33 protein-coding genes, 1 tRNA gene and 1 pseudogene are annotated in these 41200 nt (G+C 70.1%); 26 read left to right on the top strand and 9 right to left on the bottom strand.

The window, feature by feature from the left end; genetic code table 11:
• The 9 genes from GYH36_RS12690 to GYH36_RS12650 form a co-directional block, all read left to right on the top strand.
• On the top strand, nt 1-822 hold an 822-nt coding region (locus tag GYH36_RS12690), incomplete at its 5' end, for a pseudouridine synthase (RefSeq protein ID WP_312028627.1).
• Between the two features lie 69 nt (nt 823-891).
• Nucleotides 892-1254: a chorismate mutase gene (gene aroH / locus GYH36_RS12685; RefSeq protein ID WP_115942606.1), complete on the top strand. Its 363-nt coding sequence runs from the start codon at nt 892-894 to the stop codon at nt 1252-1254.
• Nucleotides 1251-2003, top strand: coding sequence for a (d)CMP kinase (cmk, locus tag GYH36_RS12680; protein WP_162290019.1), 753 nt, complete (start codon nt 1251-1253; stop codon nt 2001-2003). Before aroH ends, cmk begins: the two co-directional genes overlap by 4 nt.
• Nucleotides 2000-2704 (top strand): lysophospholipid acyltransferase family protein, encoded by a 705-nt coding sequence (locus GYH36_RS12675; RefSeq protein ID WP_024840249.1) that lies wholly within the window; start codon nt 2000-2002, stop codon nt 2702-2704. The genes cmk and GYH36_RS12675 overlap by 4 nt, the downstream gene beginning before the upstream one ends.
• A complete protein-coding gene (locus GYH36_RS20350) occupies nt 2701-3639 on the top strand; it encodes an EamA family transporter (protein WP_162290018.1) in 939 nt (312 codons plus the stop codon). The genes GYH36_RS12675 and GYH36_RS20350 overlap by 4 nt, the downstream gene beginning before the upstream one ends.
• Before the next feature lie 63 nt (nt 3640-3702).
• A complete protein-coding gene (locus GYH36_RS12665; RefSeq protein ID WP_024840251.1) occupies nt 3703-4074 on the top strand; it encodes an iron chaperone in 372 nt (123 codons plus the stop codon).
• A 77-nt stretch (nt 4075-4151) separates the two neighbouring features.
• Complete coding sequence (gene der, locus GYH36_RS12660) at nt 4152-5687, top strand: ribosome biogenesis GTPase Der (RefSeq protein WP_115942604.1); 1536 nt, start codon at nt 4152-4154, stop codon at nt 5685-5687.
• On the top strand, nt 5684-6763 hold the full coding sequence (locus tag GYH36_RS12655; RefSeq protein ID WP_203231821.1) for a hypothetical protein: 1080 nt from the start codon (nt 5684-5686) through the stop codon (nt 6761-6763). The genes der and GYH36_RS12655 overlap by 4 nt, the downstream gene beginning before the upstream one ends.
• 220 nt (nt 6764-6983) lie before the next feature.
• On the top strand, nt 6984-8402 hold the full coding sequence (locus tag GYH36_RS12650) for an FAD-dependent oxidoreductase (RefSeq protein WP_162290017.1): 1419 nt from the start codon (nt 6984-6986) through the stop codon (nt 8400-8402).
• A gap of 82 nt (nt 8403-8484) precedes the next feature.
• Here the strand turns inward: GYH36_RS12650 and GYH36_RS12645 are convergent, their stop codons facing one another.
• On the bottom strand, nt 8485-9051 hold the full coding sequence (locus GYH36_RS12645) for an NADPH-dependent FMN reductase (RefSeq protein ID WP_162290016.1): 567 nt from the start codon (nt 9049-9051) through the stop codon (nt 8485-8487).
• Nucleotides 9048-9680, bottom strand: a complete 633-nt coding sequence (yczE, locus tag GYH36_RS12640; RefSeq protein WP_162290015.1) for a membrane protein YczE — start codon at nt 9678-9680, stop codon at nt 9048-9050. The genes GYH36_RS12645 and yczE overlap by 4 nt, the downstream gene beginning before the upstream one ends.
• Nucleotides 9681-9738: 58 nt before the next feature.
• Here yczE and GYH36_RS12635 point away from each other — a divergent pair, with 58 nt between their 5' ends.
• Together GYH36_RS12635 and GYH36_RS12630 are read left to right on the top strand one after the other, a co-directional pair.
• Nucleotides 9739-10209 (top strand): MarR family winged helix-turn-helix transcriptional regulator, encoded by a 471-nt coding sequence (locus GYH36_RS12635; protein WP_162290014.1) that lies wholly within the window; start codon nt 9739-9741, stop codon nt 10207-10209.
• A gap of 47 nt (nt 10210-10256) precedes the next feature.
• On the top strand, nt 10257-10805 hold the full coding sequence (locus GYH36_RS12630) for a suppressor of fused domain protein (protein WP_115942601.1): 549 nt from the start codon (nt 10257-10259) through the stop codon (nt 10803-10805).
• Between the two features lie 61 nt (nt 10806-10866).
• Here the strand turns inward: GYH36_RS12630 and GYH36_RS12625 are convergent, their stop codons facing one another.
• From GYH36_RS12625 to GYH36_RS12610, 4 genes are all read right to left on the bottom strand, one after another.
• Nucleotides 10867-12513 carry a GDSL-type esterase/lipase family protein gene (locus GYH36_RS12625; protein WP_246209379.1) on the bottom strand — a complete coding sequence of 549 codons (1647 nt, stop codon included), beginning with the start codon at nt 12511-12513 and terminating at the stop codon, nt 10867-10869.
• Between the two features lie 157 nt (nt 12514-12670).
• The gene (locus GYH36_RS12620; protein WP_312028626.1) at nt 12671-14527 is read right to left on the bottom strand and encodes an amidase family protein; all 1857 of its coding nucleotides are present in this window, start codon (nt 14525-14527) and stop codon (nt 12671-12673) included.
• A 62-nt stretch (nt 14528-14589) separates the two neighbouring features.
• Nucleotides 14590-15336 carry a cohesin domain-containing protein gene (locus GYH36_RS12615; protein WP_162290012.1) on the bottom strand — a complete coding sequence of 249 codons (747 nt, stop codon included), beginning with the start codon at nt 15334-15336 and terminating at the stop codon, nt 14590-14592.
• Between the two features lie 189 nt (nt 15337-15525).
• On the bottom strand, nt 15526-17118 hold the full coding sequence (locus GYH36_RS12610; protein ID WP_376739826.1) for an MFS transporter: 1593 nt from the start codon (nt 17116-17118) through the stop codon (nt 15526-15528).
• A gap of 118 nt (nt 17119-17236) precedes the next feature.
• On the opposite strand from GYH36_RS12610, the gene GYH36_RS12605 reads away from it, so the two are divergent.
• Nucleotides 17237-18073, top strand: coding sequence for an alpha/beta fold hydrolase (locus GYH36_RS12605; RefSeq protein ID WP_024840261.1), 837 nt, complete (start codon nt 17237-17239; stop codon nt 18071-18073).
• A gap of 7 nt (nt 18074-18080) precedes the next feature.
• Nucleotides 18081-19208, top strand: coding sequence for a DNA glycosylase AlkZ-like family protein (locus GYH36_RS12600; RefSeq protein WP_203231820.1), 1128 nt, complete (start codon nt 18081-18083; stop codon nt 19206-19208).
• Nucleotides 19209-19234: 26 nt separating this feature from the next.
• Here GYH36_RS12600 and GYH36_RS12595 read toward each other — a convergent pair whose 3' ends face one another.
• The gene (locus GYH36_RS12595) at nt 19235-20011 is read right to left on the bottom strand and encodes a helix-turn-helix transcriptional regulator (RefSeq protein WP_162290011.1); all 777 of its coding nucleotides are present in this window, start codon (nt 20009-20011) and stop codon (nt 19235-19237) included.
• A 113-nt stretch (nt 20012-20124) separates the two neighbouring features.
• On the opposite strand from GYH36_RS12595, the gene GYH36_RS12590 reads away from it, so the two are divergent.
• The 13 genes from GYH36_RS12590 (at nt 20125) to GYH36_RS12530 (ending at nt 40001) form a co-directional block, all read left to right on the top strand.
• Complete coding sequence (locus GYH36_RS12590; RefSeq protein ID WP_034604073.1) at nt 20125-20535, top strand: DUF2000 domain-containing protein; 411 nt, start codon at nt 20125-20127, stop codon at nt 20533-20535.
• Between the two features lie 230 nt (nt 20536-20765).
• A complete protein-coding gene (locus tag GYH36_RS12585; RefSeq protein WP_155100062.1) occupies nt 20766-21410 on the top strand; it encodes a GntR family transcriptional regulator in 645 nt (214 codons plus the stop codon).
• The gene (locus tag GYH36_RS12580; RefSeq protein WP_312028625.1) at nt 21407-22765 is read left to right on the top strand and encodes an MFS transporter; all 1359 of its coding nucleotides are present in this window, start codon (nt 21407-21409) and stop codon (nt 22763-22765) included. The genes GYH36_RS12585 and GYH36_RS12580 overlap by 4 nt, the downstream gene beginning before the upstream one ends.
• Before the next feature lie 69 nt (nt 22766-22834).
• Nucleotides 22835-22908: transfer RNA gene (locus GYH36_RS12575), tRNA-Pro, on the top strand.
• A 648-nt stretch (nt 22909-23556) separates the two neighbouring features.
• Nucleotides 23557-23757, top strand: coding sequence for a helix-turn-helix domain-containing protein (locus GYH36_RS12570; RefSeq protein WP_162290009.1), 201 nt, complete (start codon nt 23557-23559; stop codon nt 23755-23757).
• A 64-nt stretch (nt 23758-23821) separates the two neighbouring features.
• Complete coding sequence (locus tag GYH36_RS12565) at nt 23822-24421, top strand: DUF1819 family protein (protein WP_162290008.1); 600 nt, start codon at nt 23822-23824, stop codon at nt 24419-24421.
• Nucleotides 24421-25032, top strand: a complete 612-nt coding sequence (locus tag GYH36_RS12560; protein WP_162290007.1) for a DUF1788 domain-containing protein — start codon at nt 24421-24423, stop codon at nt 25030-25032. The genes GYH36_RS12565 and GYH36_RS12560 overlap by 1 nt, the downstream gene beginning before the upstream one ends.
• Before the next feature lie 4 nt (nt 25033-25036).
• Nucleotides 25037-28540 (top strand): BREX system P-loop protein BrxC, encoded by a 3504-nt coding sequence (gene brxC / locus GYH36_RS12555; protein ID WP_162290006.1) that lies wholly within the window; start codon nt 25037-25039, stop codon nt 28538-28540.
• Complete coding sequence (gene pglX / locus GYH36_RS12550) at nt 28540-32022, top strand: BREX-1 system adenine-specific DNA-methyltransferase PglX (RefSeq protein ID WP_162290005.1); 3483 nt, start codon at nt 28540-28542, stop codon at nt 32020-32022. Before brxC ends, pglX begins: the two co-directional genes overlap by 1 nt.
• On the top strand, nt 32015-34507 hold the full coding sequence (gene pglZ / locus GYH36_RS12545) for a BREX-1 system phosphatase PglZ type A (protein WP_162290004.1): 2493 nt from the start codon (nt 32015-32017) through the stop codon (nt 34505-34507). The genes pglX and pglZ overlap by 8 nt, the downstream gene beginning before the upstream one ends.
• 7 nt (nt 34508-34514) lie before the next feature.
• Nucleotides 34515-36698, top strand: coding sequence for a BREX system Lon protease-like protein BrxL (gene brxL / locus GYH36_RS12540; RefSeq protein WP_162290003.1), 2184 nt, complete (start codon nt 34515-34517; stop codon nt 36696-36698).
• The gene (locus GYH36_RS12535; protein WP_162290002.1) at nt 36695-38026 is read left to right on the top strand and encodes an SIR2 family protein; all 1332 of its coding nucleotides are present in this window, start codon (nt 36695-36697) and stop codon (nt 38024-38026) included. The genes brxL and GYH36_RS12535 overlap by 4 nt, the downstream gene beginning before the upstream one ends.
• Nucleotides 38019-40001, top strand: coding sequence for an ATP-binding protein (locus GYH36_RS12530; RefSeq protein ID WP_162290001.1), 1983 nt, complete (start codon nt 38019-38021; stop codon nt 39999-40001). The genes GYH36_RS12535 and GYH36_RS12530 overlap by 8 nt, the downstream gene beginning before the upstream one ends.
• Here GYH36_RS12530 and GYH36_RS12525 read toward each other — a convergent pair whose 3' ends face one another.
• On the bottom strand, nt 40002-40727 hold the full coding sequence (locus GYH36_RS12525; protein WP_203231819.1) for an argonaute/piwi family protein: 726 nt from the start codon (nt 40725-40727) through the stop codon (nt 40002-40004).
• Nucleotides 40728-40793: 66 nt separating this feature from the next.
• Nucleotides 40794-41105: pseudogene (locus GYH36_RS12520) on the bottom strand (integrase core domain-containing protein); the annotation flags it as partial.
• Nucleotides 41106-41200: the final 95 nt, after the last annotated feature.

The raw sequence follows: 41200 nt of genomic DNA, 5'->3' as shown, positions 1-41200 counted from the left end.
GGCGGCGGTCGTGGTCCGGGCGCGGGCCGCGCCGGCGGCGCGCCGCGCCGTGCGGGGCGCGGGAAGCCGGCCGAGCCGCAGCGCGACGTGCACGTCGAGGACGGCGTGCGCCTGCAGAAGGTGCTCGCGTCCGCGGGCCTCGGCTCGCGCCGCGCGTGCGAGGAGCTCATCACCCAGGGCCGGGTCGAGGTCGACGGCGTGCGCGTCAGCGAGCTCGGGGTGCGGATCGACCCGGCGAGCGCCGTCGTGCACGTGGACGGCATGCGCCTGCAGCTCGACTCGTCGCGCGTGACGCTCGCGCTCAACAAGCCGCGTGGCGTGGTGTCGACGATGCACGACCCGGACGGCCGCCCGTCGATCGCCGAGCTCGTGGCCGACCGGACAGAGCGGCTGTTCCACGTGGGCCGCCTCGACGCGGACAGCGAGGGCCTGCTGCTGCTCACGAACGACGGCGAGCTCGCCAACCACCTCGCCCACCCGTCGCACGAGGTCGCCAAGACGTACCTCGTCACGGTGCGCGGCAAGGTGCCCGGCAACGTCGCCAACCGGTTCCTGCACGGCATCGAGCTCGAGGACGGCGTCGTGCGCGCGGACGCGTACAAGGTCGTGGACCAGGTGGCCGACCAGACGATGATCGAGGTCGTGCTGCACTCGGGCCGCAACCGGGTCGTGCGCCGCATGTTCGACGAGGTCGGGCACCCCGTGACGCGCCTCGTGCGCACGCGCATCGGCCCGATCGCGCTCGGCAACCTCCGCCCGGGCACGACGCGCGTCCTCGGCCGCACGGAGCTCGGCACCCTCATGGCGAGCGTCGGGCTCTAGCCCGCCGCCGCACCACCACCCCGACGGACCGCCGCGAGGCGGGCCGTCCCGCACGAAGGAGCACCATCCATGCCGGTCCGGGCGATCCGGGGCGCGACCCAGCTCGACGCCGACGAGCGCGAGCACCTCTTCGAGCGCACGCGAGAGCTCGTGCGGGCGGTCCTCGACGCGAACGCCGTCGACACCGACGCGCTCATCTCGATCCTCTTCACGTGCACGCCCGACCTCGTCGCCGACTTCCCGGCGGCGGCGGCGCGCGAGATGGGCCTCGGCGACGTGCCGCTCATGTGCGCGACGGAGATCGCGGTGCCGGGCGCGCTCCCGCGCGTCGTGCGCCTCATGGCGCACGCGGAGCTCGACGTCGAGCGCTCCGCCGTCCAGCACGTGTACCTCCACGGGGCGACGACGCTGCGCAAGGACCTGGCCCAGTGAGCGCGCAGGGCGCGGCGGCGCACGAGGGCCCGCTGACGGTCGCCGTCGACGGCCCGTCCGGGTCGGGCAAGTCGAGCGTCTCGAAGGGGGTCGCGCGCCGGCTCGGGCTCGCGTACCTCGACACGGGCGCGATGTACCGCGCGGCGACGTGGTGGTGCCTGCGCCGTGGCGAGGACCTCACGGACCAGGTCGCGGTCGCGCGCGCGGTGCGCGTCATGCCGCTCGTCATGGGTCTCGACCCGTCGGCCCCGACCGTCCACGTGGACGGCACCGACGTGGGCGAGGCGATCCGCTCGACCGAGATCTCGACGGCCGTGAGCGCGGTCGCGACGAACCTCGACGTGCGGGCCGAGCTGCGGCGCCTGCAGCGCGCGGTGATCGACGCCGAGCGCACGCCCGAGGGGTACGCGGGCGGGCGCGGCGTCGTGGCCGAGGGCCGCGACATCACGACCGTCGTCGCGCCCGACGCCGACGTGCGCGTGCTGCTCACGGCGAGCGAGGAGGCGCGCCTGGCACGGCGCTCCCTCGACGTGCACGGCACGGCCGACGCCGCCGCGGTCGAGGCGACGAAGGACCAGGTGCTGCGCCGCGACCGCGACGACGCGACGGTCTCTCAGTTCCACGTCGCGGCCGACGGCGTCGTGACCGTCGACTCGTCCGACCTCGACCTCGAGCAGACGGTCGACGCCGTGCTCGCCGTCGTCACGCAGGTCACCGGGCGGGTGGTCGGCCCGCGCCAGGGCTCGTGAGCCCCGCGGCGTCCGCGGACCGCGTGCCGTCGCCGGCGGGGCCGGCGTGGTCGCGCTGGGTCGGGCGCTTCCTCGCGCGCGTCGTGTGGGCGACGCAGGTGATCGGCGCGGAGAACGTCCCGGCGGACGGACCCGTCGTGCTCGCCGCCAACCACACGGGTTTCGTCGACGGACCCGTCGTGCTCGGCGTCGCGCCGCGCCCGCTGCACGTGCTCGTCAAGGAGGAGATGTTCGTCGGGCCCGTGGGCTGGGTGCTGCGCGCGGCGGGCCAGATACCCGTCGACCGTGCCGGCGGGCGCCGGGCGCTCGCTACCGGGCTCGCGGTGCTGCGCCGCGGCGGGGCCGTCGGCGTCTTCCCCGAGGGCAACCGCGGCCGCGGCGACGCGACGTCGGCCCGCGCGGGCGTCGCGTGGCTCGCGCTCAACGGGCACGCGCGCGTCGTCCCCGTCGCGGTGCTCGGCACGCGCCGCACGGGCGAGGGCGTCAACCGGCTCCCGGGCCTGCGGCGCCGGCTCGTCGTCCGGTTCGGCGAGCCGTTCGAGGTGGAGCGCGCCCCGGGCACGAGCGGCAAGCAGGCGCTCGAGGACGCGAACGAGCGGATCCGCACCGCGCTCGCCGCGCTCGTCGCGGACACCGTGGCGCGCACGGGCGTCGCGCTGCCGCTGGACGACCCGAACCGGGAGCGGCGGGCGGCGGCGTGAGCGCGGACGGGGCGGTCGCGCACGTCGTCGGCGACCGACCCGGCACCGGCATCCTCGTCGGTCTCGCGTCCGCGCTCGCGTTCGGCGCGAGCGGCCCGTTCGTCAAGCCGCTGCTCGAGGCCGGCTGGTCACCGGGCGCCGCCGTGCTCGCCCGCGCGCTGTGCTCCGCGCTCGTCCTCGCGCCGCTCGCCGCCGTCGCGCTGCGCGGCAGCCACGGCCTGCTGCGCGCCGAGTGGCGCCTCGTCCTCGGCTTCGGCCTCGTGGCGGTCGCCGGGACGCAGCTGTGCTACTTCGCGGCCGTCGCGCGCATGCCCGTCGGGGTCGCGCTGCTCGTGGAGTACCTCGCCCCGGTCCTGCTCGTGGGCCTGGCGTGGGTGCGCACGCGCCGCGTCCCGCCCCGGCTCACGCTCGCGGGCTGCGTCGTGGCGGTCGCCGGGCTCGTGCTCGTCGTCGACCCGGGCGGCGCCCGCCCGGACCTCGTCGGCGTCCTGCTCGCCCTCGGCGCGGCCGTGGGCGTGGGCACCTACTTCGTGCTCTCGGCCCGCCCGACGCGCCTGCCGCCCGTCGCGCTCGCCGCCGCCGGGCTGGGCGTGGGCGCCGCGGGGCTCGGCGCCGCGGGACTCGTGGGCCTGCTGCCCCTCGCCGCACGGTTCGAGGACGTGGCCCTCCTCGGCTCGTCCGTCCCGTGGTTCGTCCCCCTCGCCGTGGTCGTGCTCGTCGCGACGGCGTTCGCGTACGTGTCCGGCGTCGCCGCGACGGTGCGCATGGGGGAGCGCCTCGCGTCGTTCGTGGGGCTCTCCGAGGTGCTGTTCGCCGTCGTCATCGCGTGGCTCCTGCTCGGCGAGGTGCCGACGCTCGTGCAGGCCGCGGGCGGTGTCCTCGTCGTGGCGGGCGTCGTCCTCGTGCGCCTCGCGGGCACGCCCGCCGCGCGGTAGGTTCACGCTCAGGCGCCCGGTCCGGTCGTGGAGCGCGCGCACCGCAGCGCACGGGGAGGACCGATGGCCGACGCACCGGGCAAGCCCACGACCGTGGACGAGTACCTGGCGACCCTCGCCCCGGACGCGCGCGACGTCGTCGCGCACCTGCGGGCCGTCGTCCACGACACGGTGCCCGGGCTGGAGGAGCGGATCAGCTACGGCATCCCGACGTTCACGCGCGACGGGCGGTACGTCGTCTACCTCGCCGGCTGGGCGCACCACGTGTCGCTGTACCCCGTGCCGGAGGTCGACGACGCGCTCGCGCGCCGCGTCGCGCGCTACCAGGACGGCAAGGGGACGCTGCGGTTCCCGCTCGCCGAGCCCGTGCCGGACGACGTCGTGCGGGCCGTCGTCGAGCGTCTCGCCGCCCTCCGGGACGGCGCGGCCGGCTGACGGATCGCGGGCCCGGCGGCGTGCCGCACGCCACACCGGCCGGGCTTCGTTCGGAGCCCGGCGCGCGGCCTGGGAGAATGGACCCCATGACCACACCCGACCCCGCCCAGACCGGCACGCCCGGACAGACCGACGCCGTCGGGCAGGCCGAGGAGCCCCTGGCGCTCGCGGACTCCGCGGACGACGAGGCTCGCGAGCGCGCGCTGCGCGCCGGCCTCGAGGACTACGAGCTCGAGGAGACCGACCTCGTCCTCCTCGACGCCGACGGCGAGCCCGTCGAGGGCTACGAGCCCGAGGCCCCGCTGCCCGTACTGGCCGTCGTCGGGCGGCCCAACGTCGGCAAGTCGACGCTCGTCAACCGCATCCTCGGCCGTCGCGAGGCCGTCGTCGAGGACAAGCCCGGCGTCACGCGCGACCGCGTGAGCTACCCCGCCGAGTGGGCCGGCCGCCGGTTCACGCTCGTCGACACCGGCGGCTGGGAGGTCGACGTCGCCGGGATCGAGTCGAAGGTCGCCGACCAGGCGGAGGTCGCGATCTCGCTCGCCGACGCGGTCCTCTTCGTCGTGGACGCGACCGTCGGCGCGACGGCCACGGACGAGCGCGTCGTGCGCCTCCTGCGCGAGTCCGGCAAGCCCGTCGTGCTGTGCGCCAACAAGGTCGACGGTCAGTCGGGCGAGGCGGACGCCGCCTACCTCTGGAGCCTCGGCCTCGGCGAGCCCCACCCCGTCTCGGCCCTGCACGGCCGCGGCACGGGCGACCTGCTCGACGCCGCGATGGCGGCCCTGCCCACCGAGTCCGCGCACGGCGAGGTGCGGCCCACCGGCCCGCGCCGCGTCGCGCTCGTCGGGCGCCCCAACGTCGGCAAGTCGTCGCTGCTCAACAAGATCGCCGGCTCCGACCGCGTCGTCGTGGACGAGACGGCGGGCACCACGCGCGACCCGGTCGACGAGCTCGTGACGATCAAGGACGTCCCGTACGTGCTCGTGGACACCGCGGGCATCCGCCGCCGCGTGCACCAGACGAAGGGCGCCGACTTCTACGCGTCGCTGCGCACGCAGGCCGCGATCGAGAAGGCCGAGCTCGCGGTCGTCCTCGTCGACGCGTCCGTGCCGCTCACCGAGCAGGACACGCGCGTCATCTCCCAGGTCGTGGACGCGGGGCGCGCGCTCGTCATCGCGTACAACAAGTGGGACCTCATGGACGACGACCGTCGCCCGTACCTCGAGCGCGAGATCGAGAAGGACCTCGTGCAGGTGCAGTGGGCGCCGCGCGTCAACGTCTCCGCGCGCACCGGCTGGCACACCGACCGGCTCGTGCCCGCGATCCAGCGCTCGCTCGAGTCGTGGGACATGCGCATCCCCACGGGTCGCCTCAACGCCTTCCTCGGCGAGCTCGTCGCGGCGCACCCGCACCCGCTGCGCGGCGGCAAGCAGCCCCGCATCCTCTTCGCGACGCAGGCGTCCACGCGCCCGCCGCGCTTCGTCGTCTTCGCCACGGGCTTCCTCGAGGCGGGCTACCGCCGGTTCATCGAGCGTCGCCTGCGCGAGACGTTCGGCTTCGAGGGCACCCCCATCGAGATCAGCGTGCGCGTGCGGGAGAAGCGCAAGCGGTGAGCGAGAGCGCGCGCACCGCTCCCGCCGGGCTGACCCGGCGGGGCGGCGCGCTGCGCCTCGGCGTCGCCCGGGACACCGCCGCGGTGCGGCACCTGGTGACGTTCCTCGTCGTCACGGTCGCGACCGTGCTCGTCACGCGCTTCCTCCTCGCCGCGTCGGGGTACCCGCAGGTCGGCGGGGGAGACCTGCACGTCGCCCACGTGCTGTGGGGCGGGCTCGGGATGGCGCTCGCCGTGGTCGTGCTGCTGTCGTTCGTCGGCCCGGCGCTGCGCTCGCTCGGGGCCGTGCTCGGCGGCGTCGGGTTCGGCCTGTTCGTCGACGAGATCGGCAAGTTCGTCACGGCGGACAACGACTACTTCTACGAGCCGACGGCGGCGCTCATCTACGCGACCGTCGTCGTGCTCGTCCTCGTCGTGGAGGCCCTGCACGGCCGGCGTCGGCACCACCCGGCGGAGTACCTCGCGGTCGCGACGGACCGGGCCGTCGCCGGCGTCGCGGGCGGCTTCACCGACGACGCGCGCGCCGAGGCCCGGGCGCTCGTCGAGCTCGGGCGCGGCGAGCCCGCGGCGGACGAGGTGGCGGCGCTCGTCGAGGCCGTGCCGCGCGACGACGTCGACGTGCCCGACCCGGTGCGCGCCCTCGTGCGGCGCGCGGCGTCGTGGTTCGCGGCCGCCCTCCAGCGGCGCTGGGCGGCCGTCGTCGTGGTGGTCCTCGTGCTCGGCACGGCGCTCGGGTCGCTCGCGGCCGGGCTGCGCGTGCTCGGCGGCGGCATCGACGTGCCCCGCTGGGTCGGCGTCGGGATCGTCGTGGGCGCGGCGGCGACGGTCGCGTGCGTCGTGGCGGGCGTCGTCGTCGCGCGCGGCGGGCGGGCCGAGGACCGCCGGGCCGGTGCCGTGTGGGTGCGGCGCGGCGTGCTCGTCTCGCTGCTGCTCACACAGCTCCTCGTGTTCCGGGCGCTGCAGTGGGTCGGCGTCGCCGGGCTCACGGTCGACCTGCTCGTGCTCGCCGCGCTCGGCGCCGGCCTCGGAGGGGACGACGAGCGTCGCGGGACCGGGTGGCGGCCGGCGCGCCACTAGCTGCCCCGACATCTGGCGCGCCAGGAGGGTCCGGCCTACCGTCGGCTCATGACGTACCTCGTCCAGGCCTTCGGGGCGATCCCGTGGCGGGCGCTCCGCCGCCGCAGGAACTCGCGACGATGATCCGGCAGATCACCCGGCAGACCAGCACGATCGCGTCCGGTGCGCCGGTCGAGGTGAGACCGTGCAGCGGCGCACCGCCGGAGACCGGGACCTGACCATGACCACCCGCGCCCCCGAGACCAGCAGCGCTCTGCCCACCGAGCTCGACGTCGACCTCGCCGTCATCGGGTTCGGCAAGGGCGGCAAGACCCTCGCCGCCGCCCTGGGTCGACGTGGTCAGCGCGTCGCCATGATCGAGCAGTCCGACCAGATGTACGGCGGCACGTGCATCAACATCGGCTGCGTCCCCACCAAGGCCCTCGTCTACGACGCCGAGACCCTGAGCGGCCCCGGACCCGGGCGCTACCAGCAGGCCGCGCGCCGCACCGCCGACCTCACCGCACTGCTGCGCGGCAAGAACTTCTCGATGCTCGACACCCTCGACGCCGTCACCGTGATCACCGGCACGGCGCGCTTCACTGACCCGCACACCCTCACGGTGCGCGCCGGCGGCGACACCCTGCGCGTGACGGCGAGGACGATCGTCATCAACACCGGAGCGGACCCGGTCCTGCCCTCCGTCCCCGGGCTGCGTGACAGCCTCCACCTCGTCACCAGCACGCAGCTGCTCGCGCGACCTCAACGACCCGACGACCTCGTGGTGATCGGTGGCGGCTACGTCGCCGTCGAGTTCGCCTCGATGCACGCCGCGTTCGGTACCCGCGTCACGCTCCTCGAGCGCGGACCCCGGATCCTGCGCAGCGAGGACGACGACATCGCCGCCACGGCCACCGAGATCCTCACGACCGCGGGCGTCACCGTCCACACCAGCGTCGTCGTCACCGACGTCAAGGACGACCACGCCGCGTCCGTCGTCACCTTCGCCGACCCGGCCGGCGTCGAGCGGACGGTGCGCGCCGACACCGTCCTGGCGGCACTCGGGCGCCGCCCGCACACGGCCGACCTCGGCCTCGACGCGGTCGGCATCCAGACCGATGCGAACGGCGCGGTGATCGTCGACGAGCACCTGCGCACCACCCAGCCCCACGTCTACGCGGTCGGCGACGTCAACGGCGGCCCTCAGTTCACCTACATCTCCCTCGACGACTACCGCATCGTCCTCGACGACCTCACCGGCGCCGGGCGACGCACCACGACCGACCGTCGAGCCGTCGCGTTCGCCCTCTTCATGACCCCGCCCCTGGCCCGCGTGGGGCTCACCGAGACCGAGGCCCGTGCGACCGGCCGCCCCCTGCGCATCGCCACCCGCAACGTCGCCGACATGGCCACCGTGCCCCGCGCGCGCATCGTGCACGACCCGCGCGGCGTCATGAAAGCCGTCGTCGACGCCGAGACCGACCAGGTCCTCGGCGTCACCATGCTCAGCCACGACTCGCACGAGACGATCAACACCGTGGCTCTCGCCATGCGCCACGGCATCACCGCCAGCCGGCTGCGCGACGAGATCTACACGCATCCCTCCATGACCGAAGCCCTCAACGACCTGTTCGCCAACCTTCACCCGGCCGAGGGCTGACCGAGGCTGTGCGGCTTCGAGAGAAGCCGCCATGGGGACGTCCGGCCTCGACGGGGCACGCGCGGGCGGCGACGGGACCGGCTCAGGCGGCCGGGACGGGTGCGGGGCGCAGGAGCGCGGCGAGGCGGCGGACCTCGCCGAGCAGGCGCGCCGCGGCGCGGGCGAGGGTGCCGTCGTCGTGGACGCGGCCGTCCTCGCCGAGCCAGCGGCGCAGGTGCACGGTCACCGCGGCCCCGACCGGGAGCATGCCGAGCGCGACGACGACGGGCGTGATCGCCTCGACGGCGCGCATCCCGCCCGACGACATCCCGTACGACACGAAGCCCACCGGCTTGTTGCGCCACTCGTCGGCCAGGTAGTCGAGCGCGTTCTTCAGCGGGGCCGTGTACCCGCGGTTGTACTCCGGCATGACGAGCACGACGGCGTCCGCCGCGTCCACGCGCGCGCTCCACGCGAGCGTGTGGGCGTGCACGTAGCCCCCGGAGTGTGCGTCCACGGGCTCGTCGAGGAACGGCAGGGCGATCTCGGCGAGGTCCGCGACGTCGACCTCGAGGTCCGTGTCGGCGGGCACCTGGGCGAGGAACCAGTCGGCCACGGCCGGGCCGACGCGCGTGGGGCGGGTGCTGGCGACGACGACGAGCAGCTTCACGAGGGGTCTCCTGAGGGGGTGGGAACGGAACCGGCGCGGTCCGCGGAGTGCGGCGCCCGGACGGTGAACAGGGCGAGGAACGGCTGGACGAGCGGTCCGACCGCGAGGGCGTAGACGACGGTCCCGACGCCGACCGTGCCGCCGAGCACGAGCCCGACGCCGAGGACGGCGAGCTCGACGGCGAGGCGCGACCAGCCCAGCGGCCAGCCGCGCGCCGCGAGCCCGGTCATGAGCCCGTCGCGCGGCCCGGGCCCGTACCCGGCGCCGATGTACAGCCCCGTCGCGGCGGCGTTGAGCACGACGCCGAGGACGAGCAGGCCGATGCGCGGCGCGAGCGCGTCGGCCGGGGGCAGCACGGCGAGCGTGAGGTCGACGAAGACTCCGACGAGGACCACGTTGGCGACGGTGCCCAGCCCCGGCCGCTGGCGCAGCGGGACCCAGAGCGCCAGCACGACGACGCTCGCGAGGATGACGACGGCGCCGAGCGGGAGGCCGGTCGCGCGCGCCACTCCCTGGTGCAGCACGTCCCACGGGAACAGGCCCAGCTCCGCGCGCACGAGCAGCGCGATGCTCGCGCCGAAGAGCGCGAGCCCGGCGACGAGCTGGACGAGGCGACGTGTCGTTGACATGTCATCGATCCAAGCACGGGACTCGATGACATGTCAACGAGTGTGGGATGCTGGTCCCATGACCGACGCCGCACCGCCCCGCTGGCTCACGCCCGACGAGGAGCGCGCCTGGCGCGCCTACCGCCGCATGCAGACCGTGCTGCCCGTCGCGCTCGCCCGCGACCTCGCGCGCGACTCCGGGCTGTCCGACCCCGACTACGACGTCCTGTCGACGCTCTCCGAGCAGCCCGGCCACCGGTGGCAGCTCCGCGAGCTCGCCGCGCGCATGCTCTGGTCGCGCAGCCGGCTCTCGCACCACCTCGCACGCATGGAGACGCGCGGGCTCGTCACGCGCGAGCCCGACCCGGACGACGGGCGCAACGCCGTCGTCGTGCTCACCGACCACGGGTTCGCGACGCTCGAGGCCGCCGCCCCCGCGCACGTCGAGTCCGTGCGCCGCCACCTCGTCGACCTCGCGACGCCCGACGAGCTCGCGGCGCTCGCGGCCCTCGCCGAGCGCGTCGTCGCCGAGGTGGGCGGCCTCACGTAGCGGCGTCCGTCGCGGGTCGGGACCCGGGCCGCGGCTAGGCTGCCGCGATGACCGACGTCCCACTCGCCGCCAGCCACGACGCCTTCCCGAACCACGTCTTCGACGCGTTCGGCGTCCCACCGGTCCTGCTCGACGAACGCCTCGGCGGCTCGGTCATGGTCGTGGTCAAGCGACCGGCAGGCGGCCCGACCACGCTGCTCACGGCCGGGGTCTCACGGCTCCCCGTCGACGCGGGCCCGCCCGTGGAGCTCGCCGTCGAGGTGGCCGAGGGACAGGAGGGCGCGGGGCTGGTCGCGCTGCGGATCGTGTGCGACGACGTGGCGGTCAACCGCCGCACCCCGCCGCTCGGGACGCCGTGGCGCAACGGCGACCCCTTCCTCACCGGGACGCGGATCTCCGCGATCGTCGCGACGGGATCGCGCTGGGGCACCGAGCTGGACGACGTGCGCGACGCGGACGGCGCGGTGGTCGGCCACGTGCGCACCCTGCGGCTGCTCACCGACGCGGAGGCGCAGGTCGTCGCGGACGCCGGCTGGGCGGGCCTCGTCGAGTCGGCCGGGTCCGTCGACGCGCTGCTCGACGTCACCCGGCCGTGACGGGTCGAAGAGCCGAGCCGCGGGCTCGCGTCCGCGGTCGACGGCCCACGACGCCTCGCCGTCAGCAGTCGGGCGCGGCGTGCACGACCTCCTCGACGGTCTCGCGGCCCCCGCCCCCGGAGGCGCGGGCCGTGACCGTCACCGTGGTGTCGTCAGCGGGCTCGGCGCGCGCCGGGAAGGCCTGGTAGGCGCTCGCCCCGGGAGCGACGCCCGCGAACGACCGCGACCCGTACGCGGTCGCGACGTCGACGTCGAGCGCGACGTCCGCGTCGTTGGTCACGCGCACGGCGAGGTAGGGCGTGCCGGCGAGGCAGCGCTCGCGGACGTCGGTCGTGACCGCCGGGCCCGCGGGGACGAGGCGCTCGACCGGGATCGAGGCGGCGATGGCCTCCTGGCCCGCGACGTTCGCGTGCACGCCGTCGCCCGTGTCGTACGGCGGGTAGATCGAGGTCGGGTTCGCCGGGTCCCGCAGGACCGCGTCGAAGTCGAAGACGGCGTCGCACGTGCCGCTGCAGTTCCCGCCCTCGCGCACGAACGCGTTGACGACGGCGCGGCGCTGGTTCTGCAGCGCGGTGTAGCCGGGACGGGGCGTGATGGGCGTGACGTACACCTCGATCCCGGCGGCGCGCAGGCGCTCGAAGATCTGCCGGTAGCTCGCGAGGATCGTCTCGTCGGTGCAGCCGTTCGCGAGGTCGTTGGTGCCGTAGTAGAAGATCACGCCGGTGACGCCGTGGAGGGCGAGGACGTCGCGCTCCAGGCGCGAGACACCGTCCAGGCCGCCCCCGCCGCACACGGGCGAGCTCGTGGTGCCGCTGATGCCCTCGTTGACGACCGCGACCTGCTGCGACGCGGGCAGCTCGGCGACGACGCGGCGCGCGAGCTCGTCGGTCCAGCGCCGGTCCTGCCCGAACGCGTCGCAGCCGGGGCCGCAGTTCTCGCTGCCCACGCCGTCGACGACCGAGCTCCCGTACGCGACGACCGTGCCCGCGAGGTCGGTGTTGTAGACGTCCACGGCGCTGACGAAGTACGTCCACGGCAGGTTCTCCGTGAAGGACGCCCCGGACACCGAGCCGTTGAGGTTCCCCGAGCCGAGCGGGGCGCCGTAGTTGTTGCGGCCCGCGCGGTCGTGCAGGCTCGTCACGGTCGGGCGCGCGAGGTAGAAGGTCACGGCGAGCTCGTCCTGCGCGGCGGTGCCGATCGTCGTCGGGTCGCTCCAGACCTCGCCGCCCACGGGGATCGTCACGCTCGGTGCGCCGTCGAACGTGAGCACGCGATCCGTCCCGGGGACGATCGCCGGGCCGCCCGCGCTCAGCGCCAGGTTGGTCTGGTCGATGACGACCGGACCGGTCCCGAACTGGTTCTGCAGCCGGATGCGCACGGCGTCGCCGCCCTGGCTCAGGCGCGTCACCATGCGCAGGGACTGGTTGTCGAAGTTCTTCGTGGACACGCGCTGCTGCGACTGCGCCCAGCTCGTGAACCAGCCGTCGTCGTCGGCCTCGGCGGCGGGGAGTGCGAGGTCCTCGGCGGCGAGGGCCGGGGCGGCGGGAGCGGGGCCGGAGCCGGCCGGTGGGGGTGCGGCTGCCGCGGCGGCCGTGCCGCCGAGCGCGAGGCTCGCCGCGGTCATCGCCGCGAGCGCGATCCGCCGGAGGCGGGACGACGTCGCCGTCCTGGTCGCGGGCCTGCGGGACATGAAGCCGTTGCTGGTCATCCGTACGTCTCCTCGGCGCTGAGGTGATAGCGGTGTCAGCGCGGACAGTACCACCCCGGTACGGAAAGCCGCTTTTCGGTCACGGCGGGTGGACGGACGCGCCGACGGCGACCGGCCCCGAGGGGACCGGCCGCCGTCGCGCGCGGGGACGCCCGAGTCAGCCGAGCGGGCCGTAGAGCGCCGGGCTCGTGCGGGCGTGCGTCGCCCGCTCGAGCGCGAACGCGAGCCCGAGCAGCGGACCCTCGTCGAAGTCGCGGCCGAGGAGCTCGAGGTTGACGCCGCCGCCCGTCACGGTGGCGTCGGACTCGACCGCCTGGCCGATCGGCACCGACACCGCGGGCAGGCCGGTGTTGGGGCTGAGCCGCAGGTTCGTGCCGATCGTGCCGTACGGGTTCGCGCTCGGGTAGACGAGCGCGTCGAGGTCGGCGTCGTCGAGCATCGCGGTGACGAGCTCCTTGCCCTCGGCGAGCACCTTCGTGTGGCTGCCCTCGGGCCCGGCCCACGCCTGGTACGTCTCCTCGGCGACCGCGTCGCGCGAGACGTAGGTGCTGCGGCGCGAGGGCACGTAGCGCCCGGACTCCACGATGCCCGCGAGCGAGCGGGCCTCGACCTGCGGGGCGAGGTGCGCGGCCACGTACGCGTCGAGGTCGTGCTTGAACTCGTTCGTCGAGCCCGAGCCCTCGTTCAGCACGCTCGCGAAGCCGTTCGGCAGCACGGGCGACCACGTCGTGGGCGGCGTGACCTCGACGACGGTCGCGCCGAGCCGCTCGAGCGTCGCGCGGGTCTCCTCCCACAGCCGGCGCGTGGTCGTGTTCGTGCCGATCATCGACGGGACGTAGCCGATCCGCGCGCCGTCGAGCGCGCCGGCGTCGAGGTACTGCGTGTACGAGGCCGGGACCCTGCCCTCCTGACGCGACGTCACCGGGTCCGCGGCGTCGACGCCCGCGACCGCGTCGAGCGCGACGGCCGCGTCGAGGACGCTGCGCGCCATCGGTCCGCCCGTGTCCTGGCTGAGCGCGAGCGGGATGATCCCGTCCCGGCTCGCGAGCCCGACCGTCGGTCGGACGCCGACGAGCTGGTTGTACGACGACGGCACGCGGATCGAGCCGCCGGTGTCCGTGCCGAGGCCCAGGCCCGCGAGGTTGGCCGCGATCGCCGCGCCCGTCCCGCCGCTCGACCCGCCGGCCGTGCGGCTCGTGACGTAGGGGCTCGCGACGAGCGTGCTCGTCCCGGCCGCCTGGAACGCGGAGTGCTCGGACACGAAGCCGAACGCGAACTCGTCCAGGCTGGCCTTCGCGAGGATCACCGCGCCGTCGGCGCGCAGGCCCTCGACCATCGCGGCGTCGGTCGCGGTCTGGTTCGCGTCCCAGCACCCGCAGCCGCCCGTCGTGGGCATGTCGCTCGTGTCGTAGTTGTCCTTGACCGCGACGGGCACACCGAGCAGCAGGCTCGTCATGCCGTCGCTCGCGCGCACCGCGTCGGCGCGCGCGGCGGCCTCCAGCGCGACGTCGCTCGTCGTGATGATCGAGTGCAGCGCCCGACCGCCCGCGCCCGGGTCCACGAGCGTCGCGTCGTACGCCGCGATCCTGTCGAGGTACTCCTGCGTGATCTCGACCGACGTCGTCGTGCCCGCGTTCATCGCGGCCTGCATGTCGAGGACGGACGCCTCGACGAGCTCGAACGGGCCGTCGTCGTACACCATGCGCTGCGAGACCGCGGCGAGGTCGGCGACCGTGATCGTGCCGTCGTCGTCCGCGTCGGCGGCCGCGACGTCGTCCCAGCCCGCGTCGCCGGACGTGGCGCCGAGCGCCGCGGCGACGACGTCGAGGTCGGCCGTGGTGACCTGCGCGTCGCCGGTGAGGTCGAGCTCGGTCCAGTAGGGCGCGAGGAGCGGCGCGGTCCGCGGCTCCGGGGCCGCGGTCGCGGCGGGCGCGCTCACGGCGCCGAGCACGAGGCCGCCGATCGTCAGGGTGGCGAGCCCGCCCGTGGCGGCGCGCCGGTGGGTGGTGGTCACGGACGACTCCTTCGAGGTGACGGGCGCGCGGTGCGCGGGCGTGAGGTCGGGACGGGGGCCGGTCATCGCGTGGCCGCCCGGCGGCGCGCGAGCAGGATCCCGACGCCGACGACGACCGCGAGCAGCGCGGCCCCGGCGAACCACGCGACGCTCGCGCCGGTCGTGGCGAGGGGCCCGGTGGAGCCGGACCCCGTCGGGGACGACGACGGGTCGGACGCGCCGTCGTCCCCGGGGGTCGGGGTGCCGCCGTCGTCGGCCGGGTCGCTCGGCCCGTCGGTCGGCTCGTCGGTGGGCGGGGCCGCGGTCGTGGTGACGGTCGTCGTGCCGGTCGCCGCGTCCGTGAGGGTCACAATGGCGGAGTCCGTGCCGACGAGCGTGGCCGCGGGCACGGTAAACGTCGCGACGCCGTCGGCGACTGCCGTGAACGTCAGGGTCGCGAGGGTGACGTCGCCCTCGAGCCCGGGCGAGGTGCCCAGGCGCGTCTGCGCGACGGCGACCGTGCCGGCGTCGTCGTCGGTCACGTCGGCGAAGCCGCCGTCGGGCGTGACGACCGAGTCGTCGACGAGCGCGACGCGCGCCGGGTCGTAGGCCACGGCCAGGTCGTACGCGTAGAGGTCGACGGCGCCGGTCGCGGCGACCGTGACCGTGATCTCCGCGCCGACCTCGACGGAGGCCGGTGTGCCGAGCGTGACCGCGGTGACGGACGGGGCGGCGTGCGCGGGGGCGGCGAGCGCCGCCGCGGCCAGCGCGAGGCCGCCCACGAGCGCCGCGCGCGGGCGCGGCCGCCGACGGGGGACGGGACGGGTCATGAGGCGGTCCTTCCTCGCGGCGCGTCCGTGGGACGGCGCTGCCGGTCGTGCTGATCGGGCCCCCTGCCGCCAGCGATGCTCACAAGACCCTGTTTCCCCGTCGTTTCACGACGGTTAGCACGAGCAACGACCCGGGTCTCGGTCCGGTCACGATCCCGGGGGTGGCGCCGGTGCGGCGCCGCGAGGGCGTCAGCCGAGGACGGCCGTGTCCGTCGCTCGCGTCTCCGGGTCGGGCAGCCGCCGCATGCGCAGCGCGGCGACGACGCCGAGCAGCCCCGCCGCGAGCGGGACGAGCAGCGCGACCTGCAGCGACCTTGCGCGCACGTCGTCGTTGATCCGCAGGATCTCGGCCCGCACCTCGGGCGGCTCGTCGGCGAGGAGCTCGACGAGCTGGGCGTCGCTCATGATCTCGGCGTCGTCCTCGAGGACCGCCGCGACCTGCCGCTTGTCGTCCGGCGGCAGGCCGGTGCTCGACGCCGCCTGCGCGGTGAAGCCCGTCGCGAGGGACGCGAGCATCACGGCGCCCGCGACGGCCAGGCCGAGCGAGAGCCCGAACGACCCGGCGGCGGAGCTCACGCCCGCGGCCTCGCTCGCGCGCTCCTCGGGCACAGGGGAGAGCATGTAGGCGTTGAGCTGGGAGACGAGCAGGCCGAGCCCGGCCCCGGCCACGACGAGCGGCGGTGCGAGCCACCAGCCCGACGTCGCACGCGGCACCACGAGCACGGCCGCCGCGACCCCGACGACGAGCAGCCCGAACCCCGCGAGCACGCGCGTGGCCGGGCGGCGCCGGCCCGGGCGCTTGCCCGCGACGAGGGCGGCGGCGAACATCGTCAGCGACAACGGGGCGAGGGAGAGCCCGGCGAGCAGGGCGTCGTAGCCCAGCGCCATCTGGAGGAAGATCGGCAGCGCGATCATCGCCCCGCCCAGCGACACCTGCTGCAAGAGCTGCTGCGAGACGCCGACGCGGAACGCGGGGGAGCGGAACAGCCCCGGGTCCACGAGCGTCGCGCGCCCCGCCCGCTCGCGCCGCACGAGCCACGCCGCCAGGCCCGCGAGCGCCGCCGCGCCGACGACGACGAGCGCGCCCACCGCATCGCCGCCCTCCTGCCACACGAGGACGCCGAGCACGATGCCGCCCATCCCCAGGACCGACAGGACGGTGCCGACGACGTCGACGGTCCGGTCGCCCGTGTACGGGACGTCGCGCACGAGCCGCACGCCGAGGAGCACCACGGCGACCACCGCGGCCTCGAGCCCGAACGCCACGCGCCACGACAGCGTCGTCGTGATGACGCCGCCCAGCAGCGGCCCCACGGCCGCGGCGATCGACGCCGCGGCGCCCACCAGCGCGTACACGGACTTGCGGGCTGCGCCGTCGAAGTTGCCGTGCACGAGGGACTGCATCGCGGGCAGCAGCAGTGCCGCGCCGAGCCCGCCGACGACCGACCAGAAGACCACGACGGCGACGAGGCTCTGCGCGAGCGTCATCGCGACCGCGCCCGTGCCGTACGCGAGCAGCCCCACGACGTACGCGCGCCGGCGGCCCACGAGGTCGCCCACCTTGCTGCCCACGAGGATGAACGACGCGGAGACGAGCGCCTCGAGCGCGATCGCCGTCTGCACGCCGCTCACGGTCGTGCCCAGGTCCCGCACCACGGCCGAGATGGAGACGTTCATGAAGGACGTGTCCACGACCAGCACGAACATCGCCGCCGCGAGCAGCAGCGCGAGCCGCCGCTCGACCGGCGCCGACCCTCCGGCGCGCCCGGTGCTCCGCTCCACGTCGACTCCCGTCCGTCGTCCATGCTCGGCGCGGCGGGGCGGTGCGCACCTCACCCGCCGCGGGTGCCTGCGCCACGCTCCCGGTGACCCGCCGCGCCCGGTCTGCGACCATCGCCCTATGGCCGGCGAGGGGTGGAGCTCCCGCCACGTCGTGGTGGAGGGCCGCGAGGTGTTCGTGCGCACGGGCCCCGTGGTGCCCGGCGCGCCGCCGCTCGTGCACGTGCACGGCTTCGCGATCTCGGGCACCTACCTCCTGCCCACCGCCGAACGCCTCGCGCACCGCGCGACCGCCGTCGTGCCCGACCTCCCGGGCTACGGGCGCAGCGAGGAGTGGGGTCACCCGCTCGGGATCCCCGCCCTCGCGTGGGCGCTGCGCTCGACGCTCGACGCGCTCGAGCTCGACCGCGTCGTCCTCGTCGGCAACTCCATGGGCGGACCGATCAGCCTCGAGGTCGCGCACGCCGCACCCGAACGCGTCGCCGGGGTCGTGCTCGCCTCGCCCGCCGGGGGCGTGCACAACCAGCCGTTCGCCCGGGCGGTCGCGCAGCTCGCGCGCGACGCGGTGCGCGAGAGCCCCCGCATGGCCCGCGTCGCGGTGCCCGACTACGTGCGGTTCGGCCCGATCAACGCCCTGCAGCTCTTCGCGGAGCTGGCCCGGTTCCCGTCGCTCGAGCGCGTGCTGCGCGTACCCGTGCCGACGCTCGCCGTGATCGGCACGCAGGACCCGCTCATGCCACCGCCGTGGCGCGTGCGCGAGGTCGGTTCGCTCGCGCCCCCGCACGTGACCGTCGTCGCGATCGACGGCGCCGCGCACGCCATGAACTTCAGCCACCCCGGCGAGCTCGCGCACGTCGTCGGGTGCTGGCTCGACGGCCGTCCGATCACCGACGACCCCGACGAGCCCGGCACCGCGCGCGTGCTCCAGGTCGCCCGGGGTGCCGGCCCCGTCGCCTGAGCGCCGCATGGGCACCGTCGGCCGGCCCGTGGACGTGGCCCTCACCTGGGCCCAGGCCCTCGCCTGGCGCGCACGACGGCACCTGCTCGACCCGGTCGGCGACGACCCGGCCGACCGCGTCGTCGCGCGGCTCGGCGCGGTCCCGGCGGCCTCCGACGACGCGGCCGAGCTCGCCGTCCGCGTGCGGCAGCGCACGTCCGAGCCGGGCGAGGTCGGGCGGGCGCTCGCCGAGGGGCGTCTCGTGCGCACCTACGCGTTCCGCGGCGCGACGCATCTGCTGGCGCCCGCGGACGGCGGAGCGTACCTCGCGCTGCGCCGCGCGGGCCGCATGTGGGAGCGCGCGTCCTGGCGCACCTCCTACCGTCTCGAACCCGACGACTGGCCCGACCTGCGCGCCGTCGTGCGCGAGGCGCTCGCGGACGGCCCCCTCACCCGGTCCGAGCTCGGCGACGCGGTCGCGGCGCACGACCGGTTCGCGCACCTGCGGCCGTGGTTCGGCGACGGCACCGACACGCTGCTCATGCCGCTCACCTGGTTCGGGGACATGTGCTTCGCGCCTGCCGGCGACGGCCGTACCGCGTTCCAGCGCGTCGACACGGACCCGCCGTGGGTCGAGTGGCCGGACCTCGACGCCGCGGGCCGGCACGCCGTCCTCGCGTACCTCGGCACGTACGGCCCGGCGACGCCGGACCGCGTGCACTACTGGCTCGGCGAAGGACTGGGCGCCGGGCGAGCGCGCCTCGACCGGTGGCTCGCGGAGCTGCGCGAGGACGCGCTCGTGGAGGTCGACGTCGAGGGAGACGTCGCGCTCGTGCCCCGCGAGCACGCCGACGACCTCGCGGACACGCGCCCGACCGACGCGGTGCGCCTGCTGCCCGCGTTCGACCAGTGGGTGCTCGGTCCCGGCACGGCGGACCCGCGCGTCGTCCCGGCTGCGCACCGCGGGATCGTGAGCCGCGGTGCGGCCGTCGTGACGGTGGGCGGCGTCGTCGCGGGCACGTGGAGGCTCACGGGCGACGACGTGCGCGTCACGTGGTTCGACGGCGCCGACGGTCCGCGCGGCGCGCTCGCCGCCGAGATCGAGCGGCTGGGCACGGTGCTGGGCCGGGACGTGCGTCCCGTGGTGGAGCGCTGACCGAAGCGCGCCGACGGACCGCGTCGTCAGGCGGCGAACGCGCCCGGCGTCGTGCCGAGCACGCGCCGGAAGTGCCGCGTGAGGTGCGCCTGGTCGTGGAACCCCACGGCGGCGGCCGCCTCGGCGGGTGAGCGACCGTGCAGGAGCAGGCGCCGCGCGTCGTCCACGCGGCGACCCGTGACGTAGCGGTGCGGGGGGATCCCGTACGTCTGCGAGAAGACCCGCACGAGGTGGCTCGGGTGCGCTCCGAGCACGCGGGCCGCCACCTCGATCGTGAACGACTCGGCGAGGCGGTCGTCGAGGAGGGCGCGCAGCCGCCGTGCGAGCGGTGCGTCGCGCGCGGTCGAGGCGGGGGAGCCGAGGTGGGAGCGGACGACGTCGCGCAGCGTGAGGACGCCGCACTCCGCGGCCATCGCGTCCGCCGGGTGGTCGAGCGCGCCGTGGACGTCGGAGACGACGGCGAGCGCGGCCGGGTCGCGCAGCAGCGGCTCCGCGACGGCGGCGTCCGCGGCGGGCGCGGGCAGCCACGCCGGGTCCAGGTACAGCACGCGCTTGCGGAACGGTCGTCCCCGGACGGCGGACCGGCCGTCGTGCGGCACGTGCGGCGGCAGGAGCGTGAGGGTCGCGGGCACGGCGTCGTGCGGCGCGCGGTCGAGGGCGTAGGTCACCGCGCCGTCGTCGACGAGCAGGATCGTCCAGGCGTCGTGCGTGTGCGCCGGGTAGGCGTGCCGCTCGAACGTCGCGTGGAGCACCTCGCGCACCAGCGGCACCTCGGGTCGCCAGGCCCGCGCGGAGTCGGCCATGCAAGAAACGTACAAGACCCGCCGACGAGCCCGGCGAACACTGACGTCATGGACCAGGACGACACCCTCGCGCCCCCACCCCCGACGCGCCGGCCGCGCCCGACGCGGCACCCGTGCGCTTCGACACGAAGGTCGCCGTCGTGCTGCGCGACGACCTCCTGCCGTGGCAGGAGCTCAACGTCACGGCGTTCCTCATGAGCGGCATCGCGACGAGCGCGCCCGGGCTCGTCGGGGAGGCTTACCGGGACGCCGACGGCACCGCGTACCTGCCCATGCTGCGCCAGCCCGTCGTCGTGCTCACCGCCTCGGCCGACGTGCTCGCGGAGGCACGCGTGCGTGCGCTCGGGCGCGGCATCCCGCTCGTCGTGTACACGCGCGACCTGTTCGCGACCGGGCACGACGCCGCGAACCGCGCGGCCGTCGCCGCCGTGCGCGGCGACGACCTCGCCCTCGTCGGCATCGGGCTGCGCGGGCCGCGCAACGCCGTCGACAAGGTCGTCAAGGGATCCCGCATGCACTCGTGAGAGAGGGAAGGCCCGTTCGTGCCGCCTCCGGCACCGGGGCCGACGGGCGGGGACACGAGTCGCGACGCTGCACTCGGCGTCGCTCCTTGCTGACAGTTCTGGCGAAGGTGTCAGCAAGGGCGAAGGATGAACTGTCGCTTGAGGGTTGCCCGGGCGGTGTGACGAGAGGCACGTTCCTGAGGGGGCGACTCCGGTCGAGGTCGTGCACCACATAGATGCATCATGTATCTATGCCTCGAACGACCAGCGGTTCTGCCACCGAGCAGGCGTACCGGCACGTGAAGTCCCTCGTCCTCGACGGGAGCCTGCCCGGCGGGTCCATGACGAGCGAGGGCGAGATCGCCGAGCAGCTCGGCGTGAGCCGCACTCCCGTCCGGGAGGCGTTCCTGCGCCTGGAGACCGAGGGCCTGCTGCGCCTCTACCCGAAGCGGGGCGCGCTCGTCGTGCCCGTCGCGCCGGGGGAGGCGGACGAGGTGCTCGACGCGCGCCTGCTCGTCGAGACGCACGCCGCCCAGGCCGTCGTGCGCCTGCCCGACGCCGAGCTCGCCACGCTCGTCGCGCTCCTGCGCGACCTCGTCACGGCCCAGGAGGCCGCGGTCGCCGACGGCGACGTCGCCGAGTACGCGACGCTCGACGCGCGCTTCCACCACGAGATCGTCGCCGCGGGCGGCAACGGGCTGCTCAGCACGTTCTTCGTGAGCCTGCGCGAGCGCCAGCAACGCATGGTCGCGCACAGCGTCCGATGGGACCCGAGCCGTGCCGCGACGTTCGTCGCCGGGCACCGCGGCCTCGTCGACGCCCTCGAGGTCCGCGACACGCGCACGTACAAGCGCCGCATCCAGCGCCACCTCGAGGACGCGAGGGCCGGCCTGTGAGCGCGACGACCGCCGCAGCGACCGAGGGGGAGACCTCCGCGCCCGGGGCGCGGGCCGTCGCCGGGCACCGGGCGTGGTTCCCCGTCGCGGCGGTGATGTTCGCCGTGGCGTGGGGCGGCAACGAGTTCACGCCGCTGCTCGTCATGTACCGGGAGGTCGGGCACTTCTCCGCCGTGACCGTCGACGCGCTGCTCGCCGCGTACGTCCTCGGGATCGTTCCCGCGCTCCTGCTCGGCGGCCCGCTCTCGGACCGGTACGGCCGGCGCCCCCTGCTGCTGCCCGCCGCGCCCGTCGCGCTGGCCGGGTCGCTCGTGCTCGCGGCCGGGGAGTCGTCCGCCGCCCTCCTCGCCGCGGGGCGCGTGCTGTGCGGGGTCGCGCTCGGCCTCGTCATGGCCGTCGGGACCACGTGGATCAAGGAGCTCACCGACGCCGCGGCGCGCACGTCCGGGACGTCCGACGGCGGCTCCGGCGCCCGGCGCGCCGGGCTGTCCCTCACGCTGGGCTTCCTCGTGGGGGCGGGCGTCGCGGCCGTCCTCGCGCAGTGGGCGCCCGGACCCACGCACACCGCCTACCTCCTGCACGCGGCCCTCGCCGCAGCCGCAGGGGTGTGGGTCCTGCGTGTGCCCGAGACGCGCCCCGCGCCCGACGCCGCCGTGCGCTGCAGGCTGCGCGACGACCTGCGCGTCCCGGCCGTCGCGCACCGGCGGTTCCTGCGCGTCGTCGTGCCCGTCGCGCCGTGGGTGTTCGGCTGCGCCGGGAGCGCGTACGCCGTGCTGCCCGGACTCGTGTCCGCCAGCGCGGGGGGAGCGCCCATCGCGTTCTCCGGGCTCATGACCGTGCTCGCCCTCGGCTGCGGCGTCGGCATCCAAGTACTTGGCCGGCTCATCGACACCCGGCACAGCGCGCGAGCGTCCGTCGTCGCGATGACCATCGTCGTCGTCGGCATGGGACTCGGCGCCGTCGCCTCGGCACGGCTCGACCTCGTCACCGCGCTCCTCGCCGCGATGGTCCTCGGCGCCGGGTACGGGCTCGCGCTCGTCGCCGGGCTCAGCGAGGTCCAGCGCATCGCCACGCCCGACGACCTCGCCGGCCTCACCGCCGTCTACTACTCGCTCACGTACCTCGGGTTCTTCGTGCCCGTCGCGCTCGCCGCGCTGTCCGTGCGGTGGACGTACACCCAGATGTTCCTCGGGGGGCTCGTCCTCGCCGCGCTGTGCCTGGCCGTCGTCGCGCTCGCGTGGCGCGCCCACCTGCCGACGGGGGAGCACGGCACCGAACCGGCGGCTCCCGCCGAGACCGACCGCACAGCCCCGACCGGGGCAAACGGTGCGCTGCGCGCGTCGCGGATGGGGTAGAGTATCCGAGGCTTCACGGGGCCAGGACACGCGGTGTTGTGCCGAGTGGGATGCCTTGTGACGTCGCCACGGGCTGTGGCGCAGCTTGGTAGCGCACCTGACTGGGGGTCAGGGGGTCGCAGGTTCAAATCCTGTCAGCCCGACAACGTGATGTCTTGAGACATCGGAATGGCCGGACCTACGTTTTCGTAGCTCCGGCCATTCGTCGTTTGGGGGTGGGCCTGTTGCTCAGCCGGTGGGCTGGTAGTCGCCGGTGGGACCGAGGGTGAGCTCGCGGAGGATCGCCGGTGGAGCGGTCGATGATGCGGATGTCGAGTGTCGCGGACCAGGAGAAGGACGTAGGTTCCCGCGTAAGTCCGGCCGATGCCGATGTGGTGCAGTCGGCTGGCGGTGCCCGCGACGGACGCGGTCTTCGCGCATACGGTCGTGGGTGCTCCCCGGTCGCTGCCGGGGCCGGTCCTAGATCTGGCGGTGTAGGCGGTGGCTGAGATGGCGTGGTGTTGCGGGCCCTACCGCACCGGAGAGCCGCCTCGAGCTGCTGACGAGTATCGACACCTGTCGCAGATCACTCGTGGTGCCGATCAAGACGATCGAGGACTGGCGGCTGCACGGCGAAGGGCGGCGAGCACCGGGTGGCGCGCAGTGTCGGAGATTGGGCCCGGGCGTTCTGAGACGGGCTGAAACATCCGCCTTGCGCCAATCACACTCGGTCAAACAGGGTCACAACGCCCGAGTCTCAGGTAGCGTTGCACCGTCCTTGTGTTCCGGTACCGAGTAGGTGGTGATCGCCCATGGCCGACCCGTGGCTGTCCGCTGACGACATTGCCCTCCACCTCGGTGTCACCAAGGACACCGTCTACGCGTGGATCGCCGAGAAGGGCATGCCGGCCCACAAGGTGGGTCGGCTCTGGAAGTTCCAGACAAGTGAGGTCGATGCCTGGGTGCGCAGCGGCAGCGCTGCAGCACCGGGCGAGTCCGACGGCGGGGGATGAGACCGCCGTTGTCAGTGCCCCGCAGTACGTTGGTTCACTTGCCAAGACCAGGAAGGAGGAGCCGATGAACGATCAACCTCAGCGCTACGCCCTGTCGTTCACGACCGGCGGCCTCCTGGAGCGTGAGGCCGCCGTCTTGGCGCCGGTCTATATCGAGCACCGGGACTGGGCGAAGGTGCGAGACCTTGCCGTCGAGCAGAACGTCCTTCAGGCACGGGCGTACCGGACCGGCGTCCGCCTCGTCCGGGAGACGGTCAAGCGGATGTCGGCGCTCGCGGATCGCGAGGTTGAGATCCTCGCCGACGTCACCGCGACCGAGCGCGGTCACCTCATGTGGGCTGCCGCCTGCCGCCGCTACGACTTCATCGGCGAGTTCGCCGAGGAAGTCCTCCGCGAGCGGTTCCTCACCCTGGCGGGCACCGTCTCCTACGAGGACTACGACTCGTTCTACCGCGCCAAGGCGATGTGGCACGACGAACTCGACGCCGTCTCGGCCACTACCTACAAGAAGCTCCGGCAGGTGCTCTTCAAGATGATGGTCGAGGCAGGTCTCCTGACGGCCAAGGGCGCGATCGAGCCCGCTCTCCTCTCCGCCCGAGTCGGCGAGTGCCTCACTGAGCGCACGCCGAGCGACATCCGCTTCTTCCCCACAAGGGTGGTCTGATGCCCCTGCACTCCAAGCCCACGCTGGCTCAGCAAGAAGCACACCTGTTCAAGGTGCTCAGCAGCGAGCGCTTCTTGAAGATGGAGGGCCTCGGCAACGAGGTCGCCCACTTCATCTACGACTACGACCCCGCGTGGGCGCTCGACGTCGCCCAGGCCAAGAAGCGCATCAAGACCAAGCTCGACACCGAGCGGGGCATCAAGGTCTTCGAGATCAACCTCTACGACCTGTGCGTCGAGCTGCTCAAGGCGCGCAACGTGTGGGAGCGCGTCCTGGCCGCCGAGCCGACGATGGACAAGCCCGACTTCCTCAAGATGCTCCAGAACATGCTCGACCCGCAGATGCACCTTGCCCCGGCGATCAAGGAGCGGATCGCGGGCGAGTCATTCCAGATCCTGTTTCTTACCGGTATCGGCGAGGTGTTCCCGTTCGTGCGCTCGCATACGGTGCTGAACAACCTGCAAACCGTCGTCTCGGACAAGCCGATGTTGATGTTCTTCCCCGGGAGGTACGAAGTGTCGGCCACGCAGGGCTCGGCTCTCGTGCTGTTCGGCCAGCTCAAGGACGACTCCTTCTACCGCGCGAAGCGCATCCTCGACCAGGAAGCATGACCCGATGAAACTCAACGAAATCTTCCTCAAGGACGTCACCCGCTCGATCGAGGGCGTCGTCAAGGCCGACGACGTCGACCACCTGGGCATCGAGGTCGAGGAGTACGTCTTCACCAACGACGCAGCGAAGGGTGTCGCGCCGCTGCTGGAGGAGTACACGAATTACACGAACGCCAACGGCGTGTGGATCTCGGGCTTCTTCGGCTCCGGTAAGTCCCACCTGCTCAAGATGCTCGCCCACCTCCTCGGCGACGTCGAGGGTCAGGCGTTCCCGCGCGAGAAGGTGAGTGAGAGCTTCCTCGGCAAGACCAACGATGCGTTCCTGGTCGCGTCGCTGAAGAAGGCTGCCGCGATCCCGGCCAAGAGCCTGCTGTTCAACATCGATCAGAAGGCGACCCTGATTGCCAAGGACCAGACCGACGCCCTGCTCAAGGTGTTCGTCAAGGTCTTCGACGAGAGCCGCGGCTACTTCGGCAACGACGGCGCGGTCGCCCGCTTCGAGGAGGACCTCGACAAGCGCGGCCAGTACGAGGCGTTCAAGGAGGCATTCGCCAGGCACGCCGGCATCGACTGGTCCCAGGGTCGCGAGCAGACAGCGCTGGAGGGCCACAACATCGACAGGGCGTTCGCCGAGGTCAACGGCGAGGCGAACCCCGGCATCATCGCCCAGTACCAGAAGTCCTACGCCGTCTCGATCGAAGACTTCGCCACGTCGGTCAAGGCCTGGATCGACAAGCAGGAGCCCGGCTTCCGGCTCAACTTCTTCGTCGACGAGGTCGGCCAGTTCATCGCTGACGACGTCAAGCTCATGCTCAACCTCCAGACGATCGCCGAGTCCCTCAACACCAAGTGCAAGGGGCGCTCGTGGGTGTTCGTCACGTCGCAGGAGGACATGGACAAGGTCATCGGCGACCGCACGCGGCAGCAGGGCAATGACTTCTCCAAGATCCAGGCTCGCTTCAGCGCCAAGGTGAAGCTGACCAGCCAGGACGTCGAGGAGGTCATCAGCAAGCGTCTGCTGGAGAAGAACGATGCGGGCGCCGGCGCGCTCAAGACGATCCACTCCACGCAGGCGGCGAACTTCCCGACGATCTTCAACTTCGTCGACGGCGCGAAGACCTACCGCAACTACGTCGACGAAGGCCGCTTCATCAACACCTACCCCTTCGTCACTTATCAGATCCCGATGTTCCAGGCCGCGATCGAGGGCCTGTCCGACCACAACATGTTCGAGGGCAAGAACAGCTCGGTCGGCGAGCGCTCCATGCTCGGCGTGGTCCAGGAGGTCGCCAAGCGCATCGGCGGAGAGCAGTTGGGCTACCTCGCCACCTTCGACCAGATGTTCGCGGGCATCAGCGCTGCCCTGAAGTCGGCGGCGCAGAGCGCCATCCTCCAAGCCGAGAAGCACCTTCCCGACCCCGGCTCCGACGTCACGGTCCTCGCCAACCGCCTCCTGAAGGCGCTCTTCCTGGTCAAGTACGTCGACACCTTCAAGGCCACGCCACGCAACCTCACCGTGCTCGTCTACGACCGCTTCGGGCTCGACCTCACAGGGCTCGGCAAGCAGGTGCAGGAGGCGCTCAACCTGCTGGAGACGCAGTCGTACGTCCAGCGCAACGGCAACGTCTACGAGTACCTCACCAACGAGGAGCAGGAGATCGAGAAGGAGATCAAGGCGGTCGACATCGACTCCTCCGAGGTCTCCAGCAAGCTCTTCCGGTACCTGTCGTCCGACATCCTCAAGACCAACAAGCTCAAGTACGCCAAGAACGGCCAGGACTTCTCGTTCGGCTACAAGCTCGACGACATCGTGCAGGGCAACCAGCGCGAGCTGACCATCCACTTCATCACGCCCGAGACGAGCTACAGCGACACCGAGATCCTGTCGCAAAGCATGGGCAAGAACGAGCTGCGGGTCTTCCTGGGCCGCGACAAGCGGCTGCTCGCCGACGTGCGCCTGCTGCTCAAGACGGAGAAGTACACCAAGCAGCGCACGAGCTCGGGTGCAACGCCGTCGATGCAGGCGATTCTTCAGTCCAAGCAGGTGCTCAACGCCGACCGGGAGAAGGAACTCATCGAGCGCCTGCGCCAGGCCGTCGGCAAGGCGCAGCTGATCATCAACGCCGCCGAGATCGCGTCCAGCTCGCAGGACGCAGTCACCCGCGTGACTGACGGGTTCCAGGAGCTCGTCAGCCGCACCTACACGAGCCTCGGCCTTCTCGGCGGCAAGGTCTACCCCGAGCAGGCGGTGGCCGGCGTCGTCCAGAACGACCAAGCGATGTTCAGCGCAGGGAGCCTCAGCACACTCAACTCGCCCGGCGCCGAGATGGAGTCGTGGGTCATCGCCCAGACGGGACTCGGTGAGCAGGTCACGATCAAGAAGGTCGTCGACCGCTTTGAGGCCAAGCCCTACGGCTGGGACCTCGGCTCCATCGAGGTCGTGCTCGGTTGGCTCGTCGGCAACGGCAAGGTTGCGCTCACCGTCGACTCCAACCCTGTCGTCCGGACAGAGGCGGCAGCGCTCATCCGCAACACCGGAAAGCACCAGTACGTCGTCGTCGCACCCCAGAAGGCGTACGACCAGGGGAAGGTCAGAGCATTCAAGAAGTTCTGCACGGACTTCTTCGATGAGGGCGCAGTGCCCAGTGACCCCGCAGAGCTCGCCCGCTACGGCAAGGACAAGCTCGAATCCAAGCGCGAAGAGCTCAACGCCCTCGTGACATCCAGCAAGTACCCATTCGTGAGTCAGCTCTCGAATGTCGTCACCCTGCTGGATGCGGTCGTCGGAAAGTCCACCGACTGGTACCTCACCAACTTCGACACGGCCGACGAACTCCTTGAGGCCAAGGAAGAGACGATCGACCCGATCAAGTCGTTCATCAACGGCCAGCAGGCGAGGATCTACGACGAGGCCCAGGCTCTCCTCAGTACTAACACGGGCAATCTCGGCTACATCGCGCCGGGAGCCGCCGACCCTGTCAAGTCACTCCTGTCGGATCCCAACGCGTTCCGCGGCAACAAGATGAACCAGCTCAAGGTTGCTGCCGACACCCTGCGAGGCCAGCTAGACGACGCCGTCACCCAGCAGCGCGTCGCCGTGGCAACCGCCATTGAGGGACGCAAGGCCGAGATCCTCGCCAGCGCCGACTACGCCAGTGCCACCTCTGAGGCGCAAGCAAGCGTGACCCGGCGCATCGACCAGACCCTCACACGACTTGCTGGCGAGGACCAGATCGCTCTGATCCTCCAGCTCGAATCGAACTTCGAGCAGTCTGGCTACCCGGCACTCCTCGATGCGCTCGCGGCTGCTCAGCAAGGTGACGACGACGCTGGCGGCGACGACGTGCCGAAGCCCAAGCCGAAGCAGACTGTCTCGGTCAAGACGATCAGCGTCCCGGGCATCTCGGGCAAGGTACTCGAGTCTGAAGGCGACCTCGACGACTACCTCGCCAAGTACCGCGCCGCGCTTGTCGCGACCCTCAATGACGGAAAGCGAATCACGCTCTGATGGACACCGCACCGCTGAAGTTCTTCGCCACCTCGGCGCGTACGGAACTCATCCGCGAGGTCGGCGCGCGCATCACCGCCGTGCTCGCGCAGGGTTCGCCCGAGCGGGTCGAACAGCCCCGTGCTGTTACCGCGTTGGAGCGCGCCATCGCAGCCGGGGGCGGCGGCGACCAGGGCAGGGCGCATGTTGCTGACAAGGTTGCCTACACCTGGTTCAACCGCATCATTGCGCTGCGCTTCATGGACGCCAACGGCTACACCGGCATCGGCGTCGTCTCGCCCGCCACCGACCAGGTCGGCCAGCCCGAAGTCCTGGCCGCAGCGAAGCGCGGCCAGGTCGACGGTGACGTCGTGAAGGGCGCGAACGCGACGATCATTCCCGGGCTGCTCAACGGCACCCGCCAGCCCCGGCCCGGCATCGATGCCCAGGCCGAGGCGTACGCGCTGCTCCTGGCGGACTACTGCCGCTACTGGAACCGGGCCATGCCCTTCATGTTCGAGCGCGAAGGCGACTACACCGAGCTGCTCATCCCCGCCAACCTGCTCGCCGAGGATTCTGCCCTCAGCCGCTCCGTCAAGGTGCTCACGGGGGACGTGTGTCAGGACGTCGAGGTCATCGGCTGGCTCTACCAGTTCTACATCTCGGAGCGGAAGGACGAGGTCTTCGCCGGGTTCAAGAAGAACAAGAAGGCCGGCGCCGACGAGATCCCCGCCGCCACCCAGCTCTTCACCCCGCACTGGATCGTCCGGTACCTCGTGGAGAACTCCCTTGGCCGACTGTGGATGCTGAACCATCCTCACTCTCGCCTCGTCGACCAGATGGACTACTACATCGCCCCGGTCGATGAGGAGGCCGACTTCCTCAAGATCACCACGCCGGAAGAGCTGAAGGTCGTCGACCCCGCGTGCGGCTCCGGCCACATGCTCACCTACGCCTTCGACCTCCTCTACGCGATCTACGAAGAGGAGGGCTACACGCCCTCGCAGATCCCAGGCCTGATCCTCACGAACAACCTCTACGGCACCGAGATCGACCAGCGAGCGGGCGCACTCGCCGCGTTCGCGCTGACGATGAAGGCTGCCGCCAAGCGCAAGCTTTTCCTGAAGAACCCCGTCGAGCCGAACGTCTGCGTGATCGAACCGATCTCGTTCAGCCCGGAGGAACTCGACTTCCTTGTCACTACGAGCGGGGACAAGTACGCAGAAGAAGCGTTCTGGAATCAGTTCGCCGAGGCAGACATCCTCGGCGCCCTCATCGAACCCGATCCCTCGCTGGTCGCCCCGTTGCGGCGCCACATCGAGAGCCTCGACAACCACGGCGACCTGCTCCTCGGAGACACCCTCAACTGGGCAGCCAGGGTCGTCGAACAGGCCGAGTACCTGAGCCAGCGGTATCACATCGTCGTCGCTAACCCTCCCTACATGGGTTCATCGAACATGGCGGGCGCTCTGGAAGCCTTCATCCAGCGTCACATGGCGGACGCCAAGGCCGATCTCTTCGCGACCTTCATTCGGAGGGCGCTCACGCTTGTGGTCCGGGGTGGCACGGTCTCCATGATCACCAAGCAGAACTGGCTTTTCCGACCGGCATTCTCTTCGCTGCGCAACGAGCTCTTGGCGGCCCATCAACTTGGGCAAGTACTGCACTTCGGCCCCGGGGCGTTCGACAGTCTCAGTGGCGAGGTCGCTTCGACGGCGGCCTTCGTGCTGAATCTTCACGAATCGGGCCGCGAGTGCTGGTTTGCTCGCCTCGTCGATGGTGAGAACGAGGCGGCGAAGGAGTCGGCACTGCGCGAGGCGATCGCTTCGTCGCGCAGGGTCTTCCGCCGCAACCTCAACGACTTTCTCGCGATCCCCGGCGCTCCGGTTTGCTACTGGATGTCGGATGCCAAACTCGCCGTCCTTGGGTCCGGTCCTTATCTCGGAGACGTGCTGAACCCGCGAGAGGGTATGGCGACAGGAAACAACGCTAGGTATCTCCGGTTCTGGTGGGAGGTATCGGCTTCAGAGACCAATCGGTCGGCCGAGAGTCGTCAAGCAGCCAAGTCAAGCGGAAAGCGCTGGTTCCCATACAACAAGGGCGGTGGCCCCAGGCGCTGGTACGGCCACGACGAGTTCGTTGTCGACTGGTACAACGATGGGGCTGAACTTCAGACCACCCTTCATCCAAGCGGCACCCGGATTTGGGCGCATAATTTCAATCTGGAGTTCATCTTCAAGGAGGCTGTGTCCTGGTCATCAATTACGAGTCGCGGTCTCGCTCTGAGGTATTACCCACCTGGGTTTCTCTTCGATGCGACCGGGTTGTGCGCTTATCCGCGGGCCGAACGTGCGTCAATGTTCGCGGCATTGGCGCTCGTTAACACCAAGTACGGCTCCGAGTTTGCGGACCTGCTGAACCCGACCCATCATTTCAAAGCAGGTGACTTCGCTCGCCTTCCCCTCCCGAAGGTTGATGCCGAACAGATCGAGCGCTACGCCAGCGATGCAATCGAAATCGCCAGAGAGGACTGGCTGACGCAAGAGACAGCACCAGGGTTCACCGGCCTTCCGGTCGCTCCAGATGTCGGAACGATGTCGTCCTGGGTCGAGAGGTGCCGCTCGCTCGGCGAAGAGCGCACCACCACTCTTCTGCAGATTGAGCAGCGCATCCAACGGGAGATTGGTGCGGCCTTAGAAGAGGACGACAACGGTTCGTCGGCAATCGAACGATCGAGGATCACACTCTTCGGTAACGCGCGGTATGCGCACGGGACATCTGATGATCCCGAGCGTGAGGCGAGGCGCGATCTTGTTGTCGATCTCGTGTCGTTCGCCATTGGATGCATGTTCGGTCGTTACAGCCTCGACGAGCCGGGGATGATCCTCGCCGATCAGGGCGCGACGTTGCAGGACTACCTCGCGAAGGTGCCTTCGCCGAGGTTCCTGCCAGATGCCGACAACGTCATCCCGATCGTGGCTGGGGACTGGTTCGAGGACGACATCGTTGAGCGGTTCCGCCAGTTCCTGCGCGCGGCGTTCGGGGAGCAGCACTTCGAGGAGAACCTGCGGTTTGTCACCGAGTCGCTCGGGGTGAAGAACCTGCGAGACTACCTCGTGAAATCCTTCTACAAGGATCACATCCAGCGGTACAACAAGCGGCCGATCTACTGGCTCTTCTCCAGTCCCAAGGGCTCGTTCAACGCCCTGATCTACATGCACAGGTACACGCCGTCGACAGTCTCGACGGTGCTGACGTACCTGCGGGAGTACGCGACCAAGCTGGAGTCGGCGCTCCAGCAGGCCGAGCGGGTGGGAGACGCGAAGGAAGCCGACCGGCTTCGCAAGATCCTCGTCGAGTTGAACGAGTACGAGCGCGACACGCTCTACCCGAAGGCGTCCGAGAACGTCGTCATCGATTTGAACGACGGCGTCAAGGCGAACTACCCGAAGTTCGGCGTCGCCCTCAAGAAGGTCCCCGGACTGGAGGCAGTGGGTGACTGACCTGACTTCCGTCCAACACGCGCTGCAAAGTCGGCTCGCCTCACAGCGGGTCGTGTTTTGGCATGACCCCACTGGTGAGTACGCCGCCGACCTCGACGCGCTCGACCTCGGCGCGGTCAACGTCATCCGCGTTGAGGGCAACGAGCTCGGCGCAAAGAACACGATCCTCGCCGACCACGTCAACAAGCACCTCGTCTACCGAGCCGGCGACGTCCCGCGCGGCACCGGAAACTGGCTGCTCGACCTCGAACTCGCGTACGGCGTCTTCACGGCCGACAAGACCTCGATGCTGCAACAGGAGCTTGGCCTCAACGACCCGGCCCTGCTGCCGGTCATCGAGCAGCACCAGAAGTTCTTTGCCGCGAACAGCCGCAAGCAGGCGCTGGAGAAGCTCCTCAGCGACGGAGACGACGCCGCACGCCTTCGCGCCAAGATGTGCCAGGTGCTCGTCAAGGCTTCAGGGAACAAGCTGACCGACATCGTCCGCGAACTCCTCGTCGAGAACGCCGCCGGGAAGAGCGCCAAGTTCGACGACCTCGTCGCCTTCGGCCTCGACCAGTTCTTCTGGGACGGGCTCGCCAGCATCTACAAGTACCGGAGCGCGACTCCGACCATGGACGACTTCGTGCTGTGGATGTTCGGCCGCGCCATCGAAGACTTCGCCTCAGACGCGCCCGACGAGTTCCGCAACATCCGCAGCGACTTCAATGCCCTTCGCTACGACGTGCGCACGCAGGACGTGATGACGACCCTCGCGTCCCGTGCGGCCGACGCGCTCGACGTGAAGTCGAAGATCGACCAGCGCGACTACCGCGAACTGGCCAAGATCACGATCTTCGAGGAGGTCGACCGCAAGGTCATCGTCGACCTCGCCGCCGCCGTCGCCACCCAGTCGGTGACGCCCCGTGAGGTCGCGGACATCGTTCGGCAGCGTCAGCACAGCCTGTGGAGCACCAAGTACGCCAAGCTCTACGACGCGATCCAGAGCGCCTCGGAGCTGCTCGCGGCGATCGCTGCGTTGCCGCACGCCATCGCCTCAGCCACGGTTGGGTTGGAGAAGTACCAGTCGGACTGGTTCCGCATCGACCAGCACTACCGCTGGTTCACGTACGCCCACCAGACCGCCGACTTCCACAAGCCGCTCGAAGCGCTCAAGGCCGAGGTCGACAAGCAGTACGCCAACAAGTACCTCTACGACTTCGGCGGGCTCTGGCAGCAGGCCCTAGGGCCCATGAGCGAGTGGAAGTCTGCGACGCTCGCGCCGCAGGCGAAGTTCTTCGACCGTCACGTCACCCCCGTCGTCAAGGACGGGCGCACCAAGGTGGTCGTGATCATCTCCGACGGCATGCGGTATGAGATCGCCGAGCAACTCGCGTCGATGATCCGCGGCGAGGACCGCTTCGATGCCTCGCTCTCCGCCGTGCTCGGCTCGCTGCCGAGCTACACCCAACTCGGCATGGCGTCTCTGCTGCCGCACTCCAGCCTGGAACTCGACCCCGACGGCCTGCCGGTGCTCGCGGACGGGAAGCCAACGAACGGCACCGCGAACCGCGACAAGATCCTGCAAGCGGTCAAGGGACACGCCATCAGTGCAGCCGAGGTGCTGGCCATGCCGGGGAGCGAGCTTCGCGAGCTCTACACGAAGCACCAGGTCTTCTACGTCTACCACGACCGCATCGACGCCGCGGGCGACAAGGCCCCGACAGAGCGGACCGTCTTCGAGGCTGCCGAGGAGACCCTTCGCGAGCTGCTGCTCCTGGTGAAGAAGTGGACCAACGCCAACGCGACGAACATCCTCATCACGGCCGACCACGGATTCCAATACCAAGACACCCCGCTGGAGCAGGCCTACTACCTCTCGGAGAGCCCGCAAGGTGACGCGGTCACCAAGACCAACCGCCGCTACGTGCTCGGCTGGTCCCTGAAGCCGTCGCCCTCCTTCATGACGTTCACCTCGGCCCAGGCAGGCCTCGCGGGAAATATCGACATCCAGATCCCCAAGTCGATCCACCGCATCCCGCTACCCGGTGCTGGCACCCGCTACGTGCACGGTGGTGCTTCGCTCCAGGAGATCGTCGTGCCGGTGATCGCGGTCAACAAGAAGCGCAAGAGCGACATCCGACCGGTCGATGTCGACCTCATGCCCGAGACCGACAAGATCACCACCGGGCAGCTTGCCGTCAAGCTGCTTCAGCGCGAGGTCGTCACCGACAAGATCCAGGCGCGCCAGGTGCGGCTCGGCCTCTACGTCGGCGACACGCTGATCTCCGACCAGCCCGTCCTTACCTTCGACAGCACATCCGATGACCAGCGCGACCGCTATCAGAAGGCCGTGCTGTACCTGACCCCGGACGCCGACCAGTACAACAACCGGCCCGTCGAGCTGCGGCTCGAAGAGCCGATCCCGAACACGACGCAGTGGAAGTCGTTCTCGAAGGGGAACTACACCATCAAGCGGTCGTTCACGACGGACTTCGACTTCTAGGACAGCCATGACCAACCTCGAAGACGCCCTCGGCGAGATCGACGTCCTCGCCGCCGCGGAGACGACCGACGCCGCCCCGACGAAGTCTGCGCTCGACGGCAAGATCAACGAGCACTTTGCCGGCGCCGTGGTTCGCAAGGACCTCGTCAAGGCGGTCCGCGGCAACGCCGTCGTGCCGTCTTACGTTCTTGAGTACCTGCTGGGGCAGTACGCCGCATCCGACGACGAGGCGACGATCCAGGCTGGGATCGACAGCGTGCGGCAGATCCTCGCGACCCACTACGTCAACCGCAACGAGCACATGCTCGTGAAGTCGGAGATCCGCCGCAAGGGCCGCCACCGCGTGATCGACAAGGTCACCGTCACCCTCAACGAGAAGAACGACGTCCACGAGGCAGAGTTCGAGAACCTCCAGGTCAAGGGCGTCATCATCGACGACGTCACGGTCAAGCAGAACCCCAAGCTCCTCGTCGGCGGCGTCTGGTGCATCTGCGACATCGAGTACTTCCACTCCGACGACCAGCGCGTCGTGCCCTGGATCCTCGCCAGCCTCAAGCCCATCCAGGTCGCCGGCGTCGACATCGACCACTACTACGAGGCACGCAGAGCGTTCACCACCGAGGAGTGGATCGATCTGCTCATGCAGTCGATCGGCCTCAACCCCGAGCAGTTCAACGAACGCGGCAAGCTCATCGCTCTGACCCGTCTCATCCCGTTCGTCGAGCGCAACTACAACGTCGTCGAACTCGGGCCCAAGGGCACCGGAAAGTCGCACACGTTCAGCGAGTTCTCCCCGAACGGCATCCTCATCTCCGGCGGAGAGGTCACGGTCGCCAAGCTGTTCGTCAACAACGCGAGCGGGCGCATCGGCCTGGTCGGCTACTGGGACTGCGTCGCGTTCGACGAGTTCGCCGCCAACCGGCGCACCGACCAGAACCTCGTCAACGTCATGAAGAACTACCTCGCGAACAAGTCGTTCTCGCGCGGCACGAGCATCTACGGGGCCGAGGCCTCGATGGCGTTCATCGGCAACACGACGCACACCGTGCCCTACATGCTCAAGAACTCCGACCTGTTCGACGAGCTGCCCGACGCTTACCGCGACCCGGCGTGGCTCGACCGCATCCATCACTACATCCCGGGCTGGGAGGTCGCGCCGATCCGCTCGGAGATGTTCTCCACCGGCTACGGGTTCGTCGTCGACTATCTCGCCGAGATCCTACGAGCGAAGCGGTCGGAGGACTTCTCCGACAAGTACAAGGACTACTTCACCCTCGACAGCTCAATCTCTACGCGCGACCAGGACGGGATCCGCAAAACGTTCTCCGGCCTCATGAAGCTCGTGCACCCTATAGGGGAGGCTTCGGAGGAGGAGGTCCGCGCGCTGCTGGAGTTCGCGATCGAGGGCCGCAAGCGCGTCAAGGACTCGATCCTGCGGATCGACGCCACCATGCGCGACAACCCGATCCACTTCCGCTATGCCGACCAGGCGGGCGTGTGGCACGACGTTGCCACCCTCGAAGAGAGCCAGTACCCGCAGCTGTACCGGCGGGACTGGGACGCAATGCCCGGCGGCGATGGCGGTTCAGGCGACAAGGCCACGTCCGTTCCTGCCGCTCCGGTAGACGGTCACGGACCCTCCGTCGGGGACCCGACGCCGTCGGCCGATGCGCCGCTGGCTGAAGGCCACCGGGACTTCTCAGCTGGCCAGAAGGGTGTCTCGTACGAGACCCTGCTTTTGCCGTATCTCCAGGGGGCATCCAAGATCACGATCACCGATCCGTACATTCGGTTGCCGCATCAAGGGCGCAACCTCGCAGATCTCCTAAGCCTCCTCGCTGCCGCCAAGGATGACGCAGAGGAGATCGACGTCGACCTCGTCACGACAGAGGAACACAAGGTCGAGTTCAAGCAGCGTCAGCTGCTCATGCTTAAGGCAATCAAGGACGCGTCCGACGCAGTCGGCGTGCGGCTCGGCGTGCGGCTCGACGACACGATCCACGACCGTCGCATCGAGACAAACCAGGGCTGGCGGATCGACCTTGGCAAGGGCCTCGACATCTGGCAGAAGCCGAGCGATAACCCCTTCGACTTCGGGCGCAACCGTCAGGAGTTCCGCGTAATCGGATCTGCATTCACAGTCCACTACGTGAAGATCCCCGTCACACCTGTCGAGGAGCACGCGCAGTGACCGAGGTGCGAATCAACGGAGTGGCGCAGCAGCCTGTGTCCGACGGACAACCCAATCCGCTCACCCCTGAGCGGCTTCGAACTATCGTCGAGTCGGCGCACCTGAATTTCCTGATCGGCGCCGGTACATCGAGCCCATTCTTCGCCGCGTTGGGCAACATCGAGGACGCCCTCACTGAGATTTCCGGCGCGGACGCACCCGAGCATGCCAAGGCGCTCGTCCGCGCTTCTATCCAGGCCTACTTCTTTGAGAAGGTTCTCGCTCCGAACACTAAGATCATCGAGCGTGATGAGTCTGCTGGAGCCGTGCTCCGGTCCTACGCGATGTTCGTTCGTACGCTCAACCGCATTCTGCTCCGGCGCCACAGCACGCTCCTGTCAAAGCAGGCGAACATATTCACCACGAACGTGGACATGTTGTTCGAGGTAGCTATGGAGGAACTCGGCATCGACTTCTCGGATGGGTTCAGCGGCAAGATCCGGCCGAAATTCGACCTCGGTGACTTCAACGTCCTCCGCTTCCGAATGGGTAGCAGGTACGAGCACCGGTTCGAGGTGCCCGTCTTCAACCTCGTAAAGATCCATGGGTCGGCCGCGTGGCGGCAGCAGGAGCGAGCGAACCGGAAGTCGGACATCTACTTCGACCACGGGCTGTCGCTCGTGGGAGAGGTAGGGGAACTGCTCCAGGCTGCAAGGCCGCACCTGCTCTCCGTGCTTGTCGACCCTCAGCCCGAGGGTGAAGGCCCGACAATCCGCCCGATTTCCGACCTCGTCACGGAGGCGGAGCAGTATCTGGACGATCTCGACCTGCTCGGCACAGGGGGCGGGGCATCGTTGACGCCCTCGGCTGTCGTGGCCTTCTCGGCTGGTTACGACAGGCTCGGCATCGTGAACCCGGACAAACGCAAGTTTGCAACGACCGTGCTGAACGAGACGTACTACGAGCTGATCCGCCGCTTTGCCAACGAACTGGAGAAGGAGAACAGCGTCCTCTTCGTCCACGGGTTCTCGTTCCGTGATGAGCATCTACGCGATCTTGTGCTGCGCGCAGCGCGAACGAATCCCACCCTGCAAGTGGTCGTGTTCTGCTACTCCCGCGCCTCGCTCAAGGCCTACGAGACGCTCCTGCCCGACACGGAGGTCAAGAACGGCAACCTCCAGTTTGTCGTCCCAGACGAGCCGGGCGAGGGGGAGGGCGAGCGCAAGTTGAGCCTCGACGTTCTGGAGTCCGACTATTTTGCACCCATCGTTCGCGACAAGGTCCCCGCACCGGAACAGCGGATCGAACTAGATATCCGGACAGCGCCTGCGGAGCCCGCCAGTGATTGAGGAGAACGTCCTTGACCAGGACGCGGTCTTCCGCGTAGGCAGGGTGGTTTCAGTCGACGGCCGGCGTGTGCGAGTTGCTGTCGACAAGCTCAAGAACGGTTCGCACCTCCTGTACCGCGGCGGTCTCGTGCGCAACGTCGCCGTAGCTAGCTACATCAAGATCGTCAAGGGCTTCGTCGAACTGATCGCCAAGGTCGACGGCGAGGTCGTCGAAGAGGATCGAGCCGCGACCTCGGCATACCGCCGGGGCGTGGACCCGCTGTCCCGACAGCTCGACGTGAGCCTCATCGGCTACATCGAGGGCGGACGCTTCGAGCGCGGCGTCCGTGAGATGCCGCTCCTCGATAACGAATGCTTCATCCTCACGGAATACGAGTTCGGGCTCATCCATACGTTCGTCTCAGGCGGTGATGAGCCTCTCGAGATCGGCGCACTGGCGATGGAGCCAACCCAGCCGGTATCTGTCGGCATCAACTCGATCTTCGCGAGCCACGTCGGCATCTTCGGCAACACCGGCAGCGGGAAATCGTACACGCTCGCGAAGCTCTATCACGAACTGTTCAAGAAGTACGGCGCTATCGAGACGTTCCGATACCGGTCTCAGTTCGTCTTGATCGACTTCAACGGTGAATACGTCGACCGGCATGCTGGAGGCGACAAGTACGCGACAGCCGTGATCGCCGCGGACGATGTGAAGCAGGTCTATGACCTGTCGACCCATGACGACAGTGGAGATCGTCTGCCGCTTCCAAAGGCCGCGGTCCACGACCCGGTGTTCTGGACCGTGCTGCTCGATGCAACCGAAAAGACGCAGGCCCCTTTCATCTCGCGCGTGCTTAAGAGTGACTACTGGGACCGGTTGCTCCCCGACCCACAAGCCCTGCTCGACGTGATCGGTGACCTCGTCGCGCGCGCAACAAAGAGCAACGACGGTGCGCTTGACCGTCAGTTGCCGATCAACTTCCTCGAGGAAGTGGTGTCTTGTCTTGGGGATCGGGCAGCACCCGACTTGACTGCGCTCATTGAGGAGATGCGGTCGGATCTCGGCTACCACAGCCTCAGCCACAACTTCTTCTGGGAGGCGACGGCGACCAGCCAGCGAAAGTGGGCGACCGACGCGGATTGGGCTCAGTTCATCAAGGCGAAAGTCACCGCAGTTCAGCAGGATTTCTCGGCAGTCGATGACGTCGATCTCGTTCGCTTCAAGTTGGTGCTCCAGTTCTACCGCGACGTGATCAGCGGGTTTGCCAACCGCGAGCATCTGGGGCCGATGATGAAGCGGATGGATGAGCGTGTGCCGGGTATCAAGCGGCTCGTCAAGGTCTCCGACGATGCGTTCACCGACGTTCCGCTGACGGTCGTGTCACTCCGCAACGTCAACCTCGCCATGCGCAAGGTCATTCCGATGATCGTCTGTAAGCACCTCTACGACGCAAAGAAGCGCACCGACCCGCGGGGTCAGCGGTACCTCAACCTGATCATCGACGAGGCCCATAACATCCTGTCGACGGAGTCAGCGCGGGAGAGCGAGGCGTGGCGTGATTACCGTCTGGAGACGTTCGAGGAGATCATCAAAGAGGGCCGGAAGTTTGGCGTCTTCCTGACGATCGCTAGCCAGCGACCGCATGACATCTCCGAGACGATCGTGTCGCAGCTGCACAACTACTTCCTCCACCGACTAGTGAACAACCTGGACGTTCACGCTATCGAGAAGGCCGTCGCCTACCTCGATCGAGTGTCGTTCGAGTCCCTGCCGATTCTGCCCACGGGTACCTGCGTCTTGTCAGGTGTCTCGGCTCAGGTGCCCGTCGTCGTGCGGATTGGAGAACTGCCGCCGGAGTCTGCGCCGAACAGCCGAACTATGTCGGTGACGGCGGAGTGGCTCACGGCGATCGTCGAGGACTCTGATGGCGACGAGCCGCCCGACGAGTCGGACCTGAGCGATGCGGATTGGCCGCTCGTTCCGCCGTTCTGATCACATGTAGTAGGCATACCGAGGCGCCGGTGTTTCGCCGTGGTCCAAGTGCTTGAGAATGCCGCCGATCGCCTCGGCCGTTCGGATCGTGATCGGCAGCCTCCCATCGAGCTGCGTTGCGTTCCAGTTCATCTTCGAGAGCATGAGCAACTCGGCCCCGATCTCTTCTGGACTCGACTCCGTGTCGACCAGACGGAACGGCAGAACTGACGGCACGTACATCCCCGGGTAGGTCTTGTAGAGCGGCACACTGCCACGCGTGTAGAGCACGTGTCGCTGCTCGGAGAGCGAGAGCATCGTGCCACGGAGGGGAGGGAACTCCCCGCCTCGGAAGAGACGAATGGAGTCGCCACGAGGCAGCCACACCATCTCCAGCAGGTCGACGAGGTGGTCGGCTGCCGCGGCGCGAAACCCGCGCTGCTCCGCCTCTGTGAAGGACGACGTCTTGTGCAGCATGACCCTGGCGGGCATGGTGCGGTGCTCCCGCCGGTATGACGCGAGCGACTGGGCCAGCAGGTTCTTGGCGTCGGTCTCGGTAAGGTGCGGCTGGCGGTCGTCCTTGGACTGCCGCGCTGCCGCGCCGCGCACGATGACGCCATCGCCTCGCTGATTGAAGACCTGGGCAACGCTCGTCTGGAGCGTGGTCCCAGCCGAGTCCCTGTAGAAGGCAACGCCGACGAAGCAGCTCGTGAGATCCTCGGACGCTCGCGTCATGCGCCAGGGCACGCCACCGGCCTTGTAGTAGAGGGCGGTGTGGAGGTTGGGGCTGCTGCACGATTCCGTGACAGTTGGTTAGGCAGCTTGGTCGGCGGCCTGGCTCATGATGATCTCGAACTCGATCGGGGTCAATCGTGCGAGTCTGGCCTGGCGTCGGCGACGGTGGTAGGTCCGTTCGATCCAGGTCACGATCGCGATCCGCAGCTCCTCTCGGGTGGTCCATCTCTGCCGGTCCAGGACGTTGCGCTGAAGCAGGCTGAAGAAGCTCTCCATGGCGGCGTTGTCACCGGCTGATCCGACCTGGCCCATGGATCCGCGCATCTGGTGGCGCCAGAGGGACTGCTGCAGCTTTCGGCTTCGAAACTGGCCGCCGCGGTCCGAGTGCAGGGTGCAGCCGGCCACGCGTGTCCCGCGTCAAGCTGCTGGCAGGTTTTGGGTCTCGGGAAAGTTGGGGGTCAGCGGGTCGGCCAGGCCCAGGTGGA

Origin of the sequence: Cellulosimicrobium composti (assembly GCF_010287905.1) — a bacterium.
GTDB classification, from domain to species: Bacteria; Actinomycetota; Actinomycetes; order Actinomycetales; family Cellulomonadaceae; genus Cellulosimicrobium; species Cellulosimicrobium composti.
This window is presented reverse-complemented; position numbering and strand designations above follow the sequence as displayed.

Coding starts and splice junctions, on each gene's coding strand:
- aroH (WP_115942606.1), top strand. CDS start 892: ATGCCGGTCCGGGCGATCCGGGGCGCGACCCAGCTCGACGCCGACGAG.
- GYH36_RS12665 (WP_024840251.1), top strand. CDS start 3,703: ATGGCCGACGCACCGGGCAAGCCCACGACCGTGGACGAGTACCTGGCG.
- der (WP_115942604.1), top strand. CDS start 4,152: ATGGACCCCATGACCACACCCGACCCCGCCCAGACCGGCACGCCCGGA.
- GYH36_RS12650 (WP_162290017.1), top strand. CDS start 6,984: ATGACCACCCGCGCCCCCGAGACCAGCAGCGCTCTGCCCACCGAGCTC.
- yczE (WP_162290015.1), bottom strand. CDS start 9,680: ATGTCAACGACACGTCGCCTCGTCCAGCTCGTCGCCGGGCTCGCGCTC.
- GYH36_RS12635 (WP_162290014.1), top strand. CDS start 9,739: ATGACCGACGCCGCACCGCCCCGCTGGCTCACGCCCGACGAGGAGCGC.
- GYH36_RS12630 (WP_115942601.1), top strand. CDS start 10,257: ATGACCGACGTCCCACTCGCCGCCAGCCACGACGCCTTCCCGAACCAC.
- GYH36_RS12625 (WP_246209379.1), bottom strand. CDS start 12,513: ATGACCAGCAACGGCTTCATGTCCCGCAGGCCCGCGACCAGGACGGCG.
- GYH36_RS12615 (WP_162290012.1), bottom strand. CDS start 15,336: ATGACCCGTCCCGTCCCCCGTCGGCGGCCGCGCCCGCGCGCGGCGCTC.
- GYH36_RS12605 (WP_024840261.1), top strand. CDS start 17,237: ATGGCCGGCGAGGGGTGGAGCTCCCGCCACGTCGTGGTGGAGGGCCGC.
- GYH36_RS12600 (WP_203231820.1), top strand. CDS start 18,081: ATGGGCACCGTCGGCCGGCCCGTGGACGTGGCCCTCACCTGGGCCCAG.
- GYH36_RS12595 (WP_162290011.1), bottom strand. CDS start 20,011: ATGGCCGACTCCGCGCGGGCCTGGCGACCCGAGGTGCCGCTGGTGCGC.
- GYH36_RS12585 (WP_155100062.1), top strand. CDS start 20,766: ATGCCTCGAACGACCAGCGGTTCTGCCACCGAGCAGGCGTACCGGCAC.
- GYH36_RS12570 (WP_162290009.1), top strand. CDS start 23,557: ATGGCCGACCCGTGGCTGTCCGCTGACGACATTGCCCTCCACCTCGGT.
- GYH36_RS12565 (WP_162290008.1), top strand. CDS start 23,822: ATGAACGATCAACCTCAGCGCTACGCCCTGTCGTTCACGACCGGCGGC.
- GYH36_RS12560 (WP_162290007.1), top strand. CDS start 24,421: ATGCCCCTGCACTCCAAGCCCACGCTGGCTCAGCAAGAAGCACACCTG.
- brxC (WP_162290006.1), top strand. CDS start 25,037: ATGAAACTCAACGAAATCTTCCTCAAGGACGTCACCCGCTCGATCGAG.
- pglX (WP_162290005.1), top strand. CDS start 28,540: ATGGACACCGCACCGCTGAAGTTCTTCGCCACCTCGGCGCGTACGGAA.
- brxL (WP_162290003.1), top strand. CDS start 34,515: ATGACCAACCTCGAAGACGCCCTCGGCGAGATCGACGTCCTCGCCGCC.